The sequence below is a fragment of the Mesorhizobium sp. M0145 genome (assembly GCF_040322355.1).
In the GTDB taxonomy this organism is placed as follows: Bacteria; Pseudomonadota; Alphaproteobacteria; order Rhizobiales; family Rhizobiaceae; genus Mesorhizobium.
Map to the genome: position 1 here is coordinate 56282 of NZ_JAMYTK010000012.1, position 55709 is coordinate 111990.

The window sequence follows — 55709 nt, forward strand, 5'->3', positions numbered from 1 at the left end:
CTCGAGGGGGCTGCGAAGGCGGCCGGTATGCTCGTCGGTTCCTATCCGGCCGCGATCGTCACGGCAGGCGGCGAGGGCGTTGCCTATCGCGACCGTGGCGGCCAGGCGTTCGCACTGCCTGCGATGCCGGTGAAGGTCATCAGCACCCACGGTGCCGGCGATGAATTCGTTGGGGCCTTCGCGGCTGGGCTTGCGCGTGGGCAGCCCGTCGAGGCGGCACTTGCCGCCGCCAATGCCGCCGCTGCCTCGCTGGTCGCAACGCCAGAGCGCGGGCGCGGGGGTCTTGATCAATCTGAGCCTGCTCAGTGACCGCCGCGATTCAATCGCTGTCGCGCGCGATCAGTTCCAGCGGCCAGACTTCACGGATGATGCGTGCGCCTTCGGCGCCGGCGTAAGCCGGGATCGATGCCAGCAGCATTTCGGCCAACCGCTCGCCCATCGGCTCAAGCGCCGGGCGGAAGCCGGTCAGCGCCGGCGAAAAATAGCGGCAGAGCGGCGTGTCGACGATGACGATCACCGCAACGTCGTGGCCGGGCCTGATGCCCGCCTCGGCCAGAGCCTTGCAGCCGCCAAGCGCCATCGCGTCGTTGTTGAAGATGATGGCCGTCGGCGGGTCCTTGGAGTGCATGACCTTCGGCGTCACCGCGTAGCCGCCGGCCTCGTTGATGAAGCCGTCGGCGATCAACTCGAGGTCGAATTCGATGCCGTGCCGCCGCAACGCCTTGCGATAGCCGGCGAGGAACAGATAGCCGAAATTGAGGTCGAGCGACGGGCGGATGGCGGCGATGCGGCGGTGACCGCGCGCGACGAGACGATCGACCGCGTCAGCCCCGGCTTTTTCGAAATCGAGGTCGAGCGAGGGATAGGAATCGCCGCCGGAGCGGCTGCGGCCGAGCGTCGCGAACGGGAAACCGGCCTGGGTCAGATAGTCGATGCGCTCGTCCTCGCGCCGCGTCCAGGCCAGCACCACGGCATCGGCCCGCCGCGTCTCGACGACACGGCGCAGGCGCTCCTGCTGATAGTCGCCCGGCGCGCCCATCACCACGATCAGGTCGAGTGCGCTTTCGGCGAGCTTGGCCTGCAACCCGGTCAGGAACGGAATGAAGAACGGCTCGCCATATTCCTGGTCGCCCGGATGAGGCTGCAGCATGAAGGCGATCGAATGGGTGGCGCCGCGCCGCAGGCTGCGGCCGGACTGGTTCGGCGAATAATTCAGCTTCTTGGCCGCATCGAGCACGCGCTGGCGTGTGTCGGCATTGACGTCGGCGCGGCCGTTGAGTGCGCGCGACACCGTGCCGATCGAAATGTTCAGGTGACGTGCAAGGTCGTGAATACTGGACGCCAAAGGACAGTTCTCCCCCTTGCTTGGCTAGCACCGGCCGCTCTTCAGGCCAAGCCGGCATCACGTTTTTCGCTATCGGCCAATTGACATTCTACGCCATCGGGTGTGTTCTCGTAAACGTTTACGGAAGAACGTTTGCGGCCCTGCCGTGAACGCCGTGACGATCGGTCTGGAGGGGCCGAGAGGGAGGAGTGCTGGATGATCAATGTCGTCCTGGTCGGCTGCGGCGCGATGAGCAAAGCCTGGCTCGATGCAGCCAAGCAGATCGACGGGCTCGCCATTGTCGGCCTGGTTGATCTCGACGCCGAAAGGGCGCGGGCAAGGGCGCGCGAATACGAGCTTTCCGGCGCCGTCATCGGAACCGACCTCGACGCCGTGCTCGACCAGACCAGGCCCGACGCGGTGTTCGACGTGGTGGTTCCCGCCGCCCGCCGCGAGGTCGCGCTTTCCGCCTTTGCCCACCATTGCCATCTCTTGACCGAAAAGCCGCTGGCCGACAGCCCGGACAATGCGCGTGCCATTGTCGAGGCGGCCCGCAGCGCCGGCCGCATCCATGCCGTCGTGCAGAACCGCCGCTATGTCGCCAACGTCAGGCGCATCCGGCGCTTTCTCGATTCCGGCGCCATTGGTGCGCCAACCAGCATCCACGCCGATTTCTTCGTTGCGCCGCATTTCGGCGGTTTTCGCGAAGAGATGCGCCATGTGCTGCTGCTCGATATGGCGATCCACACATTCGATGCAGCCCGCTACATGGTGGCCGGCGAACCGGCCGGCGTCTATTGCCAGGAGTGGGAGCCGGCCAACTCCTGGTATCGGCAAGGGTCGTCGGCAACCGCAAGCTTCGACCTCGGCGGCGGCAAGCTGTTCACCTATGCCGGCAGCTGGTGCGCGGCCGGCTTCCGTACCAGCTGGGACAGTACATGGCGGATCGTCGCCGAGCGCGGCAGCATTGTCTGGGACGGCGCGGACGGGTTGAAGGCGGAAGTCGTGCGGCCGGTCCGTGAAGGCCTGTTCGACCGCACCGAACCGATAGCCGTGCCGCCGCTCGACCCGGCAGATCGCGTCGGCGGCCATCTCGGCATCATCCAGGATTTCGTCCGCGCCGCCGAGACCGGCACCGCGCCGGAGACGCGCGGCGCCGACAACATCAAGAGCCTGTCCATGGTTTTCGCTGCGATCGAGAGCGCCGAAACCGGGCGCCGGGTCGCTATCGCCTCACAGGAAGGATCATGATGCCAAACCCGCTGCTCGACATCAGGATCGGCACCATGGTGCGCGCCAACCTCGACGACCCGGCCGCCTATGTCAGGCAGATCCTGCCGCTCGGATTCGAGAGCATCCAGCCGTTCTTCTGGCAGACGCTGGGCGGCAAGGACATTCCGCGGCTGGCGGGCGAGATCCGCGAGGCGATCGGCGATGCCGATGTCATCGTCTCGTCGATCGGCGTGTTCGGCAATCCGCTGGAGAGCGGCGAGATCGATCGCGGCGTGCTCGAGGCGTGGGAAACGATCATCGACAACGCGCATCTGTTCGGCACCAATGTGGTCAGCGGCTTCACCGGTCGCATCCGAGGCAAGCCGCTGCCCGACAGCCTGCCGCGCTTCCGCGAGGTCTGGGGGAAGCTGGCAAAGCGGGCCGCCGACAAGGGCGTGCGCATCGCCTTCGAGAACTGCGCGATGGACGGCAACTGGGCCAGCGGCGACTGGAACATCGCCCACAATCCGGACGCCTGGGAGCTGATGTTCAACGAATTGCCGGACGACAATCTCGGCCTGGAGTGGGAGCCCTGCCACCAGCTGGTCTATCTGATCGATCCGATCCCGCAGATCCGCAAATGGGCGCAGCGTATCTTCCACGTCCACGGCAAGGACGCGACGGTGCGCTGGGACGTGATCCGCGAACATGGCGTGTTCGGCCGCCTGCCGTTCGTGCAGATGCGCACCCCTGGCTTCGGCGATAGCGACTGGACGCGGGTGATCAGCGAGCTGCGGCTGGTCGGCTACAAGGGCGCCATCGACATCGAGGGCTGGCACGACCCGGTCTATCGCGGCGATCTCGAGATCACCGGCCAGGCGCGTGCGCTGGATTATCTCCAACAATGCCGGGGAGGCGCGAGCTACCTGCCGAACCCGGTGTGAGAAGTTTCGGCCGGCGGGAGGTGCCGGCCAGCGAAAGATTGCGGCGCAATGCCGAAGCGATCGTCAAAACCCCTCGGCTAGCGAGGGAACAAAGGGAGGATAAGTGCATGAGCATTACGATGAGAAGGACAGTTCTGCGCTCGACCGTCGCGGCGGCCGCGATGGCGCTCGCCGCCGCACTCTCGACCTTGCCGGCGCAGGCGCTCGATGCCCAGTGGTGCAAGGATGTCCATATCCGTTTCTTCGTCGGCGGTGCCGAGGGCGATGCCTTCGGCACGATCGTCTATAATGGCGCGAAGCAGGCGGCGGCCGATCTCGGGCCGAAGGTCGACTACATCTTTTCCCAGTGGGATGTCGAGAAGATGGTGCAGCAATTGCGCGAGGCTGTCGCGGTCAAGCCCCAAGGCATCGCCATGATGGGCCACCCCGGCGACGCCGCGATCATGCCGCTGGCCGAACAGGCGCACAAGGACGGCATCAAGATGATGTACCAGAACGTGCCGGTGCCGACGGTCACGGCGGCGTTCGGCGGCGGCTATGTCGGTGCCCAGCAGGAGCAGCAGGGCCGCGCGCTTGGCGCCGAGGCGGTCAAGCTGGCCGGGCTCAAGGCCGGCGATAAGGCAATCATGATCGGCCCGTTCGAGAACGAGAGCCGCGGCGCGCGCGAGCGCGGCACTGTCGCTGCCCTCAAGGAAGCGGGCGTCGAGGTCATACAGCTCTCCTCGCCGCCAAGCGGCGAATGGGCTTCCGACCCAAATCTGGCCCTTCCGGTGATCACCGCGGCACTGCTCAACAATCCCGACGTCAAGGCGGTTGGCTATCCCGGCGGGCAGATGCTGGGCAACGTCCCGACTTACATGCAGGCGGCGGGCAGGAAGCCGGGCGATATCTTCAACTTCGGCTTCGACACCAGCCCGCAGATCGTCGAGGGCTTCAAGGGCGGCTGGGTGCAGCTGACGGCCGACCAGCAGCCGTTCCTGCAAGGCTATCTGCCGATCCTCAGCCTCTGCCAGCAGGTGGTGCTCGGCCTTGCGCCGATGAACGTCGACACCGGCGCCGGCTTCGTCACGCCGCAGAATTACGAGATCGTCGCCGAGCTCGCCAAGCAGGCGTTGCGCTGACCTCCCAAGCCGTCGGCCGGGATCGAGCCCGGCCGGCGGGACCGCCGGCGAAAAGGCCGGCACGCGACAATCAAGCGAGGATCGCCATGGCCGAACGCATCATCGAACTGCGCGACATCAGCAAGTCCTATGGCCAGGTCTATGCGCTGGGCGGGGTCAATCTCAGCGTCGATCGCGGCGAGGTGGTCGGCCTGATCGGCGACAATGGCGCCGGCAAGTCGACGCTGATCAAGATCCTGTCCGGCGTGGTCAAACCGACTAGCGGCGAGATTCTCGTCCGCGGCAAGCCGGTGACCGGATGGAGCCCTGCGCGCTCGCGCGACGCCGGCATCGAGACCGTGTTCCAGGACCGGGCGCTCGCCGTGCAGCAGACGATCGTGCGCAATATCTTCATGGGCCGCGAGCTCACCGGCTGGCTTGGCTGGCTGAAGGTCAACAAGGAGATCGCGGAGGCGAGCCGGCTGATGCGCGAGATCGGCTTCACCTCGAAAGTGTTCACGCCACAGTCGATCGTCGGCCAGCTCTCGGGCGGCGAACGCCAGGGCGTGGCGATCGCGCGGGCCATCTATAAGAAGGCGGAGCTGATAGTCCTCGACGAACCGACGACCGCGCTATCGCTGACCGAGACCGCCAAGGTCTTCCACTTCGTGCGCCAGGTGCGGGCGAGCGGGCGCTCGATCCTGTTCATCGGCCACAACATCCACCATGTCTACGATATCGCCGATCGCTTCGTGGTGCTGGACCGTGGCAAGGTCGCGCTCACCGCCGACCGCAGCGAGGTCAAATCGGCCGAGGATCTGATCAATTTCATGGAAGACGTCGCCCACCCCAGCGGATTGCCGGGGTTGCACGACGCGGGCGATGCGGGGAGGGCGGCACGATGAGCAAGACCATGGAACCCGATCTGCAGAGCCCCCTCGGCGGCACGCATGGCGAAACCGCCGGGAAAGAGTGGAGACACCCGTCCGACAACTGGCTGCGCGGGTTCATCCTCGACAACCGCGCCGCGCTCGGCACGCTTGCCGTGTTCATCGTCATGATGGCGGTGTTCATGATCGCCAACCCGATCGTGTTCACCACCTGGTATCTCTACAGTTCCGTGCTGACCACGCTGCCGGTGGCGCTGTTCGTGGTGGTGCCGCTGGTCTTCGTCGTCACTTGCGGCGAGATCGACCTGTCGTTTCCGGCGACGATGGGCTTTGCCTCCTGGGTGTTTGCGCTGGTCGTGCAGGCCGGCTACGACCCGTTCCTCGGCATCGCCGCCGCAATGATAACCGGCATGCTGCTCGGCTTCCTGGTCGGCTCACTGGTCGTCTATGGCGGGCTGTCGTCGCTGATCGCCACGCTCGGCATGAGTTTCCTGCTGCGCGGCCTGATCCAGATCATCAACGAGGGCAGGTCGACGGCGCTGACCGGCCTTGCCGACAGCTGGGCCTACAAGATCTTCTCCAGCCAGCTTTACGGCATTCCGGTGCAGATCTTCTGGGCCATCGGCTTCGTCGTGCTGTCGGCGCTGCTCTACAACCGCCATCGCTTCGGCGCGCAGGTCAAGGTGGTCGGCGACAATCCCGACAGCGCCCAGCAGATGGGTATCGACGTCAAGCGCGTGCGGGTAAAAGTGTTCGTCTTCGTCGGCATCGGGGCTGCGATCGCCGGCACGTTTTCGGTGATGATCAACTTCACCTGGTGGCCGACGGCGGGCGACGGATACCTGCTGCCGGTGCTGGCATCGGTGTTCGTCGGCGGCACTCCGACCTGGGGCGGCATCGGCACCGTCGTCGGCGGTGCGATCGGCGCGGTCACGGTCTCCTTCATCCAGACAGGCGTCGTCGCGGCAGGCCTGAGCGGCTTTTACGTCCAGTTCTTCAACGGGCTGATCATCATCCTGTCGCTGCTCGGCCACAAGTGGAACCAGGCGCGGTATCGGTGAAGGGCGACCTCAAACCCCCGTCACAAACCCGCCCAGCACACGCTTCTGACCGGCCTTGTCGAAGTCGATTGTCAGCTTGTTGCCTTCGATGGCCGAGATGTTGCCGTTGCCGAATTTCTGGTGGAAGACGCGGTCGCCGACGCTGAAGGGGGACGGCGTGTCGGCGACGGATTTGGCGACCAGCTCGCCGTCGATGGTGCGGCCCTTGACCGAGCTGCGGCCGGCGCCGTAGCCGGAGTCGGTCTCGCCATAGCCGATGCGCTCGACCTGGTGACCGGAGCGCGTGCCCCAATTGCGGTCGGTGGCCTCGGTGCGGTTCGCTTGGGCGCGCTGCCAGCCCGGCGTCGCATAGGTGCTGGAGAAAGCGCCGGATTTCTCGGCGCCGGAATTGCCGCCAATGTTGTCGAAGCGCGACGCCCCATAGGGGTTCTGCCTGGCTGCCCCTTGGCCGCCGCGACCGGAGGCGAACGAGCCGCCGCCATAGGAATTGCCGTAACCGCCGTAGCTGTTGCCGCTCTCGGAAACTTCGACATGGGCTTCCGGCAGCTCGTCGAGGAAGCGCGACGGGATGGTCGATTGCCAGAGGCCGTGGATGCGCCGATTGGAGACGAACCAGATGTGCAGGTTCTTCTTGGCGCGGGTCAGGCCGACATAGGCAAGCCGGCGCTCCTCCTCGAGCCCGGAGCGGCCGCCCTCGTCGAGCGAGCGTTGGTGCGGGAACAGGCCTTCCTCCCAGCCGGGCAGGAACACGGTTTCGAATTCGAGGCCCTTGGCCGAATGCAGCGTCATGATGTTGACGGCGTCGAGCTCGGCGTTCTGCTCGGCGTCCATGACGAGTGCGACATGTTCGAGGAAAGAGCGCAGCGATTCGTACTCCTCCATGGAGCGGATCAACTCCTTGAGGTTCTCCAGCCGGCCTGGCGCTTCCAGCGAGCGGTCGTTCTTCCACATATCGGTGTAGCCGCTCTCCTCGAGAATGGTCTCGGCGAGCTCGGTGTGCGGCGTGGTTTCCAGCGCCTTCTGCCAGCGCTCGAAATTGGCCGATACCTCGCGCAGTGCGGCGCGCGGCTTCGGCTTCAGCTCGTCGCTTTCGGCAAGTTTTGCCGCCGCCTCCAGCATCGGGATGCGCAGCGCCCGTGCGGTGTCGTGGATCTGGCGGATGGTGGCCTCGCCAAGGCCGCGCTTCGGCACGTTGACGATGCGCTCGAAGGCGAGGTCGTCGCCGCTGTTGGCGACGACGCGGAAGAAGGCCAGCGCATCGCGGATTTCGAGCCGCTCATAAAAGCGCGGGCCGCCGATGACGCGGTAATTGAGGCCGAGCGTGACGAAGCGGTCCTCGAATTCGCGCATCTGGAAGGAGGCGCGGACGAGAATCGCCATCTCGTTGAGATTGTGCTTCTGGCGCTGATAGGCCTCGATGGTCTCGCCGACGGCGCGGGCCTCCTCTTCGGAATCCCAGGCGGCATGGACATGCACCTTCTCGTCGTCCTCGGCGATCTTTTCGGTAAACAGCGTCTTGCCGAAGCGGCCCTCATTGTGGGCGATGAGGTGGGAGGCGGTGCCGAGGATGTGCGCGGTCGAGCGATAGTTGCGCTCCAGCCTTATGATGGTGGCGCCGGGGAAATCCTTGTCGAAGCGCAGGATGTTGTCGACCTCGGCGCCGCGCCAGCCATAGATGGACTGATCGTCGTCGCCGACGCAGCAGATATTTACGGTGGACAGGCGCGGGCTTCCCTCCCCCTTGAGGGGAGGGTGGCCGGGCGAAGCCCGGTCGGGTGGGGTCCGTGCGGCAGTGCTCGACCTACCGGCGGCAGTGCTCGACGCTCTAGCGGTGCCTTCTGCGGCAACCCCCTCCGCCCGCTTCGCGGGCACCTCCCCCTCAAGGGGGGAGGATTGCGGCCGCTGCGCCAAGAGCCGCAGCCACATGTACTGGGCGGTGTTGGTGTCCTGATATTCGTCGACGAGGATGTAGCGGAAGCGCTTGTGGTATTCCTTCAGCACGTCCGGATTGGCGCGGAAGATGCGGATCGGATGGCACAGGAGATCGCCGAAGTCGCAAGCGTTCAGCGTTTTCAGCCGCTCCTGATAGGCCTTGTAGAGCTCGCGGCCCTTGCCGTTGGCGAAGGCACGGGCATCGCCCTCGGGGATGTCGGCGGGACCGAGGCCCTTGTTCTTCCAGCCGTCGATCATCTGGGCGAACTGCTTGGCCGGCCAGCGCTTGTCGTCCAGCCCTTCGGCCTGGATAAGCTGCTTGATCAGGCGCACCACGTCGTCCGTGTCGAGAATGGTGAAGTCGGATTTGAGCCCGGCCAGCTCGGCATGTCTGCGCAGCAGCTTCACTCCAATCGAGTGGAAGGTGCCGAGCCACGGCATGCCCTCGACATTGCCTTCGCCGATCAACAGGCCGATGCGCTGCTTCATCTCGCGCGCCGCCTTGTTGGTGAAGGTGACGGCGAGGATCTGCGAGGGGAAAGCCTTGCCGGTGGCAAGGATGTGGGCGATGCGGGTGGTCAGGACGCGCGTTTTGCCGGTGCCGGCGCCGGCCAGCACCAGCACCGGGCCTTCGGTGGTTTCCACCGCCAGCCGCTGCTCGGGGTTGAGGCCGTTGAGATAATCGGGCGCATTGTTGTGGCCGCTGCGGGCAGCCATGGCGCGCGCGGCAATGCCCGACGGGGCCACGGGCCGCGCGTTCGGTTCGTCAAAAAACGGCATGTCTTCCGAAAAGCCGGACATCTCCCCCCGAATGTAGTGATTCGGCAGCGAAAGGCCAGAAGTGTCTCCGTTTTGTTCTCTGCCCAGTCGGTAGACTCACAATCTGAATGGGTCCGCTAACCAAAACGCCTGGCTTGCGATGGGCCGGCGCCGTAAAACGCCGAGCTTGCTTGACAGGGGAGGCGGGCCGGAGAAAGTTGCGTGGGGGCAGGAACGCAATGCGGGGTTGCCCATGGACGCGTCGCGGAGCGCACCAGTCGAAGGAGCACCGTCTTGGCTGTGGTCATCACCTCCCTGATCCTTTTCCTCATCGGCCTGGCGGTTGGCGGCGGCGGCATCTGGCTCGTGACGCTGGGGGGCAGCTGGTATTACGTCATCGTCGGTCTAGCTTTCCTTGTCGCGGCCTGGCTGCTCTACAGGCGCAGATCCACGGCGCTGTGGCTCTACGCGGCGATCGTGCTCGGCACGCTCGCCTGGGCGGTCTGGGAGATCGGCTTCGACTGGTGGGAGCTCGGCCCGCGCGGCGGCATCATCGTGCTTGTCGCGCTATGGCTGTTGACGCCATGGGCGCGGCGCGGGCTTACCGGTCCCGACGGACGCGCGCCGCTGATCCTCGCCGTGCTGGCCTCGCTTGCGGTCGCCGGCTATTCGATGACGACCGATCCAAAGGATATTGCGGGTGAACTCAACACCGACAAGGTGACGCCGACGGCCGATCTCGGCGGCAACGTGCCGGCTGGCGAATGGCACTATTACGGTCGCACGCAATATGGCCAGCGCTATTCGCCGCTCGACCAGATCACCGCCGAAAACGTTGCCAATCTGCAGCCGGCCTGGACCTATCGCACCGGCGACGTGAAAGGGCCCGACGACATCGGCGAGACGACCTATCAGGTGACGCCGCTAAAAATCGGCGACACGCTCTACATCTGCACGCCGCATAATTTCGCCATCGCCATCGATGCCGCGAGCGGTAAGGAGAAATGGCGCTTCGATCCGCAGGTCAAGCTCAACAAGGACCGCCAGCACCAGACCTGCCGCGGCGTGTCCTATTATGCCGATGCCAAGGTCGCCGCTGGCCAGCCCTGCGCCACACGCATCTACCTGCCGACATCCGACGCCCGGCTGATCGCGCTCGATGCGGCGAATGGCCAGGTCTGCCCGACTTTCGCCGAAGGCGGCACGCTGAACCTGCTCGCCAACATGCCATATCCGAAGCCGGGCTATTATTATTCGACCTCGGCGCCGCTGATCGTCGCCAACAAGATCATCGTCGGCGGCGCGGTCAACGACAATTATTCGACGCAGGAGCCGTCCGGGGTCATCCGTGCCTACGATGCCGACACCGGCGCGCTGTTGTGGAATTGGGATTCCGGCAATCCGGACCAGACGATGCCGCTGCCGCCGGACCAGACCTACACCAACAACTCACCCAACATGTGGTCGACGGCGAGCGTCGACGAGAAGCTCGGGCTGCTTTATGTGCCGCTCGGCAACAAGACGCCGGACCAGCTCGGCGCCGGGCGCAGCGCCAATGACGAGAAATTCTCCTCGTCGATCACCGCGCTCGATCTCAACAGCGGACAATTGCGCTGGGTGCGGCAGACCGTGCACCACGATCTCTGGGACATGGACGTGCCGGCGCAGCCGACGCTGGTCGACATCACCACGGAAAGTGGCATGGTGCCGGCGCTGGTCGGGCCGACCAAGCAGGGCGACCTCTATGTTCTCGACCGGCGCAGTGGCGAGCCGATCGTTCCGGTCAAGGAAGTACCGGCGCCGGGCGGCGCGATCGAGGGCGACCATACCTCGCCGACGCAGCCGCTCTCGGATCTCAGCTTCAGTCCGAAACCGCTGACCGGCGCCGACATGTGGGGCATTACCATGTTCGACCAGCTGGCCTGCCGGATCGAGCTTCGGAAGTTGCGCTATGAGGGCCGCTACACGCCGCCGTCGCTGCAGGGCTCGCTGATCTACCCCGGCAATTTCGGCACCTTCAACTGGGGCGGCGTGGCAGTCGATCCGGTCCGGCAGGTGATGTTCGGCATGCCGACGTACCTGGCGTTCATCTCCAAGCTGGTGCCGCGCGCCGACGTGCCGCCGCCCGGCGACACCAAGGGCAGCGAACAAGGCCTGAATCGCAATGACGGTGCGCCTTACGCAGTGATATTGAAGCCGTTCCTGTCGCCGCTCGGCATTCCCTGCCAGGCGCCGCCCTGGGGCTATGTGGCGGGTGCCGACCTTCGGACCGGCAAGATCGTCTACAAGCATCGCAATGGCACCGTCTACGACATGACGCCATTGCCGCTGCCGTTCAAGGTCGGCGTGCCCGGCATTGGCGGGCCGATGATCACTGCCGGCGGCATCGCCTTCCTCGGTGCGGCGGTCGATGACTATGTGCGCGCTTATGACCTGACGACCGGCAAACAGCTCTGGCAGGCGCGGCTGCCGGCGGGCGGGCAGTCGACACCGATGACCTACACGATAGCCGACGGGCGCCAGTTGGTCGTCATCGTTGCCGGCGGCCACGGCTCGGTCGGTACCAAGCCGGGCGACTATGTGATGGCCTATACGCTGCCGAAATAGAGAAGTTCCTTCAAAGCCCGAGATGCCCTTTCAGGTCGGGTACCGATGCAAGTACCTCACTGGTCAGCTGCGGGCCGGCTGCTGCCTCGGCCTGCTGGACCAGCATCGTGCCGGCCTGGCTGATCTGTGCCAGCGTGAGGCCTGATGCCTTGAGTATGGCGACGCCGTTGATCAGCGCGCCGGTCTTTTCGCCGAGAGCGCCGCCGAGCGCGCCCTCCAGCGAGGACAGGAGGCCACCACCGGAAGCTGCGCCGGGAGCCATGACATCATATTGCTTGGCCAGGGCGTCGGCTCCCGGGATCTTGGCGAAGAAGCTGGACAGAGTCGTGCCTTCCGCCTCGTGTTCGAGCACCGAGAAAATCGTGCCGGCGATCTTTTCCGTCAAAGCCTGGTTGAGACCGGATTTCTGGGAGACGGTGTTGATGATGTCCTGAACGTTCATGACCTTTCCTCAGGCTTTGGTGTTTGCGGGCGGGTGCCGGTTGGCGCGGATTTTGATCAACGATCGTTTGAATGCGGTGAAGACAGTGAACCGCAGCGCCAGCAAAGCCATAGCGGCGAGGGCGAACCCACTTGCAAGAAGCGGGGAGGGAAAGGTCATGGGCGTATTCCTTCGTCGTCAATCAGGCATTCTTTTCCCGCCAAATGGCCATTGTCGTTCGCCAAATGGCCCGAGTAAGGCATAGCCCTTCTTTTTACATTGTGGTGCGTGCATTTAGCATTGCCACAAAGGACCAAAATTTAACGACAGTGCGGCGCGCGGCATCACGGCCCACGTGCAGGGACTTATGGCAGCCTCACTCAGCCGTGACTGGACCAGGCAAGCTTCGGCTCTATGTTGCCGCGGGGGGCGCCGACGAGGAGCGCGCCATGACAACACCTGCCGGACCCACTGCCGCCGAGCCTGTCATTACCCAGGCGATGATCGATGCCTATGACGAATACACGCACCTGACGCTCGACCGGCGGCGCTTCATGGAGCAATTGACCAGGCTTGCCGGATCGGGTGCGGCAGCTGCCGCGATCGCGCCGCTGCTGGCGGCGAACTCGGCCCAGGCGGCAATCGTGGCGGAAGACGATCCGCGGGTGAAAGGCGAGGACATCAGCTATCCGGGCAGCGGCGGCGAGATGAAGGGCTATCTGGTCAAGCCGGCGGACCAGACCGGCAAGCTCGGCACGGTCATCGTCGTGCATGAAAACCGGGGGCTCAACCCGCATATTCGCGATGTGGCGCGGCGCGTGGCGCTGGAAGGGTTCGTGGCGCTTGCGCCGGACTTCATGACACCGCTCGGCGGCACGCCGGACGATGAAAACAGGGCACGTGACCTGTTTTCCCAGCTCGATCCAGCACAGGTCGCCGCCAATGCCGTGGCAACGGTCGTCTACCTCAAAGGCTACAAGGACGGCAACGGCAAAGTCGGCGCCGTCGGCTTCTGCTGGGGCGGCGGCACGGTGAACATGCTGGCCGTCAACGCGCCGGACCTCGCCGCCGCCGTCGCCTATTACGGCATGCAGCCAAAGGCCGAGGACGTGCCGAAGATCAAGGCCGCGCTCATGCTGCATTATGCCGGGCTCGACACCCGCACCAATGCCGGCATCGATGCCTTCAAGAAGGCACTCGACGCGGCTCATGTCGAATACTCGGTCTATGTCTATGAAGGTGCCAACCATGCCTTCAACAACGACACGTCGGCGGCCCGCTACGACAAGAAGGCGGCTGACCTCGCCTGGGGCCGGACGATCGCTTTCCTCAAGGAGAAGCTGGCCTGATCAGGTGGGCGCCGGCGCCGGTTTGTGAAGGGCGACGCCGGCCACCACCAGCGCGATGCCGATGCAGTCGGTGAGGCTCGGCACCTGCCGCAGCACAATGACGCCGATCAACGTCGCGGTGACCGGCAGCAAAGACAGCATCAGCGCGAAGCTGGAGCGCGGCAGCCGCGACATGGCAAGCTGGTCGCAAATATAGGGAATGACCGACGAGCAGATGCCGACGCCGACCGCCGCAAACAGCAGCGGCGGCGCCGAGAAAGCCGGCAGAGCATCGGCGAAACCGATCGGCAGAACGACGAGAAGGGCGACCGCCATGGCGGCACCCAGCCCGGCGATGCCATCGCCGGCGCCGCCGCGCGCGATACGGTGGCCGAGCACGATGTAGCCAACGAACAGCGTGCCGTTGAGGAAGGCCCAGAACAGGCCGACGAGATCGCTCGACCATTTGACGTCGATCAGCAACAGGGTGCCGGCGACAGCGATTGCGAGGGCGGCGAGATTGCGCGGGCTTCTGAGGCCAACAAGCGCAACGCCGATGGTGCCGACGAATTCGATCGCCGCCACCAGCGAGATCGGCAGCCGGTCGAGCGCCAGGTAAAACGAGCAATTCATCACCCCAAGGCAGACGCCAAAAGCCACAAGCAACAACCGCGTCGAGCGGTCGGCGCGGGCGAAGACCGCCCATGGCCGGGTCAGCGGCGCAAAGACGAGTGCTGCGGTGGCGATGCGCAGCCACGCCATGCCGAGCACGCCGACATGCGGGAACAGCAGCACCGCCAAGGCCGGTCCGAGATAGTGGAACACGGCGCTGACGCCGAACCAGAGATGCGGCGGGACCGCGTTTGCCAAGGTAAAGGCGGGGCCGGCGAGTGCCGGACTTGCTGCGGGGGCTTGCGTCCGATCTTGCATGGGATCAGTATCGCAGGCGATTTTTGCCATTGATATGGATGATGGCCGGGCATTGCGGCCATTTCCTTTCTGAAAGCAAGGAGTATTCCGCTGAAACGCCTTCGAAATGAAAATAGCGATCTGGATCCGGCGGACCTGAAAATCCTGCGCCTGCTGGAAAAGGACGCGCGCACCAGCACCGCCGAACTGGCGCGGTCGGTCGGCCTGTCGGCGCCGAGCGTTGCCGAGCGCATCAAGCGGCTGCAGGAAAGCGGTGTGATCGAGGCCTATACGGTGCGTATCAATCCGGCCGCGCTCGGCATGAAGCTGTCGGCATGGCTGCGCATCAGGCCGGTGCCGGGCCAATTGGCCGTCGTGGCCGAGATCATCCGCGAGCTGCCGGAAATCGCCCAATGCGACCGGGTCACCGGTGAAGACTGTTTCATCGCGCTGGCGCATGTCGCCTCGGTGGCCGAGCTCGAGCGGGTGATCGACCGGATCATTCCGTTCGCGATGACCAATACGGCGATCATCCAGTCGTCGCCGGTGACAGCGCGCTCGCCGCTGGGGGCGGTGAAGCGCCAGCCTTGACGCTTGGGATCGTTCGTCAGCACATCATCAGAAATGCAAACCGGACGGCCGGTCTGTTTCTTCCCCCACCGTTCAGGCGTGGCCGCGTTTCATCCGCGCCTGCTTCAGGATGGCGCGCCAGCGGATCATGGCGAAGGGGATCGGCTCGTTGTTGTTGGCGATGTGGAAGATCTCGTTATTGAGGTTCTTCAGCGAGCGCCAGAAATCATAGTCGGTGATGCGTGGATCAGCCGCCAGCCTGTCCGCCTCGACCTTGATATCGGTTTTCATGCACGTTCCCCGAACCGCTGCTGCTCCGCCGCCCGTATCGCAATTCGATGCGGACGGTTTTCCAACGCCGCGCTGAGTCGTTCAACGTCTCAATTCGGCTTGTTCACGTTAAAACCTCGGTAAGGTTAACGGCGGTTTGACCGTGGTTCAAGCCGGCTTACGACGAATACCGATCGAGCGGCCGGCGCGCTCCGGCATCGGCAGGGCGGCATGGGCGGCGCGCATCGCTTCCACCCTGGCCAGGACGTCGGCGGGGAAGGGCGCTACCTTCGGGCCAGCCATGTCGACGTGCAGCGACAGCGTTTCGGACGTGGCGGCAAGCCAGCCGTCGAGATGCCGGATTTCCTGATAGGCCCTCAGCCGCTTCTCGTCATGGTCGAGGAGTTGGAACGAGACCGTGACCTTGTGGTCGAGATGCAACTCCTGGACGTAGCAGACATGGACTTCCGCCGTGTAGATGGTCAGCCGCCGTTCCCTTACATAGTCCGGCCCCATCCCCATCATCTCGAAGGCTTCGTCGGAGCACCGGTCGAACAGCACGTTGTAATAGGCCATGTTGAGATGGCCATTGTAGTCGATCCAGGCCTCCTCGATGTCCATGGCGCGAGAGACGAAAGGGGCGGGGATGGGCATCGGAAACTTCCTTCTCGTCATGCCGGGATGAGCATGGACTGGACAGAGCGTGGTTGGTGAGACTACGCATCCCTAGATGCAGAACAAGGGTGGACGCTGGTCCATTCGCGGAGGAATCGATGGCTCTAAGCGACCTCAATCCGGTCGAGCGCAACGAAGAAGGCATTGCCGCCGTACTCGGCATCCTCAAGCAGCGGCTCGGCGAGCGATTCCAGACCGGCCAGGCGATCCGCGCCCAGCACGCGCACACCACGACCTATATTCCGACGCAGGCGCCGGACGGCGTCGCCTTTGCCGAGACGACGGAGGAGGTGCAGGAGATCGTGCGCGCATGCGCGGCGCATCGCGTGCCGGTGATCGCCTTCGGCGTCGGCTCTTCGCTGGAAGGCCACACCAATGCGCCGGGCGGCGGCATCTCGCTCGATACGTCACGTATGAACCGCATCATTGCGGTCAATCCGCAGGACCTCGACTGCACCGTCGAGCCCGGCGTCACGCGCGAGGACCTCAACCGGCACCTGCGCGACACCGGCCTGTTCTTTCCGATCGACCCGGGCGCCAACGCCTCGCTCGGCGGCATGGCGGCGACACGAGCGTCGGGCACCAACGCGGTGCGCTACGGCACGATGCGCGAGAACGTCCTGTCGCTGACCGCGGTGATGGCCGACGGGGAAGCAGTGACGACCGGCAAGCGAGCCAAGAAAAGCTCGGCCGGCTATGATTTGACGCGGCTGCTGATCGGTTCGGAAGGCACGCTTGGCATCATCACACAGCTGACTTTGAAGCTGCAGGGCATTCCACAGGCGATTTCAGGCGGCGTCTGCCCGTTTCCCAGCGTCGAGGCGGCGTGCAACGCGGTGATCGCGACCATCCAGATGGGGATTCCGGTGGCGCGCATAGAATTGGTCAACGCGCTGCAGATGCGGGCGATGAAGACCTATTCGAAGCTAGACTATCCGGAGAGCCCCTGCCTGTTCGTCGAGTTCCACGGCAGCGATGCCGGCGTTGCCGAGCAGGCCGAGACCTTCGGCATGATCGCCGAGGAAAATGGCGGCGGCCCGTTCCTGTGGACCAGCGTCGCCGAAGAGCGGACAAAATTGTGGAAAGCCAGGCACGATGCCTATTGGTCGTCGCTGACGCTGCGGCCGGGCGCCAAGGGCCTCTCGACCGATGTCTGCGTGCCGATCTCGCGCTTTGCCGAATGTGTCACCGAGACCGAGGCGGATATCGCGGAGATGGGCCTGATCGCGCCGATCGTCGGTCATGCCGGCGACGGCAATTTCCATGTGCTGGTGCTGATGGACGTGGACGATCCGAAAGAGATCGCGCTGGCGGAAAAATTCGTGGCGCGGCTCAATATGAGGGCCATCGCCATGGACGGCACCTGCACTGGCGAGCATGGCATAGGGCAGGGCAAGATCGGCTTCCTGCGGCACGAACTTGGCCATGGCGTCGACATCATGCGCACGATCAAGCAGGCGCTCGATCCGCTGAACATCATGAACCCGGGCAAGATATTGCCGGGAAAGGACTGACATCAGGCCGCTGCCGCGCCCCGATTTGCCTCTTTATCGACACGCTGATGCGGGTAGAGTGCCACTGACTTTACTATCAACTGTCTAGGAGTTCATGCTCGCACGCCTGTTCGTGATCTTCGGTGGGCTTCTTGTGCTGGTGCTGTGTGCGGCGCTGGTGGTGCCGTACTTTGTCGACTGGACGGGTTACCGCGCCGATTTCGAGCGCGAGGCCAGTGCCGTCCTGGGCCGCAAGGTGACCGTGCGAGGCGATGCGACGGCAAGGCTGCTGCCGTTCCCCTCGGTGACCTTCTCGAACGTCGCCGTTGCCGGTGGCCCCAACGGCCAGCCGGCGATGACCGTCGAAACCTTTTCGATGGATGCAGAACTTGCGCCATTCCTGCGCGGCGAGGTGCTGATCTTCGACATGCGGCTGGTGCGGCCGAAGGCGACGATCGACATCGCCGCCGACGGCACGGTCGACTGGACGATACGGCCGTCCTCGCCCTTCGATCCCGGCCAGATCTCCATCGAGAAGCTGACGGTGACGGAAGGACAGATCGCGCTCAGCCACGCCGCAGGCGGGCGCAGCCATCTCATTTCCGAGATCAACTCGACGATCTCGGCCAAGTCGCTGGCCGGCCCCTGGCGGCTGGACGGCTCGCTGTTGCTGGACGGGTTGCGGACCACGATCGCCGCTTCCACCGGCAAGGCCGAACCGGACGGGCAAATGCGGCTCAGGCTCAAGGCCGAGCCGGACGCCTATCCGCTGGTCATCGAGACCGACGGCAATGTGGGCCTCGTCGAGGGCGCCGCCGTCTATTCGGGCCAGTTCAAAATATCGGGCGCAGACCGAACTGCGGCGCAGCTGCGCGGCACCGGCGGCGAGGCGCTGAAAGTCAGCGCCGGCAAACCGGACCCGGGCTTCAGGCTGAACGGCAAGTTTTCGCTCGACCACCAGAAGCTCGGCGTCGACGAATTCCGCTTCGAGACCGGGCCACGCGACAATCCCTACACAGCCGACGGCAAGGCTGCGGTCGACCTTGGGCTGAAGCCGCATTTCTCGATCGAGGCCAATGGCGCGCAGGTGCAGTTCGACGAGGCCGTGGGGGCGGCGGCCGGTGCCGGATTGACGCTGTCCGAGCGGGTGGCGGCGCTGGAGCAGGCGCTGCTCGATCTGCCGAAGCCGACCATACCGGGCACGGTCGAGGTGAAACTGCCGGCGGTGGTGGCAGGCGATACCACCGTTCGCGACGTGCACCTGTCCGCCGAGCCAGCCGAGGGCGGCTGGGCGGTAAAATCGCTGGCCGCCACGCTGCCCGGCCGCGCCAAGCTGGAAGCCAACGGCATGGTCAGCGTCGAGGACCATTTCGGTTTCACCGGATCGCTGCTTCTGGCGGTGGCGCAGCCCTCCGGCTTTGCCGCATGGCTGTCGAAGGACGTCGACGAGGCGATCCGCCGCTTGCCGGCCGCCGGCTTCAAGGCCAAGGTGGATTTGAGCGAGAAGCACCAGGCCTTCAGCGATCTCGAACTCATCCTAGGCAAGGCGAAGTTCTCCGGCCGCATCGATTCCAGCCAGCCCGACGACACAAGGCCATCGGTGCTGATGCAACTGGAAGGTGGCGAACTCGATGTCGATGGGCTCGCCGCCTTCGCCTCGATCTTCGTCAGCGACAAGGGCGCCAACCGCTTTTCCGACCGCGACCTCGATTTCCAGATCAAGGCCGGGCCGGTCAGCGCCGGCGGGTTGACCGCCGATAGCGTCGATACTGCGCTTAGATTGCGCGAGGGGCTGCTTGAGATCGATCGCCTGTCGGTCGGCGGACTTGCCGGCGCCTCGATCAGCGCCACCGGCCGGATCAAGGATTTCCCGGCGAGCCCGACCGGCAAGCTCGACGCCTCGGTGGTCGCCGTCGACCTCAAGCCGCTGATCGACGTCGCCGTCCGGCATTATCCGGATAATGCGGTGCTGAAGGGGCTGGCGGAGCGTGCTGCTGCCTATCCCGAGTTGTTCCAGGATGCGCGTATCGACGCGGTCACGAGTGCCGCAGACAATGGCGACGGTACGACCGGACTGGCAATGAGCGCACAGGGCAAGGCCGGTGGCTCGGCTTTTTCGGCGTCGTTGTCCGGCAAAGGGGCGCTCGACCGGCCTCTCGAAGCGCCGGTGACACTGACCTTCAACGCAAGGAATGCCGACGCCACCGCACTTCTGGCGCTTTACGGTCTGCCGGCACTGCCGCTCGGCATGCTCGGCGAGGCGACCACCGACGTCTCGGCCAAAGGCACGCTTGGCGGCGGCCTGGCGACACGCTTCAGCCTGGCCGGCAATGACTTCAAAGCTGGTTTCGACGGGACAATTGCCGACACGCCTCAAGGCGCGGCCGCCAAGGGCAAGGTCAGCCTTGAAACGGCCGACATCGAGCCATGGCTGATGACGACCGGCGTCGGCCTGCCCGGCATGGGCACCGGCATGTCGACGTCGCTTGCAGCCGATGCCGATTACGGCAATGGTCTCCTGGTGCTGAGCGGCCTCAGCGGCGCCGTCAACGAAGCGGCGGTTTCCGGTGACGTAAATATCGACATCCAAGAGGGGCTGCCGCATCTTGCCGGCGCGCTGTCGCTGGATGAGCTAGACCTCGATCCGATCGCGGTGATGCTGTTCGGCGACCAGGCCTTCCTTGTCAATGACAGGACCTGGCCGACGGCACCGTTCAGCCAGAAATCCAGTCTGCCATTTACCGCCGATCTCGATCTGACGGTGGCGTCGCTTGCCGCCGGTCCGCTTGCCACCGCCTATGACGCTGCGCTGTCGCTGCAGCTCGACCAGGAGGGCATCCGCGTTTCCGACCTCAAGGCAAAGTTCCTCGGCGGCGCGTTGAGTGGCCTGTTCGAGCTCAAGAACAATGACGGCACCGGGCTTTTCTCCGGTCAGATGAAACTCGCCGGCGCCGATCTGGCAGCCGTGCTGCCGGAGGCCGGCATCAGCGGAAGCGGCGAGTTCTCGACGGCGCTTTCGACCAGCGGCAAATCGGTCGACGCGATGGTTGCGGCGCTGTCCGGTTCCGGCACGGCAACGCTCAAGGGCATGACTATTGCCGGCTTCAATCCCGATGCCTTTGGCGCATTCATCGCCAAGGCCGATGCGATAGGGCGCGATATCGACGCGTCGAAGACTGCCGGCTTCGTGCCGCAGATCGCCGCGGCGGGCAGTTTTCCGGCGCAGGACACCGATATTGCCTTCACCATCGCCGGCGGCACGCTGAGGGCGCCGCCGGTCAAATTCGAAAGCCCGGGCGCGACGCTGTCCGCCGACATCACCGCCGATCTGAACACCAGCACCGTCGATGCCAAGGGCGAGGTCGCTTACCGGCCCGGCGACGAGGCGCTGGTCGGCTCCGAACCGATTTTGAATTTCAGCGTCGACGGGCCGTTTGGCGCCACCAAACGGCAGTTCGACAGCGAGCCGCTGGCACAGTTCCTGACCCAGCGTGCGCTGGAAAAGGAGCAGCAGCGGGTCGAAGCCATGCAAGCCGCACTGCTCGAGAAACAAAGGCTGCGGCGGGAGGTGCGCTACTACGCTGCGCTGCAAACCGAGCGTGAAAGAGCGGCGGAGGAACTGCGCAGACAACAGGAAGCAGCGCGGCTGAAGGCCGAGGCCGACGCCAAGGCAAAGGCCGAAGCCGAGGCTCAGGCCCAAGCCGAAGCCGAGGCGAGGGCGCAGGCTGAAGCCAAGGCGAAGGCTGAAGCGGACGCCAAGGCACAGGCGGATGCGGAGGCGAGGGCGCAGGCTGAGGCCAAAGCGAAGGCTGAAGCGGACGTCAAGGCAAAGGCCGAAGCTGAGGCGCAGGCCCAAGCCGAAGCGGAGGCCAGGGCGCAGGCTGAAGCCAAGGCGAAGGCGGATGCAGCGGCGAAGGCCGAAGCCGAGGCCAGGGCGAAAGCCGAGGCGGCTGCAAAGGCCGAAGCGGATGCCGAAGCCAAAGCCAAGGCGGCGCAACAGGCTGCCGAGGAAGCAGCGCAGGCCGAAGAACAGCAACGCCAGAGGGCGGAAGAGGCGTTGCGGATCGCCTCGGAAGAGAAGGCAAGGCTCGACGCCGAACGCAAGGCCGCGGCGGAGCGAGCGGAACGGGCGCCACCGGCCGCAAATAACGTGCCACCGCCAGTGCAGCCCCCGCCAAAGCTCAAGTTCGATCCCTCGTCGATCGACGATCTGCTAAAGTCGCTGAATGGCGGGTGACGGCGCATCCCTTATGTGTCGCGTCCAGCAAGCAAGCGCTTCAGCATCGGCTCGATCCGCCCGAGTTCGTCGAGATGAGCGGCTGACAGATCGGCGAGACTGTCGTCGGCGCGCTCGGTCAGCCGCAGCAGCACGCGGCGGTGGTCCTCCTCGTCGTGGTCCCTCGCGACGAGCCCGGCTTCGCAAAGACGGTTGACCAATTCCACTGCGCTGTGATGGCGGATGCGCAGGCGCTCCGCGAGGTCGCCAATGGTCACTGGCCCTCCGCCGGGAAACCCTTTGATTGCAAGCAGGGCCTGATGCTGGCGTGGTGTCAGGCCGGCTTCCTGCGCCTGGATCTGGCTGAATTCGAGAAAGCGGCGGATCAGGTAACGAAATTCGGACAGCCTCTGGTAGTCGGCCGGCCCGATCGTTGCGCCGCGCTTTTGTGGCTTCGAAGTGTCTGCCATCGATTCCTTTCCGACAAAGCCGCAAACGGGCCTTGAACATTTATATCGTGTTACGATACAGAGCGCACCAACATGGCTCGTGCCCGCCATCTTCGGTGGCACGGCCAGCGACCCATCCGCAAGTCGGCACGCCGCCAGAAAGCAAGGTTTGCAAATGAAGTCCGATCACGCCAACCCCGGCCATCTGCGCGATTTTACCACCGATGCCCGGGTGCTGCTCATTGCCGGCATAGCGGTGGTGGTTGCGACCGCGGGGTTGTTTGCCGGCATTGCCCTTTTGAAGCTGATCCGGCTTGCCACGAACATCGCCTATTTTGGCCAGTTCACGCTCGCCGACCTGAAACTGCAGGATACGCCGCTTGGCTATGCCTCGGTATTTGTTCCGGTCATCGGGGCACTGATCATCGGTGTGATGGCTCGCTTCGGAAGCGAAAAGATTCGCGGCCATGGCATTCCCGAAGCCATCGAGGCGATCCTGCTCGGACGCTCGCGGCTCGACGCCAAGGTGGCAATCCTGAAGCCGTTGTCGTCGGCGGTCTCGATCGGTACCGGCGGGCCATTCGGCGCGGAAGGGCCGATCATCATGACCGGCGGCGCCATCGGTTCGCTGATCGCGCAGATGCTGCCGGTCAGCGACAATGAACGCAAGACGCTGCTGGTGGCGGGTGCGGCGGCCGGCATGACCACCGTGTTCGGAACGCCGATCGCCGCCATCATGCTTGCGGTGGAATTGCTGCTCTTCGAATGGACGCCGCGCAGCTTCATTCCTGTGGCGGTCGCCTCGATCATTGCCGAGGTCGAGCGCACCATGCTGCATCTGCCGGGGCCGATCTTCCCGTTTCAGGGCGGCATGGAGGTTTCATTTCCCGGCCTTGCCGGCTGGGTGCTGGTCGGCATGGCAGCCGGGCTGCTATCGGGGTTGCTGACCCAGATGGTCTATGCCTGCGAGGACGGTTTCCAGAAGCTGCCCATCCACTGGATGTGGTGGCCGATGCTCGGCGGCCTGGTGGTCGGCATTGGCGGGCTGATCGAGCCGCAGGCGCTCGGCGTCGGCTATGACAATATCGCCGACATGCTGGATGGCCGCACGATAGCGACCGCCGCGCTCACCCTGTTGGTGGTGAAGGCGATCATCTGGTCGGTCGCACTCGGCTCGGGAACGTCGGGAGGTGTGCTGGCGCCGCTGCTGATCATCGGCGGGGCGATGGGCGCGGTCCTCGCCGGCTTCCTGCCGGCCGCGGATCCGGGCTGCTGGGCACTGCTGGCGATGGCGGCGACGATGGGCGGCACCATGCGTGCGCCGCTGACCGCCACCTTCTTTGCGGTCGAACTGACCGGCAACACCCATGTCCTGGTGCCGCTGATTGCGGCGACTGCCACCGCGCATGCGGTGACCGTGCTATTGATGAAGCGTTCGATCCTCACCGAAAAAATCGCAAGGCGAGGGCATCACATGGTTCGCGAATACCGTGTCGATCCGTTCGCCCTGACCAGGGTGCGCGAGGTGATGACCAGCGAGGTCGAAAGCGTGCCGGCGACGATGACGCTGCATGGCGCTGCAGCGTTCCTGACCACACCCGAGACGCGGCATCCGAGCTTTCCGGTCGTCGATGAAGAAGGCCACGTGCTCGGCGTCATCGACCCGCCGGCGATCCTGCGCTGGAGACGCGCCGGCAAGCACCGCACGACGCCGCTTGGCGAACTGCTGGCCGGCAGCAAGGTCACGCTGGCCTATCCGGATGAGTATCTCGAGGGCCTCTCCGACAAGCTGCTGATGGCGAACGTGTCCCATTTGCCGGTCGTCACGCGAGAAAATGCCCGGCTGGTGGGCTATGTCGGCTGGAAGGACCTGATGCGCGTCAGATCGAAGAAACAGGCCGAAGAACGCGACCGCTCGGCTTTGCTGGGCTTCGGCACGCGGCGCAGGAAACAGGATAGCGTTGCCTGAAGGCTACAACTTGCCGCGCTTGGCCCAATCCAGCACATAGAGCCGGAGCGCCGAGGAGAGATTGGCATCCCGCGGGCGGCTCTCGTCGATTTCGGCGACAAGGGCGGCGAGCGTCAGTTTTCGCACGGCCGCGATGGCGACCAGGTCGTCGTAAAAAGGCTTTTCGAGCGAATAGCTGGTGCGGTGGCCGCGAATGGTGACCGAGCGCTTTTCCACCGGGCTCACGAGACGATCCTACTCACACTTCAAGCATCGGATTTGTCCGAATCGCCCGAATTTTCGCGGCGATGGCCGGCGACGAATTTATCGGCCTTGTCGGCGATCAGGCGGTCGCGATCCCGGCTGGGTTTGGAACGGCCATGCAGCGCCCGGTTCTGTTCGGCCAGGCGCTCCTTCTCGGCTCGCGCCTTCTGCTTGCGTGCCTGACGGAGATTGACGATCTCGGCCATGTCACGCCGCCCGTCGGGTCACTTCTTGCGGAAGGCGTCAAGCGACACCACGTCGGCGCCCTTGGCGCCGGCGTCGGCCGCGGCAGGCTTCTTTTCCGCCTCGGCGGTTTTCTTCTTCGTCTCGGGCTTTTTCTCGGCGACGATGGCCAGCGGTTCGGGAGCAGGCTTGGCCTTTGTCTCCTGTTCAGCCGGGGTATCCGTCTTGACGTCGAATTCGAGCTCGAAGTTGACGGACGGGTCGTAAAAGCCGCGCACGGCCGAGAACGGGATTTCCAGTTTTTCCGGCACGTCGGAAAACGACAGCCCGACCTCAAAGCCGGTGTCGCTCACCTTCAGGTCCCAATACTGGAACTGGATGACGATGGTCATCTGTTCGGGATAGCGCTCGCGCAGCCGCGACGACACGCGCACGCCCGGCGCGCCGGTGAGAAAGGTGATGAAGAAATGATGGTTGCCCGGGAGACCGGTGCGCGCGACCTCGGCCAGGACCTTGCGCATGACGCCGCGCAACGCCTCCTGGGCCAGAATGTCGTAGCGGATGTGGTCGTCGGCCATGTGGCTGTCGGGTTCCGTTGAATCGTCCTGATAGCTGTAATCAAGCTTGAGCGCGGCGTAAACCGGATATAGATCGCCGGCGTGCGGAAGCGAAGCCAATTGGCGACGATTTGATCGTCAAACGGCTTTGATCGTCAAGCGCTGGCCAGCGCGCCCTGTTTGCTCGCCCGGGCCACAGGCTGCCGCTTGCCGAAGGCGCGCAGGAAGGTGCGCACGCCATTTGTCGCCGACTGCACCACCTCGTCCTCGGTCGGTGTGCCGCCGAGCATGAACGTCGTCTGCAACTCGGCATTGGCAAGCGCCATGAACTGGCGCGCTGCGACATCGGGATCGTCGATACCAAGGAAGCCGGCATGAGCGAGGCGGGCGAAGCGGGCGGCGATCGCTGGCCATGTCCTGCCCGGTCCTTCTTCGCGCCATTCGGCGAACAACTCGGGATAGCGCCCGCCCTCGGTCTGGATCAGCTTGCGCAGGAATTTGCCGTCGCGGTTGCAGATGCAGTTGTGATTCATCCGCACAGCAAAGGCGATGAGGTCGGCCTCGAGATCCTTCGGCTGATCGGGAAAAGTGGAAATCGTGGCAAAGATGCCGGCATTGCAACGTTCGGTGAGGTCGCGGACGATGGCAACGAAGAGTTTTTCCTTGTCGCCGTGATGATTGTAGATGGTCTGGCGGGAGACGCCGGCCTCGGCGGCAATCATGTCGATATTGGCACCGGCAAAGCTTTCGCGGCAGAAGACCGAGGCGGCGGCATCGACAATCGACATGCGCTTGGCCTCGTGGCCTCGCGGCGGGAAAATGTCAGGAGAGACATTGGCCTTCATGCAAAACTATATAGAGGTGGTTGACGAATTAGACAAGCCTGTCTAAATTTGTGGACTTGCACGAAGGGGGTTTCGTTCCGCAGAAGAGTCGGAACTCCACGGGATGGAACGTCCTAGGGTTACACGCCGGTCCTCGGCGGCAACCAGAATTCGAAAGAGCCTGCTATCATGAACGCCAAATTCCTCCGCATTGCGGTCGTGCTCGGCCTATTGTCCGCGATCGGCCCGTTTGCCATCGACATGTATCTTCCGGCCCTGCCTTCAATCGGTGAGGATCTGCATGCCGGCACTGCCGCGGTGCAGATGAGCCTGCTGATCTTCTTTCTTTCCATGGGCTTCGGCCAGATCGTCGTCGGACCGATCTCCGACATGGTCGGCCGCAAGCTGCCACTCTACGGCGGCCTGGCGCTGTTCATGGTCGGCGGCGTCGGCTCGGCGCTGGCTCCCTCGATCGAATGGCTGATCGCCTTCCGCTTCCTGCAAGGGCTCGGCGCCAGCGCCGGCATGGCCGTGCCGCGCGCGATCGTGCGCGACCTGCATACCGGCACCGAGGCCGCCAAGCTGATGTCGCTGCTGATGCTTGTGTTTTCGGTGTCGCCGATCCTGGCACCGCTGACCGGTAGCCAGATCATCGAGAATTTCGGCTGGCGCGCCGTGTTCTGGACGGTGACGGGCGCGGCCGTGCTCGCCACCATCCTGCTGGCGACCTCGCTCAAGGAGACACGGCCGGTCGAGGAGCGCGCCGGTTCGTCCTTGGGGACGGCACTTTCCGGCTACCGCTTCCTGATGGGCGACCGCAACTTCCTTGGCCTGACGGCCATCGCCGGCTTCGGCATTGCGAGCTTCTTCGTCTATCTGTCGAGCTCGTCCTTCATCCTGATCGATCATTACGGGCTGTCGCCTTCAGTCTACAGCGTGTTCTTCTCGATCAATGCGGTTGCCTTCATCGGCATGTCGCAGCTGACCGGGTTGCTGTCGGAGCGGTTCGGGCTGCAGCGCGTGGTGCGCGTCGCGGTGACCGGCTATGCGACGACGATGGTGGTGCTGTTCGCGGTGATGGCATCGGGTGTCGACCGGCTCGACGTGATGGCGGCGCTGCTGTTCATCGGCTACGGCTTTCTCGGCCTGGTCATCCCGACGACGTCGGTGCTGGCCATGGAAGAGCATGGCGAGATCGCCGGTACCGCGTCGGCGCTGATGGGCACGCTGCACTTCGCCATCGGCGCGGTCGCCATGGGCGTCGCCGGCGTGTTTTTCGACGGCACGCCGCTGCCGATGGTGGCGGGCATCACGCTCTGCGCGGCGATCTCCTTCACACTGGCCAAAATAACGCTCGGCCGCAGCCGGGACGTCGCGGAAGCGCCGGCGGAGTAAACTTCGCCTATCGAGACAAAAAGGCCGGGCGATGTTCCCGGCCTTTTCACGTTTGCGGTCCCGGTTCAAAGCAGCCTATGCCTATATGACGGGTTCAGGACATGCAGCTTCGACATCTCAAGACCTTCGTGGCGGTCGCTACCACCTTGAACATCACGCGCGCCTCCGAGCGGGTTCATCTTGCCCAATCGAGCGTGACCGAACAGATCCAGGCGCTGGAAAGCGATCTAGGCACGTCGCTGTTCGACAGATCACGGCGTGGCTTGAAGCTGACGGCGGCGGGACAACGCCTGCTGGACTACGCAAACGATCTCCTCGACCTCGCGGACGAAGCCCGTTCCGCAGTCGCCGACGCGAGCGGCACGGTTGCCGGTCGCCTGACTGTCGGCGGCCTGGAGACGCTTTGCTCGACACGCTTGCCAGCTCTGCTGGCGGAATTCCATCGGCGCCATCCCGATGTGGAACTGAACCTCAGGGCGGACGAGAGCAGTGGGTTGCGTGCCGGCGTGACAAGCCGGGCGCTGGACGTATCTTTCCATTTCGGAGCCGTCCCGGCGGCGGCGCCGGAGCTGCGAAGCGAGCAAGTGGCAGTGGAAGAGTTCGTCACCATAATGCCGGCAAATCACCGGTTGGCCGGATATTCTGCCATAACGCCCGACGATCTGGCCGACGAGGCCTTCCTCGTCACCCAGCCCGGTTGCGTCTATAGGCGGATGTTCGACGAAGCGTTCGCAGCGACGCTGCCCGACGGTCCGAGGCTGGTTGGCGAGTTCGCCAGCATGGGTGCGATACGGGGCCTTGTCGCAGCCGGTCTTGGCTGCGCGCTGGTTCCGCGTCTCGTGGCTTCCGCGGCTGACGCCAATCTCGTCGTGCTGCCCTGGGTCGGAAGCAGTCCGGTGACGCCGGTCACCATGGTATGGCGCCACCGGCGCATTCAAGCGCCGGTCTTGCGGCTGTTCCTCGCAATGGTCCGCGAAATCTGGCCATCACTAGACCAGCCGCTGGCCACCATCGACATGAAGCACGGTTCCGGTGATGAAGCCGTTGTGCATGAGGGACGTGATGGCCTGGGCAATGTCGGCTGCCTGGCCGATCCGGCCGACGAGCAGACGCTTTGCCATGGCCTCCAGCGCGGCCGCCTTTCCGCTGCCGACGACGGCATCCCAAATCGGCGTGTCGACCCAGCCCGGCGAGACGACGTTGACGCGGATCGGCGCCAGTTCGACGGCAAGCGCGTAGGCGAGTGAGCCAAGTGCCCCATTGACGGCTGCCACCACCGAGCCTTTCGCCGCTGGACGATAGGCGGCGATGCCTGAGGTCAGCGTGATCGATCCCCTGGGCGTCAGACGAGGCGCGCCATGCTTGGCAAGAAGAAGCGGTCCGACGACTTTGGAATCCATCACTTTCCGCGCCACCGAGATATCCATCTCGGGAAGCAACACATAGACACCGGTAACGTCGGCGGCGGTCGAGACGATGTGGTCGAGCGTGCCGACATCCTGGAACAGGCGCTGGACCTCGTCCTCGCTTGTGACGTCGGCTGCGATCGTCCTCAGCCCTTCCGGGTGAGGCAAGCGCTGCCCTGCGGCCGACAACCGGTCCTCGGAGCGGCCGACGATCGTAACCTCGGCGCCGGCGGCAAGCTGCTGTTCGGCCAGCGACAGCCCCATGCCGGAACTGCCGCCAACGATCAGGATGCGTTCGTGTTTCGGTGTGGTTTCCTGGTTCATCTTATCTCTCCATGAGGCAGCTCGCCGGGCATGACCACACGCGGCGAGAAACTGAGGCCTTGTCCCGCAAAGGCGTGGAAGAAGGGAAACGGGAAGAAACGAATGCTGCCATCGGAGGTTCCGATGATGGGAGGCCCTTGGGCTTTCGCAAAACCGTCGCTTGCGGCGCTTCGCTACGACGCTGTCTCGGAGAGGACGAACCGCAGCCGCGTTTCGACGGGCGCCAAGGGCAGCGGCACCAGCTCGTAGCCTAGTTCCGTGTAAACGGCGACGAGTGCGTGAAAGGTGCGTTCAGCCTCGTCCATCGTTTGCTTGCGCTCGTTGTCCTGCCGAAAGATTTCTGGCCATGGCGGCGCGACGAAGACGCGCCTGGCATAGCGGAAGCGTCGGGCGGCATTCGTGGCGTGATCGGGAACCGGCACCCCGGTCAGGCGCAGATAGCCAAGAGTGTCCGGCACGCCGCGATCGAAGAAGACCAGGCCGGATTGCTCGCCCGCGATCCGGTAGGAGCGCAACTCCCAAGACAGCATCAACTCGGCGAACAGAGCCGCCAGGGCAGGGCCTTGCCGCCTATCGCCAATTGGTCGTGAATGATGCTGCGCCCGGCTTCGCCCGAGGTTGCGAGGCCTGCCACCTTAAGAGTCGATCAATGTTGTCTTGCCTGAGCCCGGACCGCCGGTCAGCACGAAAAACCGATTGGAATCGTTTCGCATTTCTGATCCATGGATTGGATGGGGGAAGTATGAAGACAGGGATTTTTTGGACCCGTCAGGGCACATGAAAGCCCGGCCGGCGGGGCCTGCTTCTGCATATGTCGAGAGGGAGAAATGGAGGTTTCTGTTGCCAGGTACCTCCGAACCCCGCCTAGAAGTGCGAACCACTAGGGCTTGAATTGAAGCTATCGCACCGCTTACGCGGCGAGACGTGCTTCCGCATAGTTGTCGTTGGCAACTATAAGTTTAGCCCGATAACGGTGGTACAATGCCGGGCAAAAGTACGATCTTTACACCTTCGTCGATCCTATTTCGCCCCCAGCAAAAGCCGCTCCTGAGCAGCGGTTTTTGGTGGAGGCGCCGGGTACCGCCCCCGGGTCCGAACGGCTTATTTCATCGCCTGTTTATCGCCATAGTCGGTCGAGCCGACAAAGCGAATATAGGGACTGGTGGTGGAAAATGAAAGGCCGGAATGCCACTTTCGTCCGTGCCAAAGTGGATCATCAAGGGGTTGACTTGCAGCCGGTCTCAACCGAAGCTTTGTGGCGGTGAGGAGACCTAGCGCATACTTGCGGCAGCGCGCCACAATCCTCATCGACCGGATCCCGTGGCGCCGACGAGGGGAAATTCGATGGCCGATTATCTCGCAGACGTAAAGAAATATGATGCGGCGGCCGATGCCGACGCGGTCGCCAAGATCGTCAAGCATCTGGGCATCGCGCTCAGGAACCGCGATTCCTCGCTGGTGTCCTGCACCGACCCGGAGGAACTGAAGCGCGTCAGGAACAGCTGGGTCGCCGGCAAGCTCGGCGTCACCGACGGTGCCAAGGCGGATGCGGCTATCGAAAAGACCTGCAAGGCTATGGCGGCCGACAACAGCAAGAGCCGGGTGACATTCTATTACCTCGTCGCCAAGGATCTGGGCATGCTCGGCTCGCTCTGAGCAACCTCGCCGCCGGTGCTGGTGAGGCTTCTGCTGGAATCGTCTCGCTTTGCTGTGTTCGGCCGACGGTCATTCGGCTATGATGGCTGACAACCCGAATCGGACCGGAGCCGATGCGCCAGTATCTCGACCTTCTGAAGCATGTGCTGGAAAACGGCGCTGATCGCGGCGACCGCACCGGCACCGGAACGCGCTCGGTATTCGGCTACCAGATGCGCTTCGACCTGGCCCGCGGCTTTCCGGTCACCACCACCAAGAAGCTGCACCTGAAGTCGATTATCCACGAGCTTTTGTGGTTCCTGGCCGGCGACACCAACATCAAATATCTCAACGATCACGGCGTCTCGATCTGGGATGAGTGGGCCGACGAGAACGGCGATCTCGGCCCGGTCTATGGCAAACAATGGCGGTCGTGGCCGGACGGCCATGGCGGCGCCATCGACCAGATTGCGAATCTTCTGAAGGAGATACGCAAAAATCCTAATTCGCGGCGGCTGATCGTTTCGGCGTGGAACCCGGCCGAGGTGGAGGCCATGGCCTTGCCGCCCTGCCACTGCCTGTTCCAGTTCTATGTTTCGGAAGGCAAGCTTTCCTGCCAGCTCTACCAGCGTTCGGGCGATATCTTTCTCGGTGTGCCGTTCAACATCGCTTCCTATGCGTTGCTGACGCTGATGGTGGCGCAGGTGACCGGATTGAAACCCGGCGATTTCATCCACACGCTCGGCGACGCGCATCTTTACTCGAACCATTTCGAGCAGGCGCGCGAACAATTGCGGCGCACGCCCAAGGCGTTGCCGACGCTGTGGATCAATCCCGAGGTGAAGGATCTCTTTGCCTTCCGCTTCGAGGATTTCCGGCTCGAGAACTATTTCGCCGACGCGACGATCAAGGCGCCGATCGCGGTCTAGCACCATAGCTGACCGTGCATATCGACATTGCCTACTGCGGCTGCGCCCTCGGGCGTTGTCAGCATCCGTCTTGATTGGCCGACGTCGACTTGACGGGCAATCCCTGGTCGCTGATTTTCATGTGAATATTTCCTTCGGCCTCGGTACCGCTGTATCCAACGAAGATTATCGCAGGCCGGGAAAACCTCAGCTCAGAATGCCGTCGGCGGTAAAGAGCCTTTCCTTGTTATGTTCACATGGATATATCGATGGACGGCTTCGGGCGTTCTGAGACGAGGAGAGTTTCATGCTGGCGCGCAAAGGTTCGACGACGATTGCCATCGCGGGTCTCGCCGCCATGCTGATGGCCGCGGTGCCGGCGGCCCATGCCGATGACAAGGTGGTCGTGTTTGCCGCGGCGAGCCTGAAGGATGGGCTCGATGCCGTCAACAAGGCCTGCGAGGCCGATGTCGGCGAGGCGGCGACCATTTCCTACGCGGCGAGCTCGGCGCTGGCCAGGCAGATTGAAAGCGGCGCGCCGGCAGACCTGTTCATCTCGGCCGATCTCGACTGGATGAAATATCTTGCCGACAGGAAGCTGACCAAGCCCGGCACCGAAGTGAAATTGCTCGGTAACCAGATCGTGCTGGTTGCGCCGCGGGATTCCAAGGTTGAAACCAGGATCGAAAAGGGTTTCGATCTTGCCAAGCTCGTCGGTGACGGCAAACTTGCCATGGGCGATGTCAAAGCTGTGCCGGCAGGCAAATACGGCAAGGCAGCCCTCGAATCGCTCGGTGCCTGGTCTTCGGTCGAAGGCAAGGTGGCGCAGGCCGAGAATGTCCGCGCCGCTCTAAAACTGGTATCGACCGGCGAGGCAGCACTCGGCATCGTCTACGCCACGGATGCGCATGCGGAGCCTGGCGTCAAGGTGGTCGGCACTTTCCCCGCGGGTACCCATCCGCCGATCATCTATCCGGTCGCCCAGCTTGCCGATTCGAAGAGCAGGGATACCCCGGCATTCCTGAAATGCCTGCAATCCGCCAAGGCTGGCGAACTCTTCAAGGCGCAAGGTTTTACAATCCTCGCGCCGAGCAACTGACGTACGGCACCGCACATGAACTGGCTGCTGGATCTCGCTCCCGACGAATGGAATGCGGTCCGGCTGTCGATCAAGGTGGCGACCGTGGCGATGATTGCCAGCCTGCCGCCGGGCATTCTGATCGCTCTTGTGCTTGCCCGCGGCCAGTTCTGGGGCAAGACGCTGCTCAATGGTCTGGTGCATCTGCCGCTGATCCTGCCGCCGGTGGTGACCGGCTATTTGCTGCTTTTGACTTTCGGCAAACGTGGTCCGGCCGGCGCTTTCCTGGCCGAACATTTCGGCATCGTTTTTTCCTTCCGCTGGACTGGGGCCGCGCTCGCCTGCGGCGTGATGGGCTTTCCGCTGATGGTGCGGGCCATCCGGCTGTCTATCGAGGCCGTCGACCGCAAAATCGAGGCGGCCGCCGGCACGCTCGGCGCCAATCCGCTATGGGTATTCGGCACGATCACGCTGCCGCTTATCCTGCCCGGCCTGATTGCCGGTGCGATCCTCTCCTTCGCCAAGGCGATGGGCGAATTCGGCGCGACGATCACCTTTGTCTCCAACATTCCGAACGAGACGCAGACGCTACCGTCGGCGATCTACACTTTCACGCAGGTTCCCGGCGGCGACGCCGGCGCGCTCAGGCTGACGCTGATCTCGATCGTCATCTCGATGGCGGCACTTGTTGCCTCGGAAGTGCTGGCGCGGCGCGTCGGCCGGCGGATGGACATCGAATGACGGTTCAGGTCGACATCAGCCACCGGCTTGGCGATTTCACCGTCAATGCCCGCTTCGAAAGCGCCGGGCGGCTGACTGCGCTGTTCGGGCCTTCCGGCTCCGGAAAGACGACGCTGATCAATTTGATTGCCGGGCTGATCCGCCCCGACAAAGGTCGTATCGCGGCAGAGGGCCGCGTGCTGGTCGATAGCGATGCCGGTCTGTTCGTGCCGAAGCACAAACGGCGGATCGGTATGGTGTTCCAGGATGCGCGGCTGTTTCCGCATATGAGCGTGGCGAGCAATCTGCGCTATGGCCGCTGGTTCACGCCGGCTGCCGAGCGTTACGCGGATATCAATGGCGTGGTCGAACTGCTCGGGATCGGCCATTTGCTCGACCGGCGGCCGGCAAAACTCTCCGGTGGCGAGAAGCAGCGTGTGGCAATCGGCAGGGCGCTGCTTGCCAGTCCGAAATTGCTGCTGATGGACGAGCCGCTGGCTTCGCTCGACGAGGGGCGCAAGGCCGAGATCTTGCCTTATATCGAGCGGCTGCGCGACGAGACGAAAATCCCGATCGTCTATGTCAGCCACTCGATCGCCGAAGTGGCGCGGCTGGCGAGCGACGTCGTGGTGCTGATGCAAGGAAAGGTCGCCGCTTCCGGTCCGACCGGAGCGATCATGCAGCGTCTGGATCTATTGCCGGCCGAAGAGCGCGGCGAGGGCGGTGCCGTGCTGGATACCGCGGTTCTGCGCCACGACGAAGCCTTTGGCATGACGGTGCTAGGCTCATTGGCGGGCGAGATCCGGGTGCCGCTTCTGGCAACGCCAGTCGGTGCGCCGGTGCGCGTCCGCATCCGTGCCCGCGACGTGATGATCGCCACCGAGCAGCCGGTTGGCCTCAGCGCGCTCAACATATTGCCGGGCACGATCGTGGCAATAGAGCCGGGCGAAGGGCCTACGGTCGAGATTGGCCTCGACTGCAATGGCGCAACCGTGCTTGCCCGCATCACCGAACAGTCGCGGCAGACACTGGGGCTTCGGCTTGGTCGACAGGTCTTCGGCGTGGTCAAGACGGTGAGCTTCGACCGGGCGAATACCGGCGCCGGCCTGCCCGCCGAGGCGGATGAGTGAACGGCCGATGATTCGCTATATCGTTTTGGAATAGCGGTATCGCTGCAGAACTTGTAGAATAGCGTCACCGCGGAGGAGCAAATGCCGTCGCTGAGTTTGCGGATAAATCTCGATCCAGATGGCCGCATCGGACCGGGCAAGATCGAGCTTCTGGAACAGATCGCCGCCTTCGGCTCGATTTCGGCCGCGGCACGCGGCATGGAGATGTCCTACAAGCACGCCTGGGATCTGGTCGAAGACATGAACCGCGTGTTCGGCAAGCCGCTGGTTGCGGCACAGACGGGCGGCAAAAAAGGCGGTGGCGCCCAGTTGACGTCGGTCGGGCTTGCTGTGGTCAGCCGCTTCCGCGCGATCGAGCGGGCTGCGTCTTCAGCAGCGGCGGCGCATATGGAGGCGCTGCAGGCCGAGATCGACGCAGCGTGACGCCGGCGGAATTCATGCCGCGTGTGATCCCTGTTACTTCTTAGGCTCGCCCGGCTTGCGCAGCAGATAGGTGTCCATGATCCAGCCTTTTTTCCGGCGGGCCTGCTCACGGGTGCTCACGATCTTGTCGCCGACGTCGCCAATCCGGCCCGAGATGACGATCTCGTCGGGCGTCCCGAGATAGGCGCCCCAGTGGACGGTGACGTCGTTGTCGTCCAGCGTGTTGAAGGCGCATTTGCCGTCCAGCATGACGATGGTGCTGCCGGCGTTTTCGGGCAGACCTTCCTCGGCGAGCCGGCGGCCGGTGGTGATCAAAATGGCGTCGCCGATCCGGTTCAATGCCATTTTGTGGCTGGCTGCGAGTGCCTGGATGGCGGTGATGCCAGGGATGACCTCCAGCTCGAACGCTACACTGCCTCTGAGGCGCACGCGGTCGAGGATGCGCAGCGCACTGTCGTAGAGCGACGGATCGCCCCAGATCAGGAAGGCGCCGCAGCCATCTTCAGGGAGTTCATCGCGGATCAGGCCTTCGTAGATCGCGGCGATCGCCTCGTGCCAGTCGTCGACGGTCGAGCGGTAGGAAGGCGCCGGCTCGGCGCGCACCGGCACCTCGAATTCGACACGGCGCGAGTTCGGATTAATGACGAAGCGGTCGCAGATCTGGCGGCGCAATTCGGAGAGATCGTTCTTCTTGGCGCCCTTGTCGGGAATGAACAGCACGTCGGCCCGATTGAGACCGTTAATGGCCTGGACCGTCATGTGCTCCGGATTGCCGGCGCCGATGCCGATGACGAGAAGCTTGCGCATGGGCGAACTCCTGCCCGATCGGGACCGGCGTGTCTAGACCGACACGACATGCCGGCAGGCGCCGGCGCATTTGCCGAAAGGCTTTGAAACGCCACATTGAACAGCTAGAGTCATATTGGCATCTCGCCGGGGGAGCTTCCATGTTCCGTTACGTCCTGACCGCAGCCTTGGCGCTCTCGGCTACGCCTGCGCTCGCCAATGATTCGGTCGCCGAACTCGGCACCGGTGGGCTGATCCTTTCGCGCAGCGATGCGGTGGCGATGGAAAGCGAGGATCTCTACATCTCGCCGGAAAAAGTGACGGTCGATTACGTCTTCCGCAACAACACCGACAAGAATGTCGATGCGATCGTCGCCTTTCCGATGCCCGACATCGAAGGCGACCCCGAAGAAATACCGGCGATTCCGGAGGCGCAGAGCGACAATTTCCTCGGCTTCGAAGTGACGATCGACGGGGTGCCGGCAAAGCCGCAGCTCGAGCAGAAGGTGTTCGCGCTCGGCATCGACATCGGCGCTGACCTGAAGGCGCAGGGCGTGCCGTTCTATCCGTTCGGCGATGCGGCCAAGGCAGCGCTGGCAAAGCTTCCGCAAGCGGTCGCCGACGACTGGGTCAACCGCGGCATCATCATCGAGGACACTGCCGATGACGGTTCGGGCATGAAGACCGTCTATACGCCGTTCTGGCAATTGCGCTCGACCTATTGGTGGCGCTCGACGTTTCCGGCCAACAAGGCGGTCCATGTCTCGCATCGCTACAAGCCGAGCGTCGGCGGCACCTCCTCGGTCAGCTTCTTCTATGATGGCCAGTTCCAGGGCCAGTATGCCGCCTACAAGACCCGCTACTGCATGGACGATGCCTTCGAAAACGCCGTGCGCAAGGCAGCCAAGGACGATCCCGACGGCTACCCTAAATATTTCGAGAACCGCATCGCCTATATCCTGACCACCGGCGGCAACTGGGCGTCGGGAAACATCGGCACGTTCAAGCTGACCGTCGACAAGGGCGATCCGAAGAACCTGGTCTCGTTTTGCGGCGAAAACGTCAGGAAGATCGGACCGACGACGTTCGAGATGAAGGCGCAGAACTTCTACCCCGAGCACGACATCGACATATTGCTGCTGGAGCCATCCGATGGCGGAAACGGCGGCTGATGGACCTCGCGATTTATGTCGCCATCGCCGAGAACGGCGTGATCGGGCGCGAGGGTGGGTTGCCGTGGCGGCTGTCCACCGATCTCAAGCGGTTCAAAGCCGATACGATGGGCAAGCCCATCATCATGGGCCGCAAGACCTATGAAGGCATCGGCCGCCCATTGCCGGGCAGGCTCAACATCGTGGTGACACGAGACAGGGCATGGCGCGCCGAGGGCGTCGAAGTCGCGCACTCGATCGAGGACGCAATCGCGCTGGCGACGGTGCGCGGGCGCTGCATGGCCGGCGCCGACGAGATCTGCGTCATCGGCGGCGGCGAGATCTACGCTCAGGCGCTGCCGTTGGCCGATCGGCTGCACGTGACCCATGTTCTGGCCGCGGTCGACGGCGATGCCCATTTCCCGCCGATCGATCCGGCGCTGTGGCGGATCGTCCGCTCGCAGGAGGTGGAGGCTGGCGAAAAGGACAGCCATGCGACACGCTATTCGGTTTACGAGCGGCGCCGCGACGTGCATTGAAGGCGACAAAGGGGTCGCGACAGGTCTAGATGGACCCAAAAGGCGGACAGTGGCGGCAGCCGATCGCGTTGAAAGCGTGCCGCTGCATCCCTATAGAATAATAATATTGGATTTTGCGCCGGTGAGCCGGCGCTTGAGGGAATTCCAAGCGAAAGGACATTCATGCCCTGGAACGACAAGAGCGGCGGCGGCGGCCCGTGGGGCGGCGGCAACAATCAGGGGCCTTGGGGTCAGGGACCAAAAGGACCCAGCGGCCCGCAGGGCTCGCCTCCCGATCTCGAGGATATCATCCGGCGCGGGCAGGACAGGTTGCGGCGCGCGCTGCCGGGCGGCGGTGGCGCGAGCCCTGCCGTGTTCGGGCTGATTGCCGCGGCGCTGGTGGTGCTATGGGCGTTCAAGGCGGTCTACACCGTGCAGCCCGACGAAGTTGCGGTGGAACTCAGGTTCGGCAAGCCGAAGGCGGAGCTGTCGCAGCCTGGCCTGCATTTCCATTGGTGGCCCATCGAAACGGTCGAGACCGCCAACATCGCCGAGCAGCTTGTCAGTATCGGCGGCGGCAGTTCCAGCGGCAATGGCCTGATGCTTTCCGGCGACCAGAACATCGTCAATGTGCAGTTCTCTGTGGCCTATCAGGTCTCCGACCCTAAGGCCTATCTATTCGACGTGTCCGACCCGGACGGCATGCTGCAGCAGGTCGCCGAAAGCGCGATGCGCGAAGCGGTCGGCCGGCGCCCGGCGCAGGACATTTTCCGCGACGACCGGCAAGGCATCGCGGCGTCGGTGCGTGAGATCATCCAGACGACGCTGGATGGTTACAAGGCCGGCCTCAACGTCAACGCCATTTCGATCGAGGACGCCGCGCCACCGCGCGAGGTGGCAGACGCGTTCGACGAGGTGCAGCGCGCCGAGCAGGACGAGGACAAGTTCGTCGAGCAGGCCAATCAGTATTCCAATCAGAAGCTCGGCCAGGCACGCGGTGCGGCCGCACAGATCCGCGAAGACGCGGCCGCCTACAAAAACCGGGTCGTGCAGGAGGCCGAAGGCGAGGCGCAGCGCTTCATCTCGGTTTATGACGAATATGCCAAGGCGCCGGAGGTGACGCGCAAGCGACTCTACCTGGAAACGATGGAGAGGGTGCTGAAGGATTCGAGCAAGGTCATCGTCGAGCAAGGCAACGGGCAAGGGGTCGTTCCCTACCTGCCGCTGCCGGCATTGCAGCAGAAGGCGCCGACACCGGCCACCGGAGGAAACCAGTGATGGCCAACCGTCTTCCCGTCATTGCGGTCATCGCCGCGGTCATCCTGTTCCTGCTCTACTCGTCGGTCTTCGTCGTCAATGCGCGCCAGCAGGCGCTGGTGCTCAGGTTCGGCGAAATCGTCGACGTCAAGAACCAGCCGGGCATCTATTTCAAGGCGCCATTCTCCTTCTTCGATGCCGACACCGTGCAGCTGATCGAAAACAGGGTCCTGCGCTTCGACCTCGACAACATCCGTGTCCAGGTTTCGGGCGGCAAATTCTATGAGGTCGATGCCTTTATCGCCTATCGTATCTCGGATCCGCGCGTGTTCCGCGCCGCGGTGTCCGGCCAGATCGAACTGGCCGAGGCCCGGCTGAGGACGCGTCTCGACGCCGCCTTGCGCCGCGTCTATGGCCTGCGAGACTTCGAGGCGGCGCTCTCGGAAGAGCGCGCGGTGATGATGCGCGAGGTGCGCGATCAGCTGAGGCCCGATGCCACCTCGCTTGGCCTGCAGATCGAGGATGTCCGCATCCGCCGCACCGATCTCACGGCCGAAGTCTCGCAGCAGACCTTCGATCGCATGAAGGCCGAACGTCTCGCCGAAGCCGAGCGGCTGAGGGCGCGAGGCAATGAGGCAGCGCAGCGGATCAGGGCTCGCGCCGACCGCGAAGTGGTCGAAATCGTCGCCGAAGCGCAAAAAGAGTCTGAAATCCTGCGCGGTGAAGGTGAAGCCCAGCGCAGTGCCACGTTTGCCGGGGCCTATCAGCGCGATCCGGCCTTCTTCGATTTCTATCGGTCGATGAATGCCTATGGCACGGCGCTGAACAGCGCCGGAACGACGATGGTGCTGTCGCCGAATTCCGAGTTCTTCCGCTTCTTCCGCGACCCGGACAGCAAGGAAACGCCTGTGGCACCGGCGGCACCAGCGCCAGCACCTGCCGCTCCCGCCCCACCGGCAGCGCAGCCAAGCACCGGCCAGTAGGGCCGGTGCAGGGATAGCCGGCGTAACAGAGGATTTATTCTCTGGCGGTAGCCATAGCCGCAAACGTGCCTTATTTCTTGCCAACATGACGCGGACCGGCATTTTTGCCGAAGCGGTTTTTTTTCAGAACACCCGGAGGCCTTTCGATGACATCCACCACCCTTCTGCGTGCAGCGAGGCGGACGTTCATCGCCGGGGCCGCTGCGCTTCTGGTCGGCGCCGTTGCCGTTCCGTCGTTCGTGGCGCCGACGATGGCAGCCGACGGGCCGCCCTCGGTTGCCGATCTCGCCGCCGGCCTGCTTGGCGCCGTGGTCAACATCTCGACGTCGCAGACTGTTAAAGGCACTGAGGGGCCGGGCGCAGTGCCGATGCCGCAGCTGCCGGAAGGCTCGCCCTTCCAGGACTTCTTCGACGATTTCTTCAAGAACCGTGGCGGCGACAAGGGCGGCGGCGGGCAAAAGGTGCAGTCGCTGGGCTCCGGCTTCGTGGTCGACGCCGAGCAGGGCATCGTGGTGACCAACAACCACGTCATTGCCGATGCCGACGACATCGAGGTGAATTTCTCCGATGGGGTGACGCTCAAGGCGACGCTGGTCGGCACCGACACCAAGACCGACGTCGCGGTGCTGAAGGTCGATCCGAAAGGGCACAAGCTGACAGCGGTGAAGTTCGGCGATTCCAACACGATGCGTGTCGGCGACTGGGTGATGGCGATCGGCAATCCGTTCGGTCTCGGCGGCACGGTGACGGTCGGCATCGTCTCGGCACGCAATCGCGACATCAATTCCGGCCCGTATGACGACTTCATCCAGACCGATGCCGCGATCAACCGCGGCAATTCCGGCGGACCGCTGTTCAACAGCAGCGGCGAGGTCATCGGCATCAACACGGCAATCATCTCGCCATCGGGCGGCTCGATCGGCATCGGCTTCTCGATCCCGTCGCAGCTTGCCTCGGGCGTCGTCGACCAGCTTCGCCAGTTCGGCGAGACGCGGCGCGGCTGGCTCGGCGTGCGCATCCAGCCGGTGACCGACGACATTGCCGAAAGCCTGGGCATGGCGACCGCCAAGGGCGCGCTGGTCGCCGGCGTCATCAAGGGCGGGCCGGTCGACAACGGCACAATCCAGGCCGGCGACGTCATCATCAAATTCGACGGCAAGGACATCCATGAAATGCGCGACCTGCCGCGCGTCGTGGCGGAGAGCCCGGTCGGCAAGGCGGTCGACGTGATCATCGTGCGCAAAGGGGTCGAGCAGACCGTCAAGGTGACGCTCGGCCGGCTCGAGGACGGCGAAAAGCTTGCCAGCGGCGGTGAAAACGGCAACACCGACCAGGACGATGCCGACAAGGCGCCTGCGGTTTCGACGGCTGCCGTGCTCGGCATGACGATCGGCGAGCTCAATGAGGAGACGCGCACGAAATTCGGCATCGCCACCGATGTCTCCGGCGTCGTCGTGACGGACGTCGCCAAGGATTCGGCGGCAGCCGAACGCGGTATCCAGCCGGGCGAGGTGATCACCGAGATCGCGCAGGAATCGGTCGCAACGCCCAAGGACGTCATGGACCGGATCGGCGCGCTGAAGGAGCAGGGGCGCAAGAACGCGCTTTTGATGCTGGCGTCGAAGACCGGCGAGCTGCGGTTTGTGACAATCCGGATGGATTGAGTCCGGAAGAGCCTGCAACACTCTGATCTTGAAACGAAAAAGGGCGGCTAGCGGGCCGCCCTTTTTCTTGCCTGCCAGTCTGTGCGCGGCAGCCTGTAGAAAACATGTCGCCTGAGTGCGGTGTGGCTGTCCGGAACACCGGGATGGTCGAAGTCGGAGGCCGGGTCGGCGATCATGCCCAGGCGCTCCATGACGGCAGTGGACCGGCTGTTATCCTTGACTGCGAAGGACACGATTTCGTCGAGGCCAAGTCTTTCAAAGCCATGGGTGAGCCTGGCTTCGGCTGCTTCGGTGACATAGCCGCGGCCCCAGAATTCGGGTGCCAGCCGCCAGCCGATCTCGATCGTGCCGCGCGGCAGGAATGGCAAATGATCGGTTCGGGTTATGCCGACGAAGCCGATGCATTCACCTGTGGCTGCGATCTCAGCGGCCGCGAAGCCGAAGCCGTCGCGATCGATAGCCGCGCGCAACTCCTCCATCTTGGCGTCCGACTGGGCACGGTCACGCCGAAACGGAAAGAATTCCATGACGCGCTCGTCGGAATTGATGCGATGGAAGAGCTCGCGGTCACGATCTCCCCAGTTGCGCAGGATCAGGCGCTCGGTGCGGATCGGCGTCATTCGACAAATTCCTCCCGGCGATAACCCTGCAGATAAAGCAAGGCGGTGAGGTCGCCGTGGTCGATGCGGATCTTTGCCTCGGCTGCCACGGCCGGCTTGGCATGCAAGGCGACGCCGATGCCGGCAAGACGGATCATGTCGAGATCGTTGGCGCCGTCGCCGACGGCAATGGCATCGGCAGGCGTCAGGCCGAGGCGGGCGGAAATCTCGATAAGGGCTTCGGCCTTGGCGGCGCGGCCGAGGATCGGTTCGGCGACCAAGCCGGTGAAGCGGCGATCCTGCTCGATCAGGCGGTTGGCGCGATTTTCGTGAAAGCCGAGCAATGCTGCGATGCGGGTGGTGAAGATGTCGAAACCACCGGAGATCAGCGCCGTCCAGGCGCCATTGGCCGCCATTGTCTGGACGAGCGTGCGGCCGCCGGAGGCTAGCGTCAGGCGATTGTCGATGATGCGGTCGATGATTGCGGCATCGAGACCCTTGAGCAGCGCCACACGCTCGCGCAAGGCCGGCTCGAATGCGATCTCGCCGTTCATGGATAGCGCCGTGATGGCGGCGACCCGATCCTTGACGCCGATCTCGTCGGCAAGCTCGTCGATGCATTCCTGGTCGATCATCGTCGAATCCATGTCGGCGATCAGGATCTTCTTGCGCCTGTTCTCAGCCGGCTGGACGGCCACGTCGATCGGTTCGGAAGCAAGCGCGGCCTGCAGGCGCGCCGTTATTTCGGAAGCGTCGGCGGTCTCCGGCAAGTCGAGCTCGCAGGCGATGCCTTCGGCCAGCCAGCGAACAGCGCTTGCGCCGACCGACCGCGAGGCCATATTCGCTAGCGTCGGCGTCAATGCGCGGCCGGCGGGATGGGATAAAAGCGTGGCGATCAGCGGCATCGAAAATTCCAGCGGACAGGCGGGCGAAGGCCGCGTGAAGAACGCGATCCTGATAGCCGGGCCGACCGCCAGCGGCAAGTCGGCGCTCGCACTCGACCTCGCCGAGCGCAATGGCGGTGTCATCGTCAACACCGATTCCATGCAAGGCTATTCGGTGCTCGACGTGCTGACGGCGCGGCCTGGTCCTGCCGAACTCGCCCGCGTCCCCCACTTTCTTTATGGACACGTCGATCCGTCCACCGCCTATTCCACCGGCGCCTGGTTGCGTGATGTCACGAAGCTAATCGACGACGGCACGCTTTCGGAGCGGCCAGTGATTTTCGTCGGCGGTACCGGGCTTTATTTCCGGGCGCTCACGGAAGGTATCTCGGAGATGCCCGACATTCCGAAGTCGATCCGCGATCGCTGGCGCTACGAGCTCCAGGAACAGGGCGCAGTGAGATTGCACCGCATCCTGTTGCGCGAGGATTCTGCGGCCGGCATGATGCTGAAGCCGACGGATGGCCAGCGCATCGTGCGGGCGCTGGAGGTGCTCGACGCGTCGGGGCGTTCCATCCTGGACTGGCAGGCCGCGCGTGGCCGGCCGTTGATCGACAGGAGCAGCGCGCGCTTTTTCGTCATCGAGCCGGAGCGAGCGGCGCTGGTGGAGCGGATCGATGCTCGCTTCGACCGCATGCTGGACAAGGGGGCACTGGACGAGGTGAAACAGCTTTCAGCGCTCGGCCTCGATCCCGACCTGCCGGCGATGAAAGCAATCGGTGTTCGCGAGCTTCAGGCCGCGCTGGCCGGCGCCTTCAGTTTTCCCGAGGCCATCGAGCGCGCGAAAATCGCGACGCGGCAATATGCCAAACGGCAGGCGACCTGGTTCAGGCACCAATTGGGCCCGGAATGGCAGCGATTGCGTCCTGGTGAGGGGATCGACTCGATACTCTCACTCCCTCCTTCGAGCGCAACCTGAAAAGTCGACACCGAGGGGACATTTCGCGTTGAAGTTGTCCAGGTTAACTGTCCGTAAGTTCCCGCATGCCATAAGATCGTTACGAACTTTCCAACGGGGAGCAGATGCGTTTCCACAAGGCGGAATCAGCCTTTTTCGTCTTTATTTTTGTGATCCTGGCCGCCGGCCTGGTGACGCTTTACGCCTATGGGCTCCTGCAAACCCTGGCCGCCGACATTAGCAATACGCCTTCGGAACTCGATGAAATCGTCTATCTCAACAAGCTGCTGTTTGCGACGGGCGTGCTGCTGGCGACTGCGCTGTTCTTCGGCATTTTCTTCATCTACCCGCTGATCCGAAAGCAGGCGACGGAAGAAGGCAAGCTGCGCGCCATGACCGTTTCGCTCAGCGCGCGTTCGGAGACGCTAGAGCATGCGGCGCTCACCGACAGCCTCACCGGCATGCAGAACCGGCGTTATTTCGACGATGCGCTGAAGGAATATCTCGAAGAGTTCCGTCGCATCGAGAAACCAGTAGGGCTGATGATCCTCGACCTCGACCATTTCAAGCAGGTCAACGACAGCCACGGCCACGACGTCGGCGACGAGGTGTTGCGGGCGGTCGCCAACTGTCTCAAGGACATGACACGCTATCACGACGTGGTGGCGCGCCTGGGCGGCGAGGAGTTCGCGGTGGTCACGCCCAATATGGACGCCGAGCTGCTATCCAAATTCGCGGAGCGCATCCGCAAGGCGATCGCCAACATGTCGGTGCTGACGGGCAATGTCCGACTGAAAATCACCACCAGCGTCGGGCTTGCCGTCTGGGATCGCAAGGAAACCGCCGAGGAGTTCTATCGCCGCGCCGATCGCCAGCTCTATGAGGCGAAGAGGCAAGGGCGCAACCGCGTGTGTGCCTGAAATTCCGTCATTGAATTCCTGATGCCGGCCGTCTGGTATCGTTTTCTGCGTTTCCGGTGCACGCAGACCGACGTCACCCAGTCAAGCTGAGATGCTGCCTTTGCGGGGCTTGCCGGAAATAGAGGTGTTGCCGTGACTAAATCCGATCTCTCCGGTCTTTACCGAGGCTATATTGCATGCCTGAACAAGCAGGATTGGCCAAATCTGGGGCGGTTTGTTCATGATGAAGTGACCCACAACGGTCGCAAGCTCGGATTGTCCGGCTATCTCGAAATGTTGGTGAGAGACTTCGACGAAATTCCGGACCTTTACTTCGACATTCAGCTATTGGTTGCCGATCCGCCTTATATAGCGAGCCGGCTAAGCTTCGACTGCGCGCCAAGGGGAACGTTCCTTGGGCTCGATGTAAGCGGGAAGAGAATTTCGTTTGCCGAGAACGTATTCTATGAGTTTCAGAGAGGGAAAATTCGCCAGGTGTGGTCAGTTATAGACAAGACAGCCATCGAAACTCAGCTTTGATATCTGCGAGCGCTGCCTAAAAGTCGCTCGGCTCAATCATTCTGGGGGACGCAGGCCGAAGGTCGCCGGCTTGAGGCCGTAGCGCAAGTCGAAATCGTCGTTCCGCTGGGTGCGTGCGGCCGACGGCTTGCGATAGTCCGAATCGCCGGCCTGCCGGCCCGGATCGACGACTTCCGCGAAAGGCATTGCCTGCTGTGATTTCGGCACGTTGCGCAGCCGTTCGACGATCGCCACGAGGTCGACCTCGTCGCCGGTTTCGGACTGCAAGGCGTCCGCGCGCTTGGCGGTGCCGGGGATCAAATCCTCGGAGAGCTTTTCGAACTTCATCCGCATCGTCGTCGCCACGCCTTCCCCGAAGGCAATGGCCTCGCGCTGGCCCATGGAAGACAGGAACGCCAGCGTCGAAGCCGAGGAGTCGGCAATCGCCGAGCGGATGATCGCCTGGTCCTGCTCGTTGGCGAGCCGCATGGCAAAGAACGTCGAGCACTGCGACAGGATGGTCGGGTCGAGTTCGCCCGGGCGCTGGGTGACGACGCCGAGATAACAGCCATATTTGCGGCCTTCCTTGGCGATGCGCGACAGCGCGTGCCGCGTCGGCGCGAAACCGAGGCGCGGATCGGCCGGCATATAGCGATGCGCTTCCTCGCACAGGAAGAGCAGGCGCAGGCGGCCTTCGCTCCACAACGCCAGGTCGAAGGCCAGCCGCGCCAGCACCGAGCATACGGAATTGACCACCTCGGACGGCATGCCGGCCATTTCGAAGCAGGTCACAGGGCGGCCGTGATGCGGCACGCGGAAGATGTTGCCGATCGTCTCGTGGATGGTGTCCTCGATCAGGCGCGAGTTGAACATGAAACGGTAGCGCGGATCGGATGCCGCCGATTCGATACGTGTCTTCAGTGACCTGAGGGTCGGGCGATCGTTCTTGCTTTCCAGCAATCCCATGCGTTCGTCGACCAGCTTGATGAGGTCGGCAATGCGATAGGGCACCGGCGCGTCGGCGGTCAGCGCATCGGTGCTGCGCCGTAGATAGTTGCCGGAGTTCGGATTGCGGTAGAGCTTCTTGGCCGCGGGAATGAGATCGCGCAAGGCGTCGACCTCTTCCGGAACCGTCTCGCGGCCGCGAAACAGCACCTCGGCAAATTCCTCTAGCTTGAACATCCAGAAGGGCAGGTCGAGCGTCGTCGAATCGACCCTGACGCAATATTCGGGCAACGACGCGGCGAACTCGTTGTGTGGATCGAGGATGAGCACGCGCAGGTCGGGCCGGGCGGCGATCGACTTGCGCAAGAGCAGCGACACGGCGGTCGATTTGCCAACCCCGGTGGTGCCGACAATGGCGAAATGGCGCGCCAGCGTATCGTCGATGGCGATATTGGCGTCGATGGCCTCGTCCTGCGACAGCGTGCCGATGGTGATCGAATGACGACCGGCGAGATCGTAGACGGCCTGCAGGTCGCGGCTGCGGATACGATGGGCAATGGCGCCGATATGCGGGTAGGTTGTGATGCCACGGTCGAAGATCGGCTTCGCGCCGGGTTCGGCACCGTCGCGCACCTCGCCGATCAATTCGATGCTGACCTCGATCGGATTCTGGCCCTCGCTGCTCCAGGCACGATCCGACTTGGCGATTTCATAGACCAGGCCGACGGTTCGTGATGTACCGAGATTGATCGAGATCATCTTGCCGACGCTCCACAGGCCGGTGACCGTGCCTTCGATATCGTCGGCATAGGCGCTGATGGTGGCGCGCGCGCCGTCGCATTGCACGACATTGCCCAGAATGCGCTTGTCGTTCTGCTCCGCCCTGCGGCGCTCCAGCAAAGTCGGTTCCCCAATGGAGGCTTCGCGTTCAACGAGCATGGACACGCCGATCCCTTTTCCCAAGCGATGAGTCTAGGCGAACGGGGTTAAGGTGGGATGAGGCCGGATGGTTTAGCGGACATTAAGGAGTTTGCGAAAAATGGATGAAACGGCCGTTGCTCCGTAGAAAAATTTCGATATATTGGATTAATGGATGATATAGCGAACGACATCTCCTCGACCATCGGCAGAAGAATACATGCCGAAAGAGTGGCTCGAGGCTGGTCCCTGGCAGAGCTGGCGGAGCGGTCCGATGTTTCGAAAGCCATGCTGAGCACGGTAGAACGCGGCATGACCAGCCCGACGGCGGCACTCCTTGTGCGCATTGCGGCCGCCTTCGGCATGACGCTGTCCACATTGATCGCAAGGGCGGAATTGCAGGGCGGTGGCCTGCTTCGCGAACGTGACCAGCCGCTCTGGCGCGATCCGGCTACGGGTTATGTGCGGCGGCATCTTTCGCCGGTCGCCGACATGCCCCTCGAACTGATCCGGATCCAGTTGCCGGCCGGCGCCAAGGTAAGTTTCCCGGCGGCGTCCTATGCCTTCATTAGGCAACAGATATGGCTGATCTCCGGGCGGCTGGAATTCACCGAGGGGGACATCGTTCACCGGCTCGAACCCGGCGACTGCCTGGCGCTCGGCGCGCCATCCGATTGCGTCTTTCACGCTCCGGGGCCGGACGCCGCCGACTATCTGGTTGCGTTGGCCAGGAGCTGAGGTGAAGGCGCGCCGTCCGAAACGCTCCGACAATGGCGGTCCGCCGCTCCACGACTATAACGGTCCGCCCTGGGGCAAGGGCGACCCCTATGTCTTTCTTGCCTGGCGGACCGCCCATGCCCAGGCATGGAAAGTGCCGAGCCGCGAGATCATGCTGATGCGGCTGGACAAGGCCGAGCGGCTGGGCCTGACCTATGAGGAATACACGCTCGAACTGCTGGAACGCGGGCGACATCTGCAATTGGAAGACGCCGATCGCATCGCGGAAATCCGGCGGGCCAGGAAGCGGAAGCGGATCAGTCATTTCGATTGACGGACGGCGCAGGGGAACCACATGAGTTCGATCGAAATCAGGCCACTCACCAGGACTGACGGAACGCAAAAAATACTGGCGGATCTGCTGATCGTGACAGTCGCTGCCGGCGGCTCGGTCAGCTTCATGCATCCGCTGGCGCCGGAGATGGCCGCGGCCTTCTGGAACAGGTCGCTTCATGCGGCCGCCAGAGGCGAAAGGGCGGTGCTTGGGGCCTGGAACGGCGAGGCTCTGGTCGGCACCGTCACCTTGCTGCTCGACTGCCCTCCCAACCAGCCGCACCGGGCCGAGATCGCCAAGCTGATGACCCGCCTCGATTATCGCGGCAAGGGCATCGCAACCCGCCTGATGGAGGCGGCGGAAGCCGTTGCCGTGGAGAAAGGCCGCACGCTGTTGGTCCTCGACACGGCAAAAGAGGAGGGGGCTTCCGGCCTCTATGAAAAGCTCGGCTTCACGCTGGCCGGCGAAATACCGGATTATGCGCTGAAGCCGCATGGCGGGCTGACATGCACCCTCATCTACTGGAAACGCGTCGGCCGGACACGGTGATGGCGACAACGATGCACCTTTGCAACACCCGTCAGACCATCGCGGGCATGGAAAGAATAGCTCTTGCGTCAAATTGGCGGCGAGCTTAGAGAAGCCGCCCATTCTGATCCGTCGTCCTGAAAGAAGACCTGTCAATGACCCGGCGATCCAGATCGACACATTCCGTGCCGACGCTGGAATTGCGTGCGGCCGACAGGGTTCCAATCAGGAAGAACGGCCATGGCAAAGTCCATGATCCAGCGCAGGCAGGATGCCGAGCGCGAACGCATTGAAGCATATGCCGTAACGCTGCGGCGGGTTTTTCCCGTCCCGCGTCCCGCTCCGGATTTCGAGCGGGCGCTCGACGAGGCACGTCGGGGCTTTGCCGGCATGGCGATCCGCGACGGCGCGCTGTGGCGTCCAAAGCTGAAGACGCGCGACCCCGCGCGGCTGCGGCTGGCCGCGGCGCGCCATCTCTATGCGCGCTACCCGGTTACAGCCGCGCTCGAGGGGATCTGGCTGGACAGCTCGGGGTTGAATGCCGGCGAGATTGCGCTTCGCAAGGCTTGGTATATCGCATTGGCGCGTGGTGACTCGCTTTACAAGGTGGGCGCCTGTGCGTGGCTGTCTCGCAAGGAGGTGCATTGCTTCTTGAACTTGCCCAGCGATTTCACGTTCGACGAGGCATTTTGGGTGGCGATCGCCCGGTCCTACACGGATGATTCCGGGTTGGCGGCCCGACTTGCCAAGTCGAAAATCGCGCGCACGCCACGTAACGATCTGGCCTTCTGGCGCGAGGTGACACGGTTCTTCTGCGGGCAACCCGCGTCGAAGGAGGAGATCGACGATCTATGCGACTATATTGGTGCCGTGCACCAGCGCGATGCGGCGTACAGCCTGAAGGGTCGCACGCTCGCCTCGCTGCGTCGGCAGATGCTGGAATGGCATCGAGACATTGCCGCGATCGAACGCATCGAGGCAATGCGCCGCCGCGCTGCCGGGCGGGCCACGCGTACTGCCGGGACGCAGTCGCAGGGTCGCGCCTGGGACGGCTCGTGCCTGGACGACTGGGACTGGCAGCCGTCGACCAAGGAGGCAAAGGCGCATGGCGAGCGTTTCTTCGTCCGTCAGTTGAAGACAGCCGAGGATCTGGTCGCCGAGAGCCGGGCGATGCATCATTGCGTCTCGATATACGCGGCCAAATGCATCGCCGGCAATGCCTCGATCTGGGTGCTGCGGCGCTCGGCGCTCGGCAAGATCGAGCGGTTGCTGACGATCGAACTCGACCCGCAAAACCGTGCGGTGCAGGTGCGCGGTTTCGGCAACCGTCTCGCCTCGCTCGAGGAGCGCAAGATCATCGAGCGCTGGGCCAAGGCGAGGGGTGTGGTGCTCTGCGCCTGAAACGGAAGACCCGCGCGGCAGAAAGGCGGCGCGGGTGCATAATGGGCGGATGTGCCGACGTCAGGCCAAGAGCACATTCGGCGTTGACAGCGGCGTCAAACCAATTCTATTGTCCGCCACCATGAAAAAGGCACTCATTCTCGTAGGAAAGCGCGTGGGCAAGGCGGTGTAACCGCCGGGCGGTGACCTCCCATGCGCAAGACACAGGCTCCCTCGGGGGCCTTTTTTATTGCCCGAAATACGACTAAACGACGAGCAATCGCCAGATGGCGAACAGTACGGGACCAGACCGATGAGCAGTGGACAGAATGAGCGGCGCGAAATGCCAAGAACTGAAATGCCAAGGAGCGAAATGACGGGCGCCGAAATGGTGGTGCAGGCGCTGAAGGACAACGGCGTCAAGCATGTTTTCGGCTATCCGGGCGGCGCGGTTCTGCCAATCTACGATGAAATCTTCCAGCAGGACGAGGTCGAGCACATCCTCGTCCGCCATGAGCAGGGCGCGGGCCACGCGGCGGAAGGCTATGCGCGCTCGACCGGCAAGGCCGGCGTCATGCTGGTGACCTCGGGGCCGGGCGCCACCAATGCGGTGACGCCGTTGCAGGACGCGCTGATGGATTCGATCCCGCTGGTCTGCCTGACCGGCCAGGTGCCGACTTCGCTGATCGGCTCGGATGCGTTCCAGGAGTGCGACACGGTCGGCATCACGCGGCCCTGCACCAAGCACAACTGGCTGGTGAAGGACGTCAACGAGCTCGCGGCAACGATCCACGAGGCCTTCCATGTGGCAACCACAGGGCGCCCCGGTCCGGTCGTCGTCGACATTCCGAAGGACGTGCAGTTCGCCAGGGGTATCTATGTCCCGCCGCAGACGGCGCCGCGCACCAGCTACCAACCGAAGGTCCAGGGCGATCTGGAAAAGATCAAGGCGGCGGTCGAGCTGTTGGCCGGCGCCAGGAAGCCGATCATCTATTCGGGCGGCGGCGTCATCAATTCCGGCCCGGAGGCGAGCCATCTGCTGCGCGAGCTGGTCGACCTCACCGGCTTTCCCATCACCTCGACGCTGATGGGCCTCGGCGCCTATCCGGCGTCGGGCAAGAACTGGATGGGCATGCTCGGCATGCACGGCACGTATGAAGCGAACATGGCGATGCATGATTGCGACGTCATGCTCTGCATCGGCGCGCGCTTCGACGACCGCATCACCGGGCGGCTGACGGCGTTTTCTCCGAATTCGAAGAAGATCCACATCGACATCGACCCGTCGTCGATCAACAAGAACGTCCACACCGACGTGCCGATCATCGGCGATGTCGGGCGTGTGCTGGAGGATCTGGTGCGGCTGTGGCGGGCAACCGCCAAGGCCGACAAGAAAGCGCTTCACCCGTGGTGGGAGCAGATTGCCAAATGGCGCGCGCGCGATTCGCTCGCCTACAAGATGAACCACGAGGTGATCATGCCGCAATATGCCGTCCAGCGGCTCTATGCGCTGACCAAGGACCTCGACACCTACATCACCACCGAGGTCGGCCAGCATCAGATGTGGGCGGCACAGCACTATCATTTCGAGAAGCCGAACCGCTGGATGACCTCCGGCGGACTGGGCACGATGGGCTACGGCCTGCCGGCGGCACTCGGCGTGCAGATCGCGCACCCGGATGCGCTGGTCATCGATATCGCCGGCGACGCTTCGGTGCAGATGACGATGCAGGAGATGAGCGCAGCGGTGCAGCACGAGGCGCCGATCAAGATCTTCATCCTCAACAACCAGTACATGGGCATGGTGCGGCAATGGCAGCAGCTGCTGCACGGCAACCGGCTGTCGCACTCCTACACCGAGGCGATGCCGGATTTCGTCAAGCTCGCCGAAGCCTATGGCGGCCACGGCATTCGCTGCGACAAGCCGGACGAGCTCGACGACGCCATCAAGGAAATGATAGCGGTCAAGAAGCCCGTCCTGTTCGACTGCCGCGTGGCGACGCTCGCCAACTGCTTCCCGATGATCCCGTCGGGCAAGGCGCATAACGAGATGCTGTTGCCGGACGAGGCGACGGACGAAGCTGTGGCCAACGCTATCGACGCCAAGGGCAGGGAACTGGTGTAGCCTGGTTCAAGGAAGCTGTGCAAAAACAGCAGATTAGCGCAAAAGTTTGAAATCGAGATTCATGTCATGAACGCACAGTTGCAACCGACTGGCTCCGCCTATTTCATCGCCAAGGAGACGGAAAAACCAGAGAACCACACGCTTTCGGTCCTGGTCGACAACGAGCCGGGCGTGCTTGCGCGGGTCATCGGCCTGTTTTCCGGACGTGGCTACAACATCGAGAGCCTGACGGTCTCGGAAACCGAGCACGAAAAGCACCTGTCGCGCATCACAATCGTGACGCGCGGCACGCCGCACGTGCTGGAGCAGATCAAGCACCAGCTCGAGCGCATCGTGCCGGTGCACCGCGTCGTCGATCTCACCGTGCGGTCGCAAGAATTCGGACAGGAGCGGCCATTGGAGCGGGAACTCGCGCTGGTCAAGGTCGCCGGCACCGGCGAAGCCCGCGTCGAGGCGCTCCGGCTCGCCGATGCATTCCGCGCCAGCGTCATCGATGCCAACACCGAGCATTTCATCTTCGAGATCACCGGCAAGGGCTCCAAGCTCGATCAGTTCATCGCCATCATGAAACCGCTCGGGCTAGTTGAAATCTGCCGTACCGGAGTGGCGGCGATGAACCGCGGCCCGCAAGGGATGTAGTCATCCAGCTTGGCTCTATCTCGTCGCTTTGCCACCGATCGCATTGATTAGGGGAACGGCATGACATTCGACGCATTATTCGCCCTGCTGGTCTATGCCTTCGTGACCTCGATCACGCCGGGTCCGAACAATTTCATGCTTCTGGCCTCGGGCGTGAATTTCGGCTTGGTCAAGACCGTGCCACACATGCTCGGCATCGGCTTCGGCTTCCTCGTGCTGTTGCTTGCCGTAGGCTTCGGGCTTGGCGCCGTGTTGACGGCCTTTCCGGTGCTGCATACCGGGTTGAAGATCGCCGGCGGCCTTTACCTGCTTTATCTCGCCTGGAAGATCGCCATGTCGCGCTCGCTCGGCGGCGAAGGCGAGGCGAAGGGCCAGCCGATGCGCTTCATCGAGGCTGCGGCTTTCCAGTGGGTCAATCCCAAAGCCTGGGTGATGGCGATTACAGCCATGGCCGTCTATACGAACCCGGAACGCCCGCTTGTGTCCGTGGTGCTGATCGCGGCCGCGTTCGCCGTCGTCATGCTGCCGAGCATTTCGACCTGGGCCGGTTTCGGCATGGCGCTGCGCGGTTTTCTGGCGGATGCGGTGCGGCTCAAATGGTTCAACATCGCCATGGGCGTGATGCTTGCGGCGACGCTGTGGCCGATGCTGCGTTAGCTGCCGTTCTATTGTGCACTGCACATTAAATCTTCGTAATGACGGGTTTTGGCCCTTTTTCGCCTTCGGCATCCTCTATTATCTGGCAAAAGCGCGGCAAGAGGCTGCGAGTTGAGCTAGACTACGGCCACCGGATAGCGGCGTGTCGGATCGAGAGGCCTTTTGTCGATGCGCGGAAAGATCGTATTAGCGGTGATCGCTGCAGCCTGCGTTGCCGCGGCGTGGCTCTATCTTTCGCCCAGCGCAATGAGCGGTCTTCAGCAGATGCTGTCGGCGAATCAGACGGCGACGGCGGACAAGCCCGCTGCAGCGGCAAATGCCGCGCGTACGACTTCGGTGGTTGCCGCCACCGCTACGACCGCCGATTTCCCGGTCCGGCGCTATGCCATCGGCTTTGTGTCCTCTCCTGCCGTGGTCAGCATCAACGCGCGGATATCGAGTCAGATCGTCGCAATCGCGGTCAAGGACGGACAGATGGTGAAGGCCGGCGACCTTCTGTTCTCGCTGGACGATCGCTCGTTGAAGGCACAACTGGCACGCGATCAGGCGACGCTCGCGAAAGACCAGGCGCTGCTTGCCAGCGCCACGGCCGATCTTCAGCGCGCCAAAAATCTCGTCGCCAGGCAGGCCGGAACACAGCAGACCTACGATCAGGCCGTCGCGGCGCAGAAATCCGCCGCGGCCACCGTCGACGCCGACAAGGCAACGATCGATGCGGACCAAATCCAGCTTGGCTTCGCCACGATCAGGGCGCCGATCTCCGGCAGGCTTGGCGCAGTCAGCGTCGCCGTCGGCGATCTCGTCACCACCAGCAACGGCAGCAGCACGTCGACTCCACTGGTGACGATCACGCAGGTCGACCCGCTGCAGGTGAACTTCAATCTCCCCGAAAGCGATCTTGCCTTGCTGCACAAGGCGCTGGCAGCGCCGCAGCAAGGTGCGGTGACGCTGACCAAGGACGGCGACCCGAAGCCGATCGGCAAGGGAACGCTGGATTTCGTCGATTCCAGCGTAGACACGGCGTCCGGCACGATCGCAACGCGGGCCAGTGTGCCCAACGCCGATCTTTCGCTATGGCCGGGCCAATACGTCAACGTCGTGCTCGATGCCGGCATCATGCCACAAATGACGTCCGTTCCGACGGTCGCCGTCCAGCCCAGCCAGAAGGGCCCGTTCGTCTATGTAATCAAGCCGGACAACACCGTTGAAATGCGGCCCGTGCAGGTCGCGCTGACAGAAGGCACCAACACCGCAATCAGCCAAGGATTGAAAAGCGGCGAGCGTGTCGTCGTCGAGGGTCAGACCAAACTGAAGAACGGCGCGGCGGTGCGCGAAGGCAAGGCTTCGACCGGCACCGGCGATCAGGCGGCTCCGAAGGTTGCCGAGGCTGACCGGACGGGCGGAACACAGCCATGATTTCCGAATTCTGCATCCGCAGGCCCGTCGCCACGCTGCTCATGTCGTTCGCCCTGGTTCTGGGCGGACTATTTGCTTACAAATTCCTGCCGGTCGCGGCGCTGCCAAGCGCCGAATTTCCGGTTGTCAACGTCTCGGCCTCGCTGCCCGGGGCTTCGCCGGAAACCATGGCGACGTCGGTGGCAACGCCTCTGATCAAGCAGTTTGCCACCATCGCCGGCATCGATTCGATCTCGACGACCAACTCGCTCGGCTCGACCTCGATCGCCATTCAGTTCGTACTCAACCGCGACATCGATGCAGCCGCCGCCGACGTGCAGGCAGCGATCGCACGTACGCAACGACAATTGCCGCCGGAGATGACCAGCCCGCCGAGCTACCGCAAGGTCAATCCAGCCGACGCGCCGATCCTGCTGATGTCGCTGGTCAGCGACACAATTCCGCTGACTGATCTCGACGCGTTTGCCGAGAATGTGATTTCGCCGTCGCTGTCGACGATCGACGGCGTTGCGCAGGTTTCGATTTACGGCCAGCAAAAATACGCTGTCCGCGTCCAGATCGATCCGACGGCGCTCGCCGCTCGCGGCATCTCGATCGATCAGCTGCAGACGGCCATCGCCTCGGCCAACAGCAACACGCCGCTCGGCGTGCTCAAGAACAACAAACAGCAGCTGACAATCACCGCGAACACGCAGCTGACCGATGCGGCGGGATTCTCCAACATCATCATCGCCACCAAGAACGGCCATCCGGTGCGGCTCGGCGAGGTGACCCGCGTCATCGATTCGGTCGAGACCACGACGACGGCAAGCTGGTATGACGGCACCCGCGCCATCATCATGGCCGTGCAGCGCCAGCCGGATGCCAATACCGTCGA

Annotated in this window: 53 protein-coding genes, 1 other RNA gene and 2 pseudogenes (2 of these 56 running past the window's edge); 37 read left to right on the forward strand and 19 right to left on the reverse strand. The window is 63.6% G+C overall.

Going from position 1 to position 55709, the window contains the following annotated elements:
* On the forward strand, positions 1-309 hold the 3' portion of the coding sequence (locus NKJ28_RS18320; RefSeq protein WP_352570463.1) for a ribokinase. It extends 609 nt beyond the left edge of the window; 309 of the gene's 918 nt are visible here — the last part of the coding sequence; the start codon falls outside the window, past its left edge; the stop codon is at positions 307-309.
* A 10-nt stretch (positions 310-319) separates the two neighbouring features.
* Here the strand turns inward: NKJ28_RS18320 and NKJ28_RS18325 are convergent, their stop codons facing one another.
* Complete coding sequence (locus NKJ28_RS18325; RefSeq protein ID WP_352570462.1) at positions 320-1345, reverse strand: LacI family DNA-binding transcriptional regulator; 1026 nt, start codon at positions 1343-1345, stop codon at positions 320-322.
* A 195-nt stretch (positions 1346-1540) separates the two neighbouring features.
* Here NKJ28_RS18325 and NKJ28_RS18330 point away from each other — a divergent pair, with 195 nt between their 5' ends.
* The 5 genes from NKJ28_RS18330 (at position 1541) to NKJ28_RS18350 (ending at position 6531) form a co-directional block, all read left to right on the forward strand.
* A complete protein-coding gene (locus NKJ28_RS18330; RefSeq protein WP_352456540.1) occupies positions 1541-2575 on the forward strand; it encodes a Gfo/Idh/MocA family protein in 1035 nt (344 codons plus the stop codon).
* On the forward strand, positions 2575-3480 hold the full coding sequence (locus NKJ28_RS18335) for a sugar phosphate isomerase/epimerase family protein (protein ID WP_502896708.1): 906 nt from the start codon (positions 2575-2577) through the stop codon (positions 3478-3480). Before NKJ28_RS18330 ends, NKJ28_RS18335 begins: the two co-directional genes overlap by 1 nt.
* Positions 3481-3587: 107 nt before the next feature.
* The gene (locus NKJ28_RS18340) at positions 3588-4601 is read left to right on the forward strand and encodes a substrate-binding domain-containing protein (RefSeq protein WP_023676725.1); all 1014 of its coding nucleotides are present in this window, start codon (positions 3588-3590) and stop codon (positions 4599-4601) included.
* Between the two features lie 86 nt (positions 4602-4687).
* Complete coding sequence (locus tag NKJ28_RS18345; protein WP_023676724.1) at positions 4688-5485, forward strand: ATP-binding cassette domain-containing protein; 798 nt, start codon at positions 4688-4690, stop codon at positions 5483-5485.
* Positions 5482-6531 (forward strand): ABC transporter permease, encoded by a 1050-nt coding sequence (locus tag NKJ28_RS18350; protein WP_352636636.1) that lies wholly within the window; start codon positions 5482-5484, stop codon positions 6529-6531. The genes NKJ28_RS18345 and NKJ28_RS18350 overlap by 4 nt, the downstream gene beginning before the upstream one ends.
* Positions 6532-6540: 9 nt before the next feature.
* Here the strand turns inward: NKJ28_RS18350 and NKJ28_RS18355 are convergent, their stop codons facing one another.
* Complete coding sequence (locus NKJ28_RS18355) at positions 6541-9264, reverse strand: ATP-dependent helicase (RefSeq protein WP_352636637.1); 2724 nt, start codon at positions 9262-9264, stop codon at positions 6541-6543.
* Positions 9265-9516: 252 nt separating this feature from the next.
* Between NKJ28_RS18355 and NKJ28_RS18360 the strand changes: the two genes are divergently transcribed.
* Complete coding sequence (locus tag NKJ28_RS18360; protein WP_352636638.1) at positions 9517-11829, forward strand: glucose/quinate/shikimate family membrane-bound PQQ-dependent dehydrogenase; 2313 nt, start codon at positions 9517-9519, stop codon at positions 11827-11829.
* Between the two features lie 10 nt (positions 11830-11839).
* Here the strand turns inward: NKJ28_RS18360 and NKJ28_RS18365 are convergent, their stop codons facing one another.
* Together NKJ28_RS18365 and NKJ28_RS18370 are read right to left on the reverse strand one after the other, a co-directional pair.
* Positions 11840-12271: a hypothetical protein gene (locus NKJ28_RS18365; protein WP_352636639.1), complete on the reverse strand. Its 432-nt coding sequence runs from the start codon at positions 12269-12271 to the stop codon at positions 11840-11842.
* A 9-nt stretch (positions 12272-12280) separates the two neighbouring features.
* The gene (locus tag NKJ28_RS18370; RefSeq protein WP_352636640.1) at positions 12281-12430 is read right to left on the reverse strand and encodes a hypothetical protein; all 150 of its coding nucleotides are present in this window, start codon (positions 12428-12430) and stop codon (positions 12281-12283) included.
* 269 nt (positions 12431-12699) lie between these two features.
* On the opposite strand from NKJ28_RS18370, the gene NKJ28_RS18375 reads away from it, so the two are divergent.
* On the forward strand, positions 12700-13599 hold the full coding sequence (locus tag NKJ28_RS18375; RefSeq protein WP_352636641.1) for a dienelactone hydrolase family protein: 900 nt from the start codon (positions 12700-12702) through the stop codon (positions 13597-13599).
* Here NKJ28_RS18375 and NKJ28_RS18380 read toward each other — a convergent pair whose 3' ends face one another.
* Positions 13600-14508, reverse strand: a complete 909-nt coding sequence (locus NKJ28_RS18380) for an EamA family transporter (RefSeq protein ID WP_352636642.1) — start codon at positions 14506-14508, stop codon at positions 13600-13602.
* 90 nt (positions 14509-14598) lie between these two features.
* On the opposite strand from NKJ28_RS18380, the gene NKJ28_RS18385 reads away from it, so the two are divergent.
* Positions 14599-15078 carry an Lrp/AsnC family transcriptional regulator gene (locus NKJ28_RS18385; protein ID WP_352636689.1) on the forward strand — a complete coding sequence of 160 codons (480 nt, stop codon included), beginning with the start codon at positions 14599-14601 and terminating at the stop codon, positions 15076-15078.
* 72 nt (positions 15079-15150) lie between these two features.
* On the opposite strand, the gene NKJ28_RS18390 is transcribed toward NKJ28_RS18385, so the two are convergent.
* Positions 15151-15348: a hypothetical protein gene (locus NKJ28_RS18390; RefSeq protein WP_023676715.1), complete on the reverse strand. Its 198-nt coding sequence runs from the start codon at positions 15346-15348 to the stop codon at positions 15151-15153.
* 147 nt (positions 15349-15495) lie between these two features.
* Positions 15496-15981, reverse strand: coding sequence for a thioesterase family protein (locus NKJ28_RS18395; protein ID WP_352589543.1), 486 nt, complete (start codon positions 15979-15981; stop codon positions 15496-15498).
* Positions 15982-16100: 119 nt separating this feature from the next.
* Here NKJ28_RS18395 and NKJ28_RS18400 point away from each other — a divergent pair, with 119 nt between their 5' ends.
* Together NKJ28_RS18400 and NKJ28_RS18405 are read left to right on the forward strand one after the other, a co-directional pair.
* Positions 16101-17516: an FAD-binding oxidoreductase gene (locus tag NKJ28_RS18400; RefSeq protein ID WP_352636643.1), complete on the forward strand. Its 1416-nt coding sequence runs from the start codon at positions 16101-16103 to the stop codon at positions 17514-17516.
* 94 nt (positions 17517-17610) lie between these two features.
* Positions 17611-21732: an AsmA family protein gene (locus tag NKJ28_RS18405; RefSeq protein ID WP_352636644.1), complete on the forward strand. Its 4122-nt coding sequence runs from the start codon at positions 17611-17613 to the stop codon at positions 21730-21732.
* A gap of 11 nt (positions 21733-21743) precedes the next feature.
* Here the strand turns inward: NKJ28_RS18405 and NKJ28_RS18410 are convergent, their stop codons facing one another.
* Positions 21744-22181, reverse strand: a complete 438-nt coding sequence (locus NKJ28_RS18410; RefSeq protein ID WP_352622738.1) for a MarR family winged helix-turn-helix transcriptional regulator — start codon at positions 22179-22181, stop codon at positions 21744-21746.
* Between the two features lie 154 nt (positions 22182-22335).
* On the opposite strand from NKJ28_RS18410, the gene NKJ28_RS18415 reads away from it, so the two are divergent.
* Positions 22336-24129: a chloride channel protein gene (locus tag NKJ28_RS18415; RefSeq protein ID WP_352636645.1), complete on the forward strand. Its 1794-nt coding sequence runs from the start codon at positions 22336-22338 to the stop codon at positions 24127-24129.
* Positions 24130-24132: 3 nt separating this feature from the next.
* Here NKJ28_RS18415 and NKJ28_RS18420 read toward each other — a convergent pair whose 3' ends face one another.
* From NKJ28_RS18420 to NKJ28_RS18435, 4 genes are all read right to left on the reverse strand, one after another.
* On the reverse strand, positions 24133-24354 hold the full coding sequence (locus tag NKJ28_RS18420) for a ribbon-helix-helix domain-containing protein (protein WP_352450079.1): 222 nt from the start codon (positions 24352-24354) through the stop codon (positions 24133-24135).
* A gap of 20 nt (positions 24355-24374) precedes the next feature.
* Complete coding sequence (locus NKJ28_RS18425) at positions 24375-24578, reverse strand: DUF4169 family protein (protein ID WP_023676708.1); 204 nt, start codon at positions 24576-24578, stop codon at positions 24375-24377.
* 18 nt (positions 24579-24596) lie between these two features.
* On the reverse strand, positions 24597-25133 hold the full coding sequence (locus tag NKJ28_RS18430) for an SspB family protein (protein ID WP_023676707.1): 537 nt from the start codon (positions 25131-25133) through the stop codon (positions 24597-24599).
* Between the two features lie 134 nt (positions 25134-25267).
* Positions 25268-25957, reverse strand: a complete 690-nt coding sequence (locus tag NKJ28_RS18435) for a TetR/AcrR family transcriptional regulator (RefSeq protein WP_352636646.1) — start codon at positions 25955-25957, stop codon at positions 25268-25270.
* A 168-nt stretch (positions 25958-26125) separates the two neighbouring features.
* On the opposite strand from NKJ28_RS18435, the gene NKJ28_RS18440 reads away from it, so the two are divergent.
* Both NKJ28_RS18440 and NKJ28_RS18445 read left to right on the forward strand, forming a co-directional pair.
* Entirely contained in the window at positions 26126-27331 is a 1206-nt protein-coding gene (locus NKJ28_RS18440; protein WP_352636647.1) for a multidrug effflux MFS transporter, read from the forward strand.
* A 101-nt stretch (positions 27332-27432) separates the two neighbouring features.
* Positions 27433-28248, forward strand: a pseudogene (locus NKJ28_RS18445) (LysR family transcriptional regulator); the annotation flags it as partial.
* Positions 28249-28320: 72 nt separating this feature from the next.
* On the opposite strand, the gene NKJ28_RS18450 reads toward NKJ28_RS18445, so the two are convergent.
* The 3 genes and pseudogenes from NKJ28_RS18450 to ssrA form a co-directional block, all read right to left on the reverse strand.
* Complete coding sequence (locus NKJ28_RS18450) at positions 28321-29061, reverse strand: SDR family oxidoreductase (protein ID WP_352636648.1); 741 nt, start codon at positions 29059-29061, stop codon at positions 28321-28323.
* Positions 29062-29234: 173 nt separating this feature from the next.
* Positions 29235-29774, reverse strand: a pseudogene (locus NKJ28_RS18455) (AAA family ATPase).
* A 113-nt stretch (positions 29775-29887) separates the two neighbouring features.
* Positions 29888-30243, reverse strand: a transfer-messenger RNA (tmRNA) gene (ssrA, locus tag NKJ28_RS18460).
* A gap of 162 nt (positions 30244-30405) precedes the next feature.
* On the opposite strand from ssrA, the gene NKJ28_RS18465 reads away from it, so the two are divergent.
* From NKJ28_RS18465 to NKJ28_RS18490, 6 genes are all read left to right on the forward strand, one after another.
* Positions 30406-30717 carry a DUF2853 family protein gene (locus NKJ28_RS18465; protein ID WP_023676702.1) on the forward strand — a complete coding sequence of 104 codons (312 nt, stop codon included), beginning with the start codon at positions 30406-30408 and terminating at the stop codon, positions 30715-30717.
* Between the two features lie 113 nt (positions 30718-30830).
* On the forward strand, positions 30831-31625 hold the full coding sequence (locus NKJ28_RS18470; RefSeq protein WP_023676701.1) for a thymidylate synthase: 795 nt from the start codon (positions 30831-30833) through the stop codon (positions 31623-31625).
* Between the two features lie 286 nt (positions 31626-31911).
* Positions 31912-32703: a molybdate ABC transporter substrate-binding protein gene (modA, locus tag NKJ28_RS18475; RefSeq protein ID WP_352589558.1), complete on the forward strand. Its 792-nt coding sequence runs from the start codon at positions 31912-31914 to the stop codon at positions 32701-32703.
* A gap of 15 nt (positions 32704-32718) precedes the next feature.
* Positions 32719-33423 (forward strand): molybdate ABC transporter permease subunit, encoded by a 705-nt coding sequence (modB, locus tag NKJ28_RS18480; protein ID WP_023676699.1) that lies wholly within the window; start codon positions 32719-32721, stop codon positions 33421-33423.
* The gene (modC, locus tag NKJ28_RS18485) at positions 33420-34532 is read left to right on the forward strand and encodes a molybdenum ABC transporter ATP-binding protein (protein ID WP_352636649.1); all 1113 of its coding nucleotides are present in this window, start codon (positions 33420-33422) and stop codon (positions 34530-34532) included. Before modB ends, modC begins: the two co-directional genes overlap by 4 nt.
* A gap of 81 nt (positions 34533-34613) precedes the next feature.
* The gene (locus NKJ28_RS18490) at positions 34614-34955 is read left to right on the forward strand and encodes a winged helix-turn-helix domain-containing protein (RefSeq protein ID WP_023676697.1); all 342 of its coding nucleotides are present in this window, start codon (positions 34614-34616) and stop codon (positions 34953-34955) included.
* 33 nt (positions 34956-34988) lie between these two features.
* Here the strand turns inward: NKJ28_RS18490 and cobF are convergent, their stop codons facing one another.
* Entirely contained in the window at positions 34989-35762 is a 774-nt protein-coding gene (gene cobF, locus NKJ28_RS18495; RefSeq protein WP_352636651.1) for a precorrin-6A synthase (deacetylating), read from the reverse strand.
* A 140-nt stretch (positions 35763-35902) separates the two neighbouring features.
* On the opposite strand from cobF, the gene NKJ28_RS18500 reads away from it, so the two are divergent.
* The 5 genes from NKJ28_RS18500 (at position 35903) to NKJ28_RS18520 (ending at position 41314) form a co-directional block, all read left to right on the forward strand.
* Entirely contained in the window at positions 35903-36913 is a 1011-nt protein-coding gene (locus NKJ28_RS18500; protein ID WP_352636652.1) for a DUF4424 domain-containing protein, read from the forward strand.
* Positions 36913-37431 carry a dihydrofolate reductase gene (locus NKJ28_RS18505; RefSeq protein ID WP_023676694.1) on the forward strand — a complete coding sequence of 173 codons (519 nt, stop codon included), beginning with the start codon at positions 36913-36915 and terminating at the stop codon, positions 37429-37431. The genes NKJ28_RS18500 and NKJ28_RS18505 overlap by 1 nt, the downstream gene beginning before the upstream one ends.
* Before the next feature lie 162 nt (positions 37432-37593).
* A complete protein-coding gene (gene hflK, locus NKJ28_RS18510; protein WP_352456516.1) occupies positions 37594-38688 on the forward strand; it encodes an FtsH protease activity modulator HflK in 1095 nt (364 codons plus the stop codon).
* Positions 38688-39650 carry a protease modulator HflC gene (gene hflC / locus NKJ28_RS18515; protein WP_023676692.1) on the forward strand — a complete coding sequence of 321 codons (963 nt, stop codon included), beginning with the start codon at positions 38688-38690 and terminating at the stop codon, positions 39648-39650. The genes hflK and hflC overlap by 1 nt, the downstream gene beginning before the upstream one ends.
* Before the next feature lie 146 nt (positions 39651-39796).
* Positions 39797-41314: a DegQ family serine endoprotease gene (locus NKJ28_RS18520; protein WP_023676691.1), complete on the forward strand. Its 1518-nt coding sequence runs from the start codon at positions 39797-39799 to the stop codon at positions 41312-41314.
* Between the two features lie 47 nt (positions 41315-41361).
* Here NKJ28_RS18520 and NKJ28_RS18525 read toward each other — a convergent pair whose 3' ends face one another.
* Entirely contained in the window at positions 41362-41934 is a 573-nt protein-coding gene (locus NKJ28_RS18525; RefSeq protein ID WP_352636654.1) for a GNAT family N-acetyltransferase, read from the reverse strand.
* On the reverse strand, positions 41931-42818 hold the full coding sequence (serB, locus tag NKJ28_RS18530) for a phosphoserine phosphatase SerB (protein WP_352450067.1): 888 nt from the start codon (positions 42816-42818) through the stop codon (positions 41931-41933). The genes NKJ28_RS18525 and serB overlap by 4 nt, the downstream gene beginning before the upstream one ends.
* Between serB and miaA the strand changes: the two genes are divergently transcribed.
* The 3 genes from miaA (at position 42808) to NKJ28_RS18545 (ending at position 45194) form a co-directional block, all read left to right on the forward strand.
* The gene (gene miaA, locus NKJ28_RS18535; protein ID WP_352636690.1) at positions 42808-43776 is read left to right on the forward strand and encodes a tRNA (adenosine(37)-N6)-dimethylallyltransferase MiaA; all 969 of its coding nucleotides are present in this window, start codon (positions 42808-42810) and stop codon (positions 43774-43776) included. The two genes, serB and miaA, sit on opposite strands and share 11 nt — an antisense overlap.
* A 104-nt stretch (positions 43777-43880) precedes the next feature.
* Positions 43881-44675, forward strand: a complete 795-nt coding sequence (locus tag NKJ28_RS18540; protein ID WP_023676688.1) for a GGDEF domain-containing protein — start codon at positions 43881-43883, stop codon at positions 44673-44675.
* A 132-nt stretch (positions 44676-44807) separates the two neighbouring features.
* On the forward strand, positions 44808-45194 hold the full coding sequence (locus NKJ28_RS18545) for an ester cyclase (RefSeq protein ID WP_352471649.1): 387 nt from the start codon (positions 44808-44810) through the stop codon (positions 45192-45194).
* A gap of 36 nt (positions 45195-45230) precedes the next feature.
* Here the strand turns inward: NKJ28_RS18545 and NKJ28_RS18550 are convergent, their stop codons facing one another.
* Positions 45231-47057, reverse strand: coding sequence for an ATP-binding protein (locus NKJ28_RS18550; RefSeq protein ID WP_352636655.1), 1827 nt, complete (start codon positions 47055-47057; stop codon positions 45231-45233).
* Between the two features lie 150 nt (positions 47058-47207).
* On the opposite strand from NKJ28_RS18550, the gene NKJ28_RS18555 reads away from it, so the two are divergent.
* The 9 genes from NKJ28_RS18555 to NKJ28_RS18595 form a co-directional block, all read left to right on the forward strand.
* The gene (locus NKJ28_RS18555; RefSeq protein ID WP_352570435.1) at positions 47208-47774 is read left to right on the forward strand and encodes a helix-turn-helix domain-containing protein; all 567 of its coding nucleotides are present in this window, start codon (positions 47208-47210) and stop codon (positions 47772-47774) included.
* A 1-nt stretch (position 47775) separates the two neighbouring features.
* On the forward strand, positions 47776-48087 hold the full coding sequence (locus NKJ28_RS18560; protein ID WP_352456510.1) for a hypothetical protein: 312 nt from the start codon (positions 47776-47778) through the stop codon (positions 48085-48087).
* Between the two features lie 21 nt (positions 48088-48108).
* A complete protein-coding gene (locus NKJ28_RS18565; protein ID WP_352636656.1) occupies positions 48109-48636 on the forward strand; it encodes a GNAT family N-acetyltransferase in 528 nt (175 codons plus the stop codon).
* A gap of 219 nt (positions 48637-48855) precedes the next feature.
* Positions 48856-50016 carry a PcfJ domain-containing protein gene (locus tag NKJ28_RS18570; RefSeq protein ID WP_352636658.1) on the forward strand — a complete coding sequence of 387 codons (1161 nt, stop codon included), beginning with the start codon at positions 48856-48858 and terminating at the stop codon, positions 50014-50016.
* A gap of 352 nt (positions 50017-50368) precedes the next feature.
* On the forward strand, positions 50369-52120 hold the full coding sequence (locus tag NKJ28_RS18575) for an acetolactate synthase 3 large subunit (protein ID WP_352636659.1): 1752 nt from the start codon (positions 50369-50371) through the stop codon (positions 52118-52120).
* A 66-nt stretch (positions 52121-52186) separates the two neighbouring features.
* Entirely contained in the window at positions 52187-52759 is a 573-nt protein-coding gene (gene ilvN, locus NKJ28_RS18580) for an acetolactate synthase small subunit (protein WP_023676680.1), read from the forward strand.
* Between the two features lie 60 nt (positions 52760-52819).
* Positions 52820-53416, forward strand: coding sequence for a LysE family translocator (locus NKJ28_RS18585; RefSeq protein ID WP_352636660.1), 597 nt, complete (start codon positions 52820-52822; stop codon positions 53414-53416).
* Positions 53417-53584: 168 nt separating this feature from the next.
* On the forward strand, positions 53585-54832 hold the full coding sequence (locus NKJ28_RS18590) for an efflux RND transporter periplasmic adaptor subunit (RefSeq protein ID WP_352636661.1): 1248 nt from the start codon (positions 53585-53587) through the stop codon (positions 54830-54832).
* Positions 54829-55709 carry the start of an efflux RND transporter permease subunit gene (locus tag NKJ28_RS18595; protein ID WP_352636662.1) on the forward strand. The gene runs 2278 nt beyond the window's last position, so the window shows 881 of its 3159 coding nt (coding positions 1-881); the start codon lies at positions 54829-54831; its stop codon lies off the right edge, out of view. The genes NKJ28_RS18590 and NKJ28_RS18595 overlap by 4 nt, the downstream gene beginning before the upstream one ends.

What these genes read in the sequence shown, in the direction of transcription:
- NKJ28_RS18330 (WP_352456540.1), top strand. Translation starts at nt 1,541, where the DNA reads ATGATCAATGTCGTCCTGGTCGGCTGCGGCGCGATGAGCAAAGCCTGG.
- NKJ28_RS18335 (WP_502896708.1), top strand. Translation starts at nt 2,575, where the DNA reads ATGCCAAACCCGCTGCTCGACATCAGGATCGGCACCATGGTGCGCGCC.
- NKJ28_RS18340 (WP_023676725.1), top strand. Translation starts at nt 3,588, where the DNA reads ATGAGCATTACGATGAGAAGGACAGTTCTGCGCTCGACCGTCGCGGCG.
- NKJ28_RS18345 (WP_023676724.1), top strand. Translation starts at nt 4,688, where the DNA reads ATGGCCGAACGCATCATCGAACTGCGCGACATCAGCAAGTCCTATGGC.
- NKJ28_RS18350 (WP_352636636.1), top strand. Translation starts at nt 5,482, where the DNA reads ATGAGCAAGACCATGGAACCCGATCTGCAGAGCCCCCTCGGCGGCACG.
- NKJ28_RS18355 (WP_352636637.1), bottom strand. Translation starts at nt 9,264, where the DNA reads ATGTCCGGCTTTTCGGAAGACATGCCGTTTTTTGACGAACCGAACGCG.
- NKJ28_RS18365 (WP_352636639.1), bottom strand. Translation starts at nt 12,271, where the DNA reads ATGAACGTTCAGGACATCATCAACACCGTCTCCCAGAAATCCGGTCTC.
- NKJ28_RS18370 (WP_352636640.1), bottom strand. Translation starts at nt 12,430, where the DNA reads ATGACCTTTCCCTCCCCGCTTCTTGCAAGTGGGTTCGCCCTCGCCGCT.
- NKJ28_RS18375 (WP_352636641.1), top strand. Translation starts at nt 12,700, where the DNA reads ATGACAACACCTGCCGGACCCACTGCCGCCGAGCCTGTCATTACCCAG.
- NKJ28_RS18380 (WP_352636642.1), bottom strand. Translation starts at nt 14,508, where the DNA reads ATGCAAGATCGGACGCAAGCCCCCGCAGCAAGTCCGGCACTCGCCGGC.
- NKJ28_RS18390 (WP_023676715.1), bottom strand. Translation starts at nt 15,348, where the DNA reads ATGAAAACCGATATCAAGGTCGAGGCGGACAGGCTGGCGGCTGATCCA.
- NKJ28_RS18395 (WP_352589543.1), bottom strand. Translation starts at nt 15,981, where the DNA reads ATGCCCATCCCCGCCCCTTTCGTCTCTCGCGCCATGGACATCGAGGAG.
- NKJ28_RS18400 (WP_352636643.1), top strand. Translation starts at nt 16,101, where the DNA reads ATGGCTCTAAGCGACCTCAATCCGGTCGAGCGCAACGAAGAAGGCATT.
- NKJ28_RS18405 (WP_352636644.1), top strand. Translation starts at nt 17,611, where the DNA reads ATGCTCGCACGCCTGTTCGTGATCTTCGGTGGGCTTCTTGTGCTGGTG.
- NKJ28_RS18410 (WP_352622738.1), bottom strand. Translation starts at nt 22,181, where the DNA reads ATGGCAGACACTTCGAAGCCACAAAAGCGCGGCGCAACGATCGGGCCG.
- NKJ28_RS18415 (WP_352636645.1), top strand. Translation starts at nt 22,336, where the DNA reads ATGAAGTCCGATCACGCCAACCCCGGCCATCTGCGCGATTTTACCACC.
- NKJ28_RS18425 (WP_023676708.1), bottom strand. Translation starts at nt 24,578, where the DNA reads ATGGCCGAGATCGTCAATCTCCGTCAGGCACGCAAGCAGAAGGCGCGA.
- NKJ28_RS18430 (WP_023676707.1), bottom strand. Translation starts at nt 25,133, where the DNA reads ATGGCCGACGACCACATCCGCTACGACATTCTGGCCCAGGAGGCGTTG.
- NKJ28_RS18435 (WP_352636646.1), bottom strand. Translation starts at nt 25,957, where the DNA reads ATGAAGGCCAATGTCTCTCCTGACATTTTCCCGCCGCGAGGCCACGAG.
- NKJ28_RS18440 (WP_352636647.1), top strand. Translation starts at nt 26,126, where the DNA reads ATGAACGCCAAATTCCTCCGCATTGCGGTCGTGCTCGGCCTATTGTCC.
- NKJ28_RS18450 (WP_352636648.1), bottom strand. Translation starts at nt 29,061, where the DNA reads ATGAACCAGGAAACCACACCGAAACACGAACGCATCCTGATCGTTGGC.
- NKJ28_RS18465 (WP_023676702.1), top strand. Translation starts at nt 30,406, where the DNA reads ATGGCCGATTATCTCGCAGACGTAAAGAAATATGATGCGGCGGCCGAT.
- NKJ28_RS18470 (WP_023676701.1), top strand. Translation starts at nt 30,831, where the DNA reads ATGCGCCAGTATCTCGACCTTCTGAAGCATGTGCTGGAAAACGGCGCT.
- modA (WP_352589558.1), top strand. Translation starts at nt 31,912, where the DNA reads ATGCTGGCGCGCAAAGGTTCGACGACGATTGCCATCGCGGGTCTCGCC.
- modB (WP_023676699.1), top strand. Translation starts at nt 32,719, where the DNA reads ATGAACTGGCTGCTGGATCTCGCTCCCGACGAATGGAATGCGGTCCGG.
- modC (WP_352636649.1), top strand. Translation starts at nt 33,420, where the DNA reads ATGACGGTTCAGGTCGACATCAGCCACCGGCTTGGCGATTTCACCGTC.
- NKJ28_RS18490 (WP_023676697.1), top strand. Translation starts at nt 34,614, where the DNA reads ATGCCGTCGCTGAGTTTGCGGATAAATCTCGATCCAGATGGCCGCATC.
- cobF (WP_352636651.1), bottom strand. Translation starts at nt 35,762, where the DNA reads ATGCGCAAGCTTCTCGTCATCGGCATCGGCGCCGGCAATCCGGAGCAC.
- NKJ28_RS18500 (WP_352636652.1), top strand. Translation starts at nt 35,903, where the DNA reads ATGTTCCGTTACGTCCTGACCGCAGCCTTGGCGCTCTCGGCTACGCCT.
- NKJ28_RS18505 (WP_023676694.1), top strand. Translation starts at nt 36,913, where the DNA reads ATGGACCTCGCGATTTATGTCGCCATCGCCGAGAACGGCGTGATCGGG.
- hflK (WP_352456516.1), top strand. Translation starts at nt 37,594, where the DNA reads ATGCCCTGGAACGACAAGAGCGGCGGCGGCGGCCCGTGGGGCGGCGGC.
- hflC (WP_023676692.1), top strand. Translation starts at nt 38,688, where the DNA reads ATGGCCAACCGTCTTCCCGTCATTGCGGTCATCGCCGCGGTCATCCTG.
- NKJ28_RS18520 (WP_023676691.1), top strand. Translation starts at nt 39,797, where the DNA reads ATGACATCCACCACCCTTCTGCGTGCAGCGAGGCGGACGTTCATCGCC.
- NKJ28_RS18525 (WP_352636654.1), bottom strand. Translation starts at nt 41,934, where the DNA reads ATGACGCCGATCCGCACCGAGCGCCTGATCCTGCGCAACTGGGGAGAT.
- serB (WP_352450067.1), bottom strand. Translation starts at nt 42,818, where the DNA reads ATGCCGCTGATCGCCACGCTTTTATCCCATCCCGCCGGCCGCGCATTG.
- NKJ28_RS18540 (WP_023676688.1), top strand. Translation starts at nt 43,881, where the DNA reads ATGCGTTTCCACAAGGCGGAATCAGCCTTTTTCGTCTTTATTTTTGTG.
- NKJ28_RS18550 (WP_352636655.1), bottom strand. Translation starts at nt 47,057, where the DNA reads ATGCTCGTTGAACGCGAAGCCTCCATTGGGGAACCGACTTTGCTGGAG.
- NKJ28_RS18555 (WP_352570435.1), top strand. Translation starts at nt 47,208, where the DNA reads ATGGATGATATAGCGAACGACATCTCCTCGACCATCGGCAGAAGAATA.
- NKJ28_RS18565 (WP_352636656.1), top strand. Translation starts at nt 48,109, where the DNA reads ATGAGTTCGATCGAAATCAGGCCACTCACCAGGACTGACGGAACGCAA.
- NKJ28_RS18570 (WP_352636658.1), top strand. Translation starts at nt 48,856, where the DNA reads ATGGCAAAGTCCATGATCCAGCGCAGGCAGGATGCCGAGCGCGAACGC.
- NKJ28_RS18575 (WP_352636659.1), top strand. Translation starts at nt 50,369, where the DNA reads ATGACGGGCGCCGAAATGGTGGTGCAGGCGCTGAAGGACAACGGCGTC.
- ilvN (WP_023676680.1), top strand. Translation starts at nt 52,187, where the DNA reads ATGAACGCACAGTTGCAACCGACTGGCTCCGCCTATTTCATCGCCAAG.
- NKJ28_RS18585 (WP_352636660.1), top strand. Translation starts at nt 52,820, where the DNA reads ATGACATTCGACGCATTATTCGCCCTGCTGGTCTATGCCTTCGTGACC.
- NKJ28_RS18590 (WP_352636661.1), top strand. Translation starts at nt 53,585, where the DNA reads ATGCGCGGAAAGATCGTATTAGCGGTGATCGCTGCAGCCTGCGTTGCC.